Source organism: Mariniphaga sediminis (assembly GCF_003573545.1).
Taxonomy (GTDB): Bacteria; Bacteroidota; Bacteroidia; order Bacteroidales; family Prolixibacteraceae; genus Mariniphaga; species Mariniphaga sediminis.
Window position 1 is genome coordinate 230,687 of record NZ_QWET01000006.1, and the last position, 57,671, is coordinate 288,357.

40 protein-coding genes (2 of these 40 running past the window's edge) are annotated in these 57,671 nt (G+C 39.1%); 2 read left to right on the top strand and 38 right to left on the bottom strand.

The annotated features are described in order from the left end of the window. The 15 genes from D1164_RS09945 to D1164_RS10015 form a co-directional block, all read right to left on the bottom strand. On the bottom strand, positions 1 to 332 hold the beginning of the coding sequence (locus D1164_RS09945) for a T9SS type A sorting domain-containing protein (RefSeq protein WP_119349818.1). Its footprint begins 1,657 nt before the window's first position; 332 of the gene's 1,989 nt are visible here — the first part of the coding sequence; the start codon lies at positions 330 to 332; the stop codon falls past the left edge of the window. A 6-nt stretch (positions 333 to 338) separates the two neighbouring features. Beyond that, positions 339 to 1,190, bottom strand: coding sequence for an alpha/beta hydrolase (locus D1164_RS09950; protein ID WP_119349819.1), 852 nt, complete (start codon positions 1,188 to 1,190; stop codon positions 339 to 341). A gap of 12 nt (positions 1,191 to 1,202) precedes the next feature. Then, the gene (locus tag D1164_RS09955) at positions 1,203 to 2,066 is read right to left on the bottom strand and encodes a DUF4861 family protein (protein ID WP_241558276.1); all 864 of its coding nucleotides are present in this window, start codon (positions 2,064 to 2,066) and stop codon (positions 1,203 to 1,205) included. A gap of 64 nt (positions 2,067 to 2,130) precedes the next feature. Continuing rightward, positions 2,131 to 3,591 carry a Gfo/Idh/MocA family oxidoreductase gene (locus tag D1164_RS09960; RefSeq protein ID WP_119349821.1) on the bottom strand — a complete coding sequence of 487 codons (1,461 nt, stop codon included), beginning with the start codon at positions 3,589 to 3,591 and terminating at the stop codon, positions 2,131 to 2,133. 36 nt (positions 3,592 to 3,627) lie between these two features. Next, the gene (locus D1164_RS09965; protein ID WP_119349822.1) at positions 3,628 to 4,872 is read right to left on the bottom strand and encodes a glycoside hydrolase family 88/105 protein; all 1,245 of its coding nucleotides are present in this window, start codon (positions 4,870 to 4,872) and stop codon (positions 3,628 to 3,630) included. 65 nt (positions 4,873 to 4,937) lie between these two features. Continuing rightward, positions 4,938 to 5,618 (bottom strand): GDSL-type esterase/lipase family protein, encoded by a 681-nt coding sequence (locus D1164_RS09970; RefSeq protein ID WP_206610974.1) that lies wholly within the window; start codon positions 5,616 to 5,618, stop codon positions 4,938 to 4,940. Between the two features lie 94 nt (positions 5,619 to 5,712). Further along, a complete protein-coding gene (locus D1164_RS09975) occupies positions 5,713 to 7,557 on the bottom strand; it encodes a hypothetical protein (RefSeq protein ID WP_147372130.1) in 1,845 nt (614 codons plus the stop codon). A gap of 46 nt (positions 7,558 to 7,603) precedes the next feature. Then, positions 7,604 to 8,593 (bottom strand): glycoside hydrolase family protein, encoded by a 990-nt coding sequence (locus D1164_RS09980; RefSeq protein WP_119349824.1) that lies wholly within the window; start codon positions 8,591 to 8,593, stop codon positions 7,604 to 7,606. 1 nt (position 8,594) lies between these two features. Beyond that, a complete protein-coding gene (gene galA, locus D1164_RS09985; RefSeq protein ID WP_172594408.1) occupies positions 8,595 to 11,096 on the bottom strand; it encodes a beta-galactosidase GalA in 2,502 nt (833 codons plus the stop codon). A gap of 55 nt (positions 11,097 to 11,151) precedes the next feature. Beyond that, positions 11,152 to 12,489, bottom strand: a complete 1,338-nt coding sequence (locus D1164_RS09990; RefSeq protein ID WP_119349826.1) for a 3-keto-disaccharide hydrolase — start codon at positions 12,487 to 12,489, stop codon at positions 11,152 to 11,154. A 41-nt stretch (positions 12,490 to 12,530) separates the two neighbouring features. Then, a complete protein-coding gene (locus tag D1164_RS09995; RefSeq protein WP_172594409.1) occupies positions 12,531 to 14,192 on the bottom strand; it encodes a RagB/SusD family nutrient uptake outer membrane protein in 1,662 nt (553 codons plus the stop codon). Positions 14,193 to 14,215: 23 nt separating this feature from the next. Next, positions 14,216 to 17,560: a TonB-dependent receptor gene (locus D1164_RS10000; protein ID WP_172594410.1), complete on the bottom strand. Its 3,345-nt coding sequence runs from the start codon at positions 17,558 to 17,560 to the stop codon at positions 14,216 to 14,218. 148 nt (positions 17,561 to 17,708) lie between these two features. Then, a complete protein-coding gene (locus D1164_RS10005; protein WP_119349829.1) occupies positions 17,709 to 18,698 on the bottom strand; it encodes a FecR family protein in 990 nt (329 codons plus the stop codon). A 132-nt stretch (positions 18,699 to 18,830) separates the two neighbouring features. Next, the gene (locus D1164_RS10010) at positions 18,831 to 19,394 is read right to left on the bottom strand and encodes an RNA polymerase sigma-70 factor (RefSeq protein WP_119349830.1); all 564 of its coding nucleotides are present in this window, start codon (positions 19,392 to 19,394) and stop codon (positions 18,831 to 18,833) included. A 488-nt stretch (positions 19,395 to 19,882) separates the two neighbouring features. Continuing rightward, a complete protein-coding gene (locus D1164_RS10015; RefSeq protein ID WP_119349831.1) occupies positions 19,883 to 21,475 on the bottom strand; it encodes a beta-N-acetylhexosaminidase in 1,593 nt (530 codons plus the stop codon). A gap of 280 nt (positions 21,476 to 21,755) precedes the next feature. Here D1164_RS10015 and D1164_RS10025 point away from each other — a divergent pair, with 280 nt between their 5' ends. Beyond that, positions 21,756 to 22,622: an AraC family transcriptional regulator gene (locus D1164_RS10025; RefSeq protein WP_119349833.1), complete on the top strand. Its 867-nt coding sequence runs from the start codon at positions 21,756 to 21,758 to the stop codon at positions 22,620 to 22,622. Positions 22,623 to 22,761: 139 nt separating this feature from the next. Here D1164_RS10025 and murQ read toward each other — a convergent pair whose 3' ends face one another. From murQ to pdxR, 21 genes are all read right to left on the bottom strand, one after another. Then, positions 22,762 to 23,652 carry an N-acetylmuramic acid 6-phosphate etherase gene (gene murQ / locus D1164_RS10030; RefSeq protein ID WP_241558277.1) on the bottom strand — a complete coding sequence of 297 codons (891 nt, stop codon included), beginning with the start codon at positions 23,650 to 23,652 and terminating at the stop codon, positions 22,762 to 22,764. Positions 23,653 to 24,000: 348 nt separating this feature from the next. After that, a complete protein-coding gene (locus D1164_RS10035) occupies positions 24,001 to 26,094 on the bottom strand; it encodes a glycoside hydrolase family protein (protein WP_119349834.1) in 2,094 nt (697 codons plus the stop codon). A 17-nt stretch (positions 26,095 to 26,111) separates the two neighbouring features. Beyond that, a complete protein-coding gene (locus D1164_RS10040; protein ID WP_119349835.1) occupies positions 26,112 to 27,026 on the bottom strand; it encodes a dihydrodipicolinate synthase family protein in 915 nt (304 codons plus the stop codon). A 21-nt stretch (positions 27,027 to 27,047) separates the two neighbouring features. Beyond that, positions 27,048 to 28,451: an arylsulfatase gene (locus D1164_RS10045; protein ID WP_119349908.1), complete on the bottom strand. Its 1,404-nt coding sequence runs from the start codon at positions 28,449 to 28,451 to the stop codon at positions 27,048 to 27,050. A gap of 60 nt (positions 28,452 to 28,511) precedes the next feature. After that, complete coding sequence (locus D1164_RS10050; protein WP_172594411.1) at positions 28,512 to 29,870, bottom strand: sulfatase; 1,359 nt, start codon at positions 29,868 to 29,870, stop codon at positions 28,512 to 28,514. A 104-nt stretch (positions 29,871 to 29,974) separates the two neighbouring features. Next, positions 29,975 to 31,012, bottom strand: coding sequence for a sialidase family protein (locus D1164_RS10055; protein WP_119349837.1), 1,038 nt, complete (start codon positions 31,010 to 31,012; stop codon positions 29,975 to 29,977). Between the two features lie 71 nt (positions 31,013 to 31,083). Further along, positions 31,084 to 32,985 carry an FAD-dependent oxidoreductase gene (locus D1164_RS10060; protein WP_206610975.1) on the bottom strand — a complete coding sequence of 634 codons (1,902 nt, stop codon included), beginning with the start codon at positions 32,983 to 32,985 and terminating at the stop codon, positions 31,084 to 31,086. Between the two features lie 63 nt (positions 32,986 to 33,048). Beyond that, the gene (locus D1164_RS10065) at positions 33,049 to 35,376 is read right to left on the bottom strand and encodes a hypothetical protein (protein WP_119349838.1); all 2,328 of its coding nucleotides are present in this window, start codon (positions 35,374 to 35,376) and stop codon (positions 33,049 to 33,051) included. Then, positions 35,363 to 36,292, bottom strand: coding sequence for a sugar phosphate isomerase/epimerase family protein (locus D1164_RS10070; RefSeq protein ID WP_119349839.1), 930 nt, complete (start codon positions 36,290 to 36,292; stop codon positions 35,363 to 35,365). Before D1164_RS10070 ends, D1164_RS10065 begins: the two co-directional genes overlap by 14 nt. Before the next feature lie 15 nt (positions 36,293 to 36,307). After that, positions 36,308 to 37,651 (bottom strand): Gfo/Idh/MocA family protein, encoded by a 1,344-nt coding sequence (locus D1164_RS10075; protein WP_119349840.1) that lies wholly within the window; start codon positions 37,649 to 37,651, stop codon positions 36,308 to 36,310. A gap of 229 nt (positions 37,652 to 37,880) precedes the next feature. Then, positions 37,881 to 38,051 (bottom strand): hypothetical protein, encoded by a 171-nt coding sequence (locus D1164_RS23965; protein ID WP_206610976.1) that lies wholly within the window; start codon positions 38,049 to 38,051, stop codon positions 37,881 to 37,883. A gap of 3 nt (positions 38,052 to 38,054) precedes the next feature. After that, complete coding sequence (locus tag D1164_RS10080; RefSeq protein ID WP_206610977.1) at positions 38,055 to 39,824, bottom strand: FG-GAP-like repeat-containing protein; 1,770 nt, start codon at positions 39,822 to 39,824, stop codon at positions 38,055 to 38,057. 11 nt (positions 39,825 to 39,835) lie between these two features. Further along, positions 39,836 to 41,254, bottom strand: coding sequence for a sulfatase (locus tag D1164_RS10085; protein WP_119349841.1), 1,419 nt, complete (start codon positions 41,252 to 41,254; stop codon positions 39,836 to 39,838). A gap of 10 nt (positions 41,255 to 41,264) precedes the next feature. Continuing rightward, positions 41,265 to 42,701 (bottom strand): sulfatase, encoded by a 1,437-nt coding sequence (locus D1164_RS10090; RefSeq protein WP_172594412.1) that lies wholly within the window; start codon positions 42,699 to 42,701, stop codon positions 41,265 to 41,267. Positions 42,702 to 42,745: 44 nt separating this feature from the next. Continuing rightward, entirely contained in the window at positions 42,746 to 44,257 is a 1,512-nt protein-coding gene (locus tag D1164_RS10095; protein WP_172594413.1) for an arylsulfatase, read from the bottom strand. A 25-nt stretch (positions 44,258 to 44,282) separates the two neighbouring features. Beyond that, positions 44,283 to 45,821 carry a sulfatase family protein gene (locus D1164_RS10100; protein ID WP_206610978.1) on the bottom strand — a complete coding sequence of 513 codons (1,539 nt, stop codon included), beginning with the start codon at positions 45,819 to 45,821 and terminating at the stop codon, positions 44,283 to 44,285. A gap of 399 nt (positions 45,822 to 46,220) precedes the next feature. After that, the gene (locus tag D1164_RS10105; RefSeq protein WP_119349844.1) at positions 46,221 to 47,906 is read right to left on the bottom strand and encodes a SusD/RagB family nutrient-binding outer membrane lipoprotein; all 1,686 of its coding nucleotides are present in this window, start codon (positions 47,904 to 47,906) and stop codon (positions 46,221 to 46,223) included. Between the two features lie 11 nt (positions 47,907 to 47,917). Next, entirely contained in the window at positions 47,918 to 51,439 is a 3,522-nt protein-coding gene (locus tag D1164_RS10110) for a SusC/RagA family TonB-linked outer membrane protein (RefSeq protein WP_172594414.1), read from the bottom strand. Positions 51,440 to 51,602: 163 nt separating this feature from the next. Further along, a complete protein-coding gene (locus tag D1164_RS10115; RefSeq protein WP_119349846.1) occupies positions 51,603 to 52,718 on the bottom strand; it encodes a FecR family protein in 1,116 nt (371 codons plus the stop codon). A gap of 73 nt (positions 52,719 to 52,791) precedes the next feature. After that, positions 52,792 to 53,412, bottom strand: a complete 621-nt coding sequence (locus D1164_RS10120; RefSeq protein ID WP_172594415.1) for an RNA polymerase sigma factor — start codon at positions 53,410 to 53,412, stop codon at positions 52,792 to 52,794. A 247-nt stretch (positions 53,413 to 53,659) separates the two neighbouring features. Then, positions 53,660 to 55,072: a MocR-like pyridoxine biosynthesis transcription factor PdxR gene (pdxR, locus tag D1164_RS10125; protein WP_119349848.1), complete on the bottom strand. Its 1,413-nt coding sequence runs from the start codon at positions 55,070 to 55,072 to the stop codon at positions 53,660 to 53,662. Between the two features lie 104 nt (positions 55,073 to 55,176). On the opposite strand from pdxR, the gene D1164_RS10130 reads away from it, so the two are divergent. Further along, complete coding sequence (locus D1164_RS10130) at positions 55,177 to 55,644, top strand: pyridoxamine 5'-phosphate oxidase family protein (protein WP_206610979.1); 468 nt, start codon at positions 55,177 to 55,179, stop codon at positions 55,642 to 55,644. 274 nt (positions 55,645 to 55,918) lie between these two features. Here D1164_RS10130 and D1164_RS10135 read toward each other — a convergent pair whose 3' ends face one another. Next, entirely contained in the window at positions 55,919 to 57,031 is a 1,113-nt protein-coding gene (locus D1164_RS10135; protein WP_119349850.1) for an acyltransferase family protein, read from the bottom strand. A 104-nt stretch (positions 57,032 to 57,135) separates the two neighbouring features. After that, positions 57,136 to 57,671 carry the final stretch of a M14 family zinc carboxypeptidase gene (locus D1164_RS10140; RefSeq protein WP_119349851.1) on the bottom strand. It continues 625 nt past the right edge of the window, so the window shows 536 of its 1,161 coding nt (coding positions 626-1,161); its start codon lies beyond the right edge, outside the window; it ends in the stop codon at positions 57,136 to 57,138.

Below are 57,671 nucleotides of genomic sequence, written 5' to 3' on the forward strand. Positions count from 1 at the left end.
CCATAGATGTTTATATACGGATTATCAATATGGAAATACCTGGTATTTGTAGTACTATAATCAATTACTCCTCCTACTTCAAATACTATTATTCTGGGAAAAGTTTGTGAAACAGCCCATTGAAATGACCCACGGTTTGTTCCTGTTTTTAGAATTCCTGCATAAAGGGTATCTACTGTTAAAATAGTTGGGGTTTCGCTTCCCTGGTAAGCTCCACGGAATTCAGTTCCAAATCCAACGGCACCGGGAAAAATCTTCTGTGCGCTCGATGAAATTGAAATGAAGAGTGAGCAAAAAACCAGGATGGAGTATTTTGTATAAGATTGTTTCATTCTATTTTAGTTTTGATTAGTTAGAATATATTTATACAGCCATTTTTCTGCTAATTCCGGCCACACGCGCGCTGCACTATAATTGGCGCGCATTCCATAGCCGTGGCCTCCTTCAGGAATCATGTGGAGTTCGACAGGAATTTTTAATTCAAGCAGCGCTTCAGCTACATTAAGAGAGCCATAGTTGGCGATACCGTCGTCAGCTGTAGCATAAATAAACATGGGAGGAGAGCCTGCTCCAAAAGATACATTTTCAGGCAATGCCCGGGAGTTGGCATTTCCCATTCCTCCCGGATAAATCAGCATGGCAAAATTGGGAATGCATGAAATTGTATCGGCGGCATCGGTTGGTTCATACAAATTTTTGGGGATACCCGATACCTGTGCACTTAAATTCCCTCCGGCAGAAAATCCAATAACGCCCAGTTTGTCAGGATTAATTCCCCACTCATTAGCTGTACTGCGTACCAGCCTCATTGCACGCTGAATATCCCGGGCAGCCAGGTCACGTTTGTCCGGCACCCTGTATTCCAACAGAAATGCTGTAACTCCCAGTTCATTTAACCACTCAGCTATTTCAGATCCTTCTTTGTTAATACAAAGATGCTTGAAGCCCCCACCCGGACTAACGATAACAGCTACTCCGTTCTTTTTATTTTCAGGAGCTTCAAAGACAGTTAATGAGGGGTTTGTTACATTGGTTAATCGAATGACACCATCGCCCCTGTCAGGCAGGATGGAAGGCTCTGATTCTGTGCTTGTATCCTCCCGATCAGGCCATAAAAACAGGGTTGGACTCTCCTGCGGGGTAACGAATAAATAAATAAATAAAAATGAGAGACTTATTACATATTTCATATTACTAATTTTTTAATGATTTATAGCTTCAATAAATTTCTCAATGGTATTAAGTTCCGGCTCCTTTGCATTCGCTGAAGTAATCCAGTATTCCAAATGCTTGCATGGTTTTGATACAAGCAGATACTGGTCATATTGACTTAATTTCTTTTCAAAATCATCAGGGTTATAAATGATTGCTGCTCCCAGTTCTACTCTATTAGCTACAATGTCTTCGGGATGAAGGCCCCAGGTTGCAATGTAGTTTGCTTCCTTAACTACCTTTTGGCTTTTGTGGTAATTAATACCAGTCACAAACTGTACATCATCATCCGTTAAGGCAAATGCCTCAACCCTGGCTTTTCGAATACCTGAAAAAACCGTAAGCCGAACCAGCACATCAACGGTTGTGTTTTTATAAGGCACATCTTCAGATAGCAATTCCATGAAAGACTCTGTTCCCTCTTTTTCCACGCGGGCAACCCGGTTTGAAACCGGATTAAGCAGTACAACTTTTTCTCCGTCCCAGAGACGAATACCCCCCAAGCCAACTGTTGCGCCAACTTTGTAATAGTCAGCCCCCCACCCTTCTGCCTGCTGTTTGACTGTAGGATACCAACGAGCTTTCCGCAGTTCTAAACCCGGTTTTGTTTTTGAATAGACATCAATGGCGGCCTTTTTATCAAAATAAAATCTAAATCCCAACCACTCATTTTCGACGGCAGGGCCATGATGCCCTAAATCGTAAAACAGATCTCCGGTTGCAGACCTAATTTCATTTAGATATACTGAGCTGTCACTTTTCGAAAAGAGGCTTATATCTGTTCTGTTTTGAGCGAATATCTGACCTCCAATTGAAACCAATAAAACGAATAGTATCATGTACCTGTAATGCATTCGAATATCTTTATAATTTATCTTCGTTTGTTTTTCATTTGCGTCATCACTTTATACTCTTTCATTATAATTTATAGAACTCTTCCCAGCCTTTGCGAGGAGGTGGTCCAATAAGATATGCATTGGCAATTTCATTGTTTGTTATTTTCTTTTTCTTGGGGTCGAATGACAAACTACTATTTAGCCGCTGTGCAATTACACCCAACATCATTACCTGTGTTAACGGACCAGAAACATCAAAAGAAGACCGGCATTTTTCTTCCCCTTTGCACGAAAGGAGGAAATTCTCGTAGTGATTCGATGGGCTTTCCGGTACTTCGGGTAAACTGTTTTTCATTTCAAGGGCTTTCGATTCTGGAATAATTGATAGAGTAGAGCTATGTGATCCACCTTTAAATGTTAATCCTTCTCCATAAATAATTTTTCCGGGCTGATTCTCTTTGGTGCCAATACTTCCTCCTGTGGGTGATGGAATATCTTTGTCTTCTGCCAGATTTCCAAACTCATCGGGTAATGGAGGTAGGTTATTAACTCCATCGTACCAGGTCATTTCAACAGGGGGCATTTTTTCTCGTTCAGGGAATTTAAAAAGCAAGGTTGATTCCTGCGGAAAAACCAGGGGGCTGTATCCTCCAATGTTTTGAGGGATAACTTCTGTTGGCAATCCTAATTCCAGGAATTCATGGGCTGTATCAAAAAGATGAGCTCCCCAGTCGCCTAATGCACCGTTTCCAAAGTCATACCACGAACGCCAGTCACCATCAACATAACCAACATTGTATTTGTGGTATTGGGCTGTTGCATTCCATAAATCCCAATCCAATGTTTCAGGAATAGGTTGCTTTTCCAAATAATCGTATACTTTTAGGCCATGCCAGCGCCTGCTGCCATTCATAAAAACGGTAATCTTTGAAACATTTTTAATGATTCCGGCTTCAACCCAGGTTTTAAACTGAAAATAATTTGCCCCCGAATGCCCCTGGTTACCCATCTGGCAGGCGACTTTGTACTTTTTTTCTGCCTTTATTAAAAGTTCTGCTTCCTGAAAAGTATGTGTTAGTGGTTTTTCTACAAAAACATGCTTCCCCAGCGACATGGCCAATATTGTTATGGGAAAATGTGAAAAATCGGGAGTAGCAACAGATACAGCATCAATTTGGTTTCCCTTTTTATCGAACATTTCCCTGAAATCGTAAAAACGAGGCGCATCAGGGAATTTTTCCATTATCTCCAACGTACGCGGTCCTCCCAAATCAACATCGCACAGAGCTACAACATTGGCCAATCCGGTATCGAACAATTTGTTTATATCATAATTCCCCTGATGCCCAATTCCACAACAAGCAAGGTTTACTTTATCGCTGGGGGGAGTTGGGCGTTTGTTACCTTTTGCATCGAATCCGCCAAAAACATAATGCGATGGAACTACAGTAAATGCTCCAATTGCCAACGCATTTTTTAAAAATTTCCGGCGTTGATTTTCTGTTTCATTATTGCAACTTGTGCTATTTTTTATCTTTTCCATGGATACTTATATTTTTGATTGCTTATAATTTTATCTTCATTTACTTTTCATTTGCTCCATCCACAAATCCAATTTGATTATTTCGGCACCGGCCAATATTACCGCGCCAAGACCATGGTTGTCGTTTAATTTTGTTGGTCTGTCGTAATAAAATCGAAGGTTATCCTGTATCCCCGTGCCAACGCATATATCTTCCACCTCGCCTTTTTCCGTTATCTTTTTAACCAATCCTTTCCATCCGCTTATTGCAATGCTTGCATACGAAGGATTTATCCAACCTTCACTAACTGCTTTAGCAACACCGTATATAATCATTGCGGTTGCTGAACTTTCGAGGTAAGAATCGGGCTTATTGATTAGTTGGTGCCACATTCCACTATTATCCTGGCAGCGCGAAAGCCCTACAATATGGTCTTCCAGAAGATGGATCAAATGATTTCTTTTGGGATGGTCTTCGGGCAATACACTGAGCAACTCTACCTGAGCCATCATTACCCACCCGTTACAACGCCCCCAATGTGCTACGCCATTCTGCCCATTGTCGCTGTAATAGCAATGAAAATACAACCCATTATTTTTGTTATAGAGGTATTTACTGAAGTTTTCAACTTGTAAGATCGCATCATCGAGGTATTTACTGTCGCCTGTAATTTTCGCCATACGAGCCAGAAAAGGGACACTCATGTATAAATCATCTGCCCAAAGGGTCATTTTCCGGGGCCAACTCCTGACTAATGTGCGATCATCAAAACGAAGCTCATCACTAGAAATATAATTGGCAGCACGATTCAAATATTCTTTGTATTCTTTTTGGGAGTCAAATTCGTAAACATCACACAAACCAGCTGACATAGCACCACAATGATCCAATAATCCCATTTCGAAATATTGAAATACAGAAGGGTTCCTTATTCCATTTTCGTGCTGCTTCTTAAAATATTCCAGGTTGTCAAAAATGTAGCGGTAATTATTTAAAGCATATGATTTGTATTTTTCGTTTCCCGAAACTTCACTTAGTCGAATCATCCCGATGGCTAAAACCCCATTCATATATTCCCAACGGTGGTAAGGACTATCCATTTCATATTCTGCAGAAACCGGAAGTCCATTCGTATTATCAAAAAGTTCCCTGGTTTTTTTATTAATAATTTTGAATGAAGTACTCTCAATAATATTATCTGCAACTTTAAATGTTGCACTACCATTATTTTGTGCTGAAATATTATTGAGACACAGCACATTAATAAGTAATATAAGTATTAACTTTAATTGATTATTCATTCCTTAAACTTCTAATATTTAACGCATTATCAACATTCTTACTTTTATTCAAATTTCCTTTTATGCTAAGGCATATATTTCTTTAGCTTTTTTGCCCAAAGGGCATAACCCGGTTTTGTCATGTGTAAATTGTCGTCCATAAAAAGTGATTTATTGGGCACACCACTCTTATCAAGCATTATATTCCACACATCAACCATTTTTACATATTTGTATTTTCGAACCTCCTTTTTAAGCAAGGAATTGTATTCGAGGTATTTATCTTTCAACCCTTTATCCCACCTTCTTTGGCTGGGTTTTGGTGCTATAAAAACAATTTTGGCATTGGGTAAATTGGAATGGATAATGTAAATAAGTTCCCGGGTATCTTCTAAAATCTCTTCGGAAGATTTACCATAGCTGATATCGTTATCCCCTTCATAAATAAATACCGTTTCAGGATTATATCTGATTATCGCTTCGTTGGCATAATATATCAGGTCGCTGGTTTGCGACCCTCCAAAACCACAATTTAATACATTCTTTCCGGGGAATGATTCCTGGAGGAAAGTCCAATGCGCAAAACTTGAACTTCCGGCAAACACGGCTAAATGGGTTGAATTGACTTCAGAAGCAGTTTTAAACTTTTCTATGTCTGCTTTAAATCTTAGCGGGTCTTGCCCGAATGCATTTGTGCATAAGGATAAATCGATCAATAATTGCACAAAAAGCGTTACGGCTATCAACTTCAAAATTCTCATATTCATTTCTCTACTCTTGTTTGTATTTTTGCTCAATAATTTCAATTGTTTCATTTCCTGCCTCACTTCGGGCATTTGATACTGAATTGTACATCCCGACTTATTTAGGGTCTATTATATCTACATGCTCTTTGGGACTGTATGAACAGAAATCAGTTATGCTCCTACCCCGCTGAAGGTCCATTAATGCCTTACCCCCTTTTTCAGGGTCGGGGATAACATCGTAAGGCCGTATATACTTCAAGGCACGGTCGTCGAGGTAGTTTATGCGAAAAAGTTCGTCGTAAGCCCTCCCGACTTCTGCAGTTGGCTCTCCATTTGAAAGTGCCATCTCCGCATCAATTTTTGCTCTTAATAAAGTTTGCCTCCAACGCCAAGAATTTCGGGCATACCAACTTAAAGTCCTGTCGTAGTATGATAGTTCTTCCCAAACCTTTGGCGAACCACTGAAGTCATAAACTCTGTTTTTACCTACCCGCCAGCGCGAGGGTTCAATTGCAGCAATAGCTTTCGTTATTTCATTGGCATGTTCCCTGGAAAATTCATAACTGACATATTCCTTGAGAATATCCATTGTGTTTCTTTCAGGATCCCAACAAAGCTGTGCCCATAAAACCTTGTTAATATCTTCATGGATTCCCTCTGTATAGGGTAGCCCACCAATAATCAAATCTTTTGACAAGTTCCATTGTTCCTGGATATGTTTGGGCATTGGGTTAGAACCAAACCCTCCCCATGGGCCCCCCTGGGGCATACTAATATCCAGAAAACTAATGATGGGTTTATCTATCCTGTGTTTATTTTCGACCACCTGTTTAGGAAAGTATCCGTTAACATATGTGCCATCTGCCAGAATCCCATCAATCCAGTCCAACTCCTTGTTATCAAATTTTTTCAATAAGGCATCCCAGTCACCTATGTTACCACAGTTGTAATCGAAAAACCAGGTTCCCAAATAAAATTTCCCTTTGGGAAAAACACGATGAAAAATTTTACTGAATTCTTTCGATAAAAGCATATATCCGTTTGAACCCCAGGGATAACATTTTTCACAACCGCACCCACCGCTATCATAGGGCCACATAACCATCTGATCGAGTGGCTTTAGTGCAAGCAGACTTTCCTCAAACTCTCTTTTTAGTAACTCCATACCTTCCGGGTTGGAAGGACAAATTTCTGTCCCCCAATTCCTGGGGATTTCTGTTTTATACCTTAAATCCAATGGGCTATTTATAAACCCATCATTGGCCATGATAAACACAGTTGTTTTCATGCCCAAAGATTCAGCAGTCCGCAATATCAGGTTTAGCCGGGTTAAATATTCTTTTGCTTCAGGCTGGTCAAGTCCGGTGTATTGGAATTTATGATAAATTACCGCACAATCGTTGATCCCCCATAAGGCTAAATCTTCAAGGTATTCAATAAGGACATCCTCAGGGGCAACCTGTGAAAAGTTATAATTGTGGACACAGAAGTACATGCCCCTGTCTTTCTTAACAGGGGCACTGACTTCCGGACTATCGTGAAAAATTATATTACGGGGGCTTATTTCTGCTAACCTGAGAAGTTTTCCGCAGCCATACAGGATTCCGTGTTCCCCTCCTCCGGTAACCCGTATCTCATCATCCGATAATTTTTCTATTTTAAACCCGTCAAAGGGGAGCTTGCTGTCTTTACATAAATAAATATTTTTGTGAAAGGAATACTTGTCGTGCGAATGGCCACCCATTGGTTCCGTCCTTTCTTCAAATATACGTTGCATGATATTTTTTGCCCTGTCAACAATATCTCCTTCAACATTTTCGAGGACTATGTTGACATAATGCAAATCTGTAGTATTAATTTCTTTTTTTGCTTCGTTTTTCCCTTGTATGGTCTTTTCATCAATGGGATATCTACAAATGATTAGTGCAACAAATAGTGGTAAAAACAATATTAAATTCATATTTCGGTATATTTTATTCATGATATTTGACTACATATGTTCCCTCTCAATCATTCCTAATTCGAACGAAAGGGAATATTTCAATGGGCTGGCACCAACTATTTTCTCCATCATAGACAGCCGTCAACAGCCCTTTAATAAAACCTTCGTCGATAAACAATTGAGGGCGTTCTCTCCGGTTGCAGTGCAACACAGAACCGTCATCATACTGAATATCATGGTCGTAAACAACGAGGTCTTTGTATATTTGCCAATTGTTCACACCATCTTCAGAGAATAAATGAGCCCCCCATCGTTCATGCCCGGTGATGGCTCCAATATTATCTTCACAAATCAAATGGTATTTGCCTCCGTTCTTAAAGAGGTAGAAATCTTCTATTCTGGCGTCACCCCAAACATCGTCGTTAATAACCTGATAGGGTCCACTATAATTACTGGCTTTAGCTAAAGATACTTTTAAGTCGGCATCACGGTAAACCATCGTTATGCTGTCGTTGTCCTGCAATATGGCGGGATTGTTCGATTCGAAATTGATAATGGCTTGATCCGACCTTCTCCATGGACCTTCAATTGAAGCAGATACTGCATAACCAACCCGCCTCAGGAAATACTTATCGCTACCGGATCTCATGGTTGAGAAATCAGAACCGATATAAAACAATACGTATTCGTTTCCAATCTTATGAATGGTAGGATTGTGTGCCATATTTGAATCCCAGAAAGATGAATCCCTTTCGCCAATAACGACTTCCTTAAAATCATAAGGCCCGGTAAATGAGGTAGAAGTTGCCCTGACAATTTCTGAATGTTCGAAATAATCGTAGGGGAACTCCCTTTTTTTAGGCCACCTCGAAGCAAACATATGGTAGGTAGAATCGACTTTAATTACGGAACCACCCCAAACCCAGTAGCCATCCATCTTAAACCCACTTACAGTTGCCACTTGTTGCAGGCGTTCTTTAATTGGTTTATTATTGGTTTTACAACCCCAATAAACCGGGATTATCAGAAATAAAATTGCGTAGATTGCTTTCATATCAAAAACTCCCTTCTTGAAAATCATTGACACAGGGTCGCACGGTAGATTTTTTTGCCTCTATTTCGACCGAGCATGGCTTTAGTTCATCAGAAATAGCTGTAAGCTTAATTTTACCTGCCTGCCTGTTTGCTTGCACAATAACCTGGCATTTGCCATTGAACAGCCTGCGGAAATATTTCCCTTCCAGTATTTTATCTGGCTCATGACTGCTTGGATTTCCATTGCCAACTCCTATAATTTTACCGTTCCCCTCAATTTCGAAAACGATAAAATTATCTGCATCAGGAACTTCTCGCCCATGTATATCAAGGGCAGTAATGTTTACGACACTTACATCTTCACCGTCAGCATTAATAGTTCTTCTGTCCGGAGAAATAGTAAGCATGGCAACTGCTTCTGTTGTCTCAATTTTTTTTACAATCTTTTTTCCATTTTTTATTCCTCTTGCTTCCAATAAACCCGGTTCGTAAACCACATCCCACTCAACATGTGAGTACTTTTCTACCGATTTTTCGCCAAGGCTTTTCCCATTTAGAAAAAGTTCCACACTTTCACAATTTGTTTGGCACCAAACATTGATGGTATCTCCCGTTTTCCCCGGCCAGTTCCAGTGCGGATAGATATGCAGGACATCTTCGTCAGTCCACCATGATTTATAATAGTAGTAGTTGTTTTTAGGGAATCCACAAACATCCATTACTCCAAAATTGCTAGACACCGCTGGCCAAATATAAGGGCCCGGCTCCCCCCTGTAATCGAAACCGGTCCATATAAACCCGCCTGCCATCCATTCTCTTTCCATAAAGTATTTCCACCATTCTTCAGCATTCGTGCACCATGGATAGAATGTATTCTCCTTTTTGTCATAATCACTCATAAATGCCTTATACTCGTTGACAGTATATTGCCCACGAGTGCATAAAGTGCTGGCTTCTTCACTTCCTAATATTGGTTGGGTTGGGTTTTCTTTGTGGTATTGATCAATGTTATTTGTTCTAACATTATCATAAGTCCGTCCATAATAATTGACCCCTCTTACATCTACTACTTCGTTAACCCCGTGATAATTTCCTCTGTTGTTTCCTGCGTAGGTACATAACCGAGATGGATCTAGTTTGCGTTGAATCGTTTTTAAGGTTTGTGCCACTCTTTTTCCTGATTCAACGTTATGAATATTCATTTCTTCATTACCCAATGACCAGATAATTACTGAGGGGTGGTTGCGGTCTCTTAAGATTAATCTTTCGAATTGGTCTAAATATTCTTTAGTGCTTGATAATAGCCTTGTTTCGTCCATTACCAGCATCCCCAGTTTATCACAGGCCTCCAACAATTCGGGGGTTGGAGGGTGATGTGCGCTTCGATACGCGTTACACCCCATTTCCTTGAGCCTCTCAATTCTATAATATTGCAGGCGGTCAGGCAATGCAACACCTACACCTGCATGATCCTGATGGACACAGGCCCCTTTTATTTTTAGAGGTTTTTCATTTAAGAAAAACCCTTTTTCGGGGTCAAACCGAACCGTTCTTATTCCAAAGGTTGTTTCTTTGTAGTCCAGTAATTCATCACCACATTTAACTTCCGATATGAGCTTATAGAGGTAGGGATTATCGATAGACCAAAGGGTTGGATTTGTTATTTTGATTTTACCTGAGATTTTCCTCTCCGAATCTTTTTTGAGTAAAACGGATTCATTCATTTTCCCAATAACATTCCCCTCACCATCTATGATACTATGGAACAGTTGGTATTTTTCTGCATCTGAATCTTTACAAATCAAATTTGTCTGGATATTAACCCAGGAATAATTATCCATTACATTGCAGAACACATATATCCCGTTTTCAGGAATATATGCTTGTGCATCTTTAATTAACCATACGTGCCTGTAAATTCCGGCACCTTCATACCACCAACCTTCATATTTCGATGCATCAACCCTTACGGTTAAAGCATTGTTGCCTCCGTAATTAATTATATCGGTGACATCAAAAGAAAACTCCATATAGCCGCCGGTATTATTCCCCAAAAGAAATCCATTTAGCCAAACTTCACAATTGCGGAACACTCCGTCAAATTTTATATTGAGCCTCTTGCCTTCATCATTTTTGGGTATAAAAAACTTCTTCCTATACCACCCAATTGAATTTTCCAAATACTTGTGTCCAACAGGATGATAACCATGTGATTCCAGGTTCGGATCATTCACAAAATCTAATTCAACAGCCCAATCGTGGGGTAAGTCAATATTTCGCCATGTACTATCGGAAAAATTTAGTCCGGTTATCCCATTATGCAATCCGGCTTTTGCCAATGACTTCATTTCCAGTAAATGAATAGTTTCCTGACTTTCAGCAGCTATTTCAGATTCAAGCTTAAACCGCCAGTTGAAATCAAGTAAAAATTTTCCTTCTTTCTCGTTACTATCAGCAAATAGATTACCTGACGCAAAAAAGATGGGTATCAGTAATATGGCTGTTATAGATAGGTTTTTCATTCTATTTAATTGTTTAATTTTATTTTGCATTCTCCTGAACTACATACCCTTATCTTCAGAGTCGCCTTATTTTAATGCTACGAAAGGCTACAACCCCCTCGCTCGCCTGCAGTATTACAGGACTTTCTTTTGCAATCATAAAATCCTTGATTATCGAAGGTTTAGCTCCTGTGACTAAATCTTGAACTATGCCATCTTTTAAGTCGTATTCTACCACTTTCCTTCCGTTTAACCAATGCTGAACTTTGTCGTCTGCAGAAAGAATAATACGTCCCTGATTCCAGGTCCCTGGTTTTTTGTTCATCCAAGGGTAATATTTAGCAGGAATTAACCCGAACAGCGATGCGCATGCATGACCATTGTCTATACTTATTTGTTCGTCGGAATAACTCAGATCATCAAACAACTGATACTCCAGCCCTTTAGAAAGATCCACTTTGCCCATTCTATAAATAATACCGCTTTCTGATTGCGCACTAAGGTTAAAATCAAATTTTAGGTCAAATGCATTATAGTTTTCGACCGTTGCGATATTATTTTTTTTACTTCCGAATTCGGGATGGTACGATAAAACTCCATCTTCTGCTACCCATCTATCCAGGTAGATACTATCCTTACAAAAACTTTCCCAGCCATCGGTAGTTTCACCATCGAACAACAACTTATAGCCTTGAAAAACCTCGGACGGATTGAGATCATTCGGGATTAGATTGACAATGTAAATATTGTCGGGTGGAGATGGCACAAGGTTCTTGGTTTTAATGCGGATATTTCTCCATTTAATCTGCCTTCCCAAATGTTCTTTATTATCGCGGATGGAGTGTACTTGAAGAGCAATAAATCCCTCTGGTGTCATATCATCAATCAGATGGGCAACGGGTATCCCGTTTAACCAGGTACGCATTGAACTCCCAATACATTCGATACGAAATTTGTTCCATTCCCCAATTTTAAATGCTGACTTTGCATCGGGATTTAAATCAACCGGATATAGCCAACTGCGGCGAGATTCATCGAATATTCCCCCGCTCCACGACCTTTCAGATGGATCAACCTCGCACTGGTAGCCATGTACAACTCCATTGTTATATTCCGGGTAACTTTCAGAACGGAACTGTATTCCGGAGTTCATTCTCACAGAGAGAATGAACTCCACTTCAAGGATAAAATCTGAATACAGTTTCTCTGTTGTTAAAAATGTATTTGGGGTGTTAAGTACAGTTGTACCAACAATTTCACCATTTATTACTTCAAATTTTGCAACACCTCCTAATTGTTTCCACCCTTCCAGGTTTTTGCCATTAAAAAGGTATTCCCACCCATCCTCGTTACAGCCAGGTATAACAATACTGCATAATAAAACTATGCTTAGCAATATATGCTTAGAAACCATTTTATTAAATCTTGGATTAACTCCTTTCTAAAGGACCAGAACTAGTAGCCGGGATTTTGCCCAAAATCTTTATTTTGGTTTAAATCAAGAGCTTGTTGCGGAATTGGCCTTAACAATTTCAATTCACTTTTGACTCCTTCAAAAGGATTGGTACCATTGTCAAACCACTCTTTAATATCCCGGTTGTACATTTTAGTACGTTCGATAAGTGTACCCGTGCGTTTCAAATCTTCCCACCGATGGTATTCGCCGAGTAGTTCAAGAGCACGTTCGTCTAATATAGTATTGATAGTTATTCCGTTTGCGGAAATTTGCATCTCAGCCTCTTTGCCTGATTTTGCTGCACGAGTACGTACCACATTTATAGTACGGGCGGCATTGGCTAAATCACCTGCTTTAAAATATGCTTCAGCGGCAATCAGATAAGTCTCCCCCAAACGGGCAAGGAAAATATCTCTGGAATTACTACCAAAACCTGATGCATAAGAAGTAGGATCGTCAAACTTTTTTACACATGGGGTTTCTCTGTTAAGAAGCGTTGCAGGTGAAGCTACCCAATTGGGAGAATAGGGGTATATAACTGCCTGGCTTCTTAAAACAGACTCTTCTTGCCATAATTCAGCATTCTCAACTTCCCAGGATTGCGGGTAATATTGGGTAACTACCAATTGGTCGAGTTCATCGGGCCTGTCGTAATAATCGTAATAACGTTCATAAATGATATTCATGAATGATGCTTCCCATCTGGAATCGTATTCATTATAGAGGTCGTACACATACATTGTGGGACACAAGTTGTAAGAACGAGCAGGATATCCGGCAGCATTTCCATTGGCTCCCAGGTTTGCACCAAAATAATAATTTTGCCTGTTCCCATCGCTATACAGATCCAGCATTGATACCTTATCGTATTGGACAGAAAACAGAATTTCTTCATTATTTTCATTCCCAGGGGAAAAAAGTTCGTGATACGTTAAGTTCAAACCCTTTCCATTGATTGCATCTTCAGCGTAATTAGCTGCGGTAGTAAAATCGTTTTCTGTTCCGAAAGATTCATATCCCCTGGTCAAATAAACTTTAGCTAAAAAATGGTTAGCCGCCCCCTTAGTTGGACGTCCAAAATTTTCAGGCTCCACAGGAAGTCCAGCCAGTGCATCTTCTAAATCTTCGATTATAAATTCATATACTTCCTCTGAACTATTCCGAGCAAATGAGGTAACCGGTTCGTCTATCATCTGTTTAATAATACTTACTCCACCGAAGTGCTGCACTAATTTAAAATATGCTAAAGCCCGGATAAACTGCGCTTCTGCCACACGCTGGGAAAGAGCATCATAAGTTTCGGTTTTATCATTATAATAGATTGCGGTATTACAAAGTTGAATACTTTTGTAAAGATTTTGATAGAAGGATAATACACTTCCATCCGTTGCAGTTAAAGCCTGGTATTCACTTAATCCGGCAGGTTGAGATGCTTTCCCTTCAACATACATATCTGTACCAGCGCAAAAGAGCCAGGGCTCTTCACCATAAATATCACGAAGCGACGAATAACATGAATTAACTAAACCTTCGTACCCCGTTTTAGTAGCATATAAATTATCAGCTACTATAGAAGTATAGTTTTCCTCTTCCAGGAATGGTTCACATGCAGCTAATAAAAGTAAAACAACTCCTGAATATATGATGAATAATTTTTTCATTATTGAGTTCATTTTAAATAAGATTAGAATTTAACATTAACCCCGAATTGATATGTAATTGAGCTTATTCCTCCACCATGGCGGCTTCTGCCAGCCCATTCCGGGTCGTAACCATCGAAATCTGTAAAAACAAAAGGATTTAAAACATTCATGTATAGCCGAAGTGATTTTATATCAACCTTTTTTAATAATGCGGGGCTAAATGTATAGCCTAACGCAATATTCTTCACTTTTACAAAAGAGGCATCTTTATAAAAACCCATATCTTCTGCCGCCCAATATATCCCACTGTTTTTAGGCATAGGATATTCATTTGAAACCCGGGCTTCTGTTATATTATTTCCTACCATATAGTAGTTCACGTTCAACTTATTACGCCAGCGTTCATCGAATTTAGTATAGGTTCTGTGAAATTCACTGAAAACCTGAACCCCTTGCTGGGTAAATAAGGATACATTGAGGTCGAATCCCCGATACATGAGAGAAGTAGAAAAGTTACCCGACCAGCTCGGATCGGGAGTGCCAATAATTTTACGGTCTTTACTGTCAATAACCTTATTGTTGTCCAGGTCTTTGGCACGTGCCTGCCCTTCAAGCTGCCCGTATACTTTAGCTTCCTCTACTTGGTCTGCCTGCCAAATCCCGTCAAATACGTAGGTGTAGTTAACATTAACTGGTTTGCCGATAAACCACAGGTTTCCGAGATCATCCTCATCTCCTCCATAAAGTTCCTCAATAGCATTAATATTTTTTGAAAAGTTGAATGTAGTTGTCCATGTCAGGTTTTTTGTAGAAATATTTACTGTGTTTAACATAAATTCAATGCCTTTATTGCTAACTGAACCTACATTGGCAGTAACTGAATTCCAGCCTGTTTCGAAAGCAAGTTTCCGACTCAACAACAGACCTGTTGATAATTTATCATACACGTCAATACTACCATTTATTCTATTCCCGAAAAAGCCAAAATCGACTCCAAGATTCAACTCACGCGTTTTTTCCCAGGTAAGGTTTGCATTCGCAAAATTCGATGGAGAAAAACCATTGGCAACGGTACCATCAAAATCATAATATTTCTGTAAAGTCGCATATCTTTGTGTCGAATAAGGCCTTATATTATTGTTCCCCGTATAGCCGAAAGTAGCCCTTACCTTCAGGTTTGAAAGCATATTTATACTTTGCAGGAATTCCTCTTGTGAAGCTCTCCACGCCGCACCAACCGATGGAAAATTTGCCCATCTGTGCCCCATTGCAAGTTTTGAAGAGGCATCTGTACGAAATGATGCTGTTACCAGGTATTTGCCTTGATAACTGTAATTTAAACGCCCTAATCCAGAAATTAATGAGGTTTTGGAAAAGCTACTTCTTACCTCTTTAATGTCGGGGGCAGAACCAATATTATGCCATAACGATTCAAATGGCAAATTTTCAACAGCAACATACATAGTTTCACTTCGTGAAGCGCTAACACTAAATAAAGCCATAAAACTTAATTCATGATCATTGAAATTCTTTTTATAATCTAACTGGTTATCCCAGGTATACATAAAAAAATCTTCTTCTTGCAGCGTAGCGGCAGGATCTTTGAGCTTTCTTTGGGTTGTTTCCGATCCCTGGAATGTGCCCCGTTTTTCAACTTCAATATATGGAGAAAACGTAGACTTAAGATGTAAATCTGTAATTGGCGAATACTGTAAAAAAATATTACCTAATAAATCTAATTTATGTGTATTATCACGCAAGTTATTTATGGTAATTAACGGGTTATATGCACCATTGATTTGCATTCCGTCAAAAGTTGCCGGTGTTAGGTTTAGCTCGCCCGCATTATCAAAACCTTCCGGGATATAAGTTGCTACTGTTGGAGGAAGGTTGAATGCATCCCAAATGTTTTCATTTCCACCTTCTCCAAATTCTAACTCTGCTATGGCAACGTTAACATTTGCCCCTACTGACCATTTATCAGAAATTTCATGGTTGATACTTGCCTTAAAGTTATAACGATTCATCCACTCGTTAGCCAGTATTCCTTTTTCTGTTTGATAGCCAATTCCGAACAAATAAGACATATTATTATCACCTTGCGCTGAAACAGAAAGCCAATGATTTTGCTGATAACCGTTATTGGTCATTACATTTTGCCAGTCAGTATAATTTTTCTCCGCCAAAATATTTCTTAATGTTGGACTGGCAGCAAAGTTTGTCCTTGCATCTACCCATTCCTGGTTGTACTCAGGTAAGGTAATATCAGCACCGGAATAATATTCTGCCCCCAAATAAGCATTTTGACGGTATTCCCAATATTCATCGCCATCCATCAGATCCGGGAGGCGGGCGGGAGCCCTTACGCCATAATAGCCACTATAAGAAATTACAGGTTTATTACTTTTTAAATTAGAGGCTAACTTGGTTGTGACAATTACCACACCGTTAGAACCACGTGATCCATATATTGCGGTTGATGATGCATCTTTTAAAATATCGATTCGCTCAATATCCTGAGGATTAAGAAACTGAATACCCCCTGTGACCATACCATCCACAACATAAAGTGGATTACCGCCGGTTAGAGAGTTGTCGCCCCTGATTTTAATTTCAAAGTCAGTACCGGTACGACCTGAAGTTGCATTAATATTGACACCTGCAACCTGTCCTTGCAGTGCTTCTATTGGAGATGTTGTACCTTTAATTGTAAGTTCTTCGCTGCTTATACTCCCGATTGAACCTGTTAAATCTGATTTTGTTAAAGTTCCATAACCAATGGCAACAACCTCTTCAATCCCCACACTCATACTTGCCATGATTAGATCAATTGTTGTTTGGCTTTCCACAGGAATTTCCTGGGTTTTCATCCCAACAAATGAAAAACTAAGAATAGCATTTTCAGGAACATTACCAAGCGAGTAACTCCCATCAGTATTTGTTACTGTTCCCTGAGTAGTCCCTTTAATCACAACCGTTACCCCGGGCAAAGGCAACCCATCGGAATCAGTTACCTTGCCCGAAACCGTTCGTTGCTGGAGAGGTGAGGTGAGTATATCCCCTGAAGGGAGATTCCCTCCCCTTTCTTCCGAAAAAAGAACATAGGTCTTTTCAAAAGAGCGGTACTTAATATCCGTACCATTAAAAAGCACATCCAAAACTTCATTAATGCTTTTTGCCTGACAGTTGATATTTTTTTTCTGTTCTACATTAATGTTGTTACTATTGTATAAAAATCTGTAATTACTCTGATTCTCTACCAATCTAAGTATCTCCTTCAAAGATTCATTCTCAGCTTTCAGGTTAATAAGTCCTCTGTTCTGGGAAAAGACGCCGGCGGAAACCTGAAAAAACATTACAAACAAAAGAAAAGTTGTTATTTTCATAATCCTAAAAACTTTTTTAGTGCAGGGAATTCGCCTGCACTCATAAAGGCTTCGCTTTTTTTTCATACTTTTACAGTGTTAATTGATAAATATTAATATCACCATCTCATGGTGATTTTGAAGGAAAGTGGTCGGACACTTTCCTTCTTTATTTTGAATATATTTTTACCCTGGAACCTACTATTTCATAATCAAAATCTGATGTTAATTTCATCATATCAAGCAATTCACGCAAGCTTTCCGTTTTAATGGTCATTGTAAACCGGTCTTCCTTGTTAATTCCTTCATCTAATTCGACTGAAACTCCATACCACCGCTCTATTTGCGGAACTAAATCATAAAAAGAGGTTTCAGAAAAAATGATTTCGTTGTTTTTCCATAAGGAATATAACTCGGGCGAAACCTTTTTTACCTCCACTTCACCTCCCCGGATTGTATACCTGGCTTGTTGCCCCGGATTTAATTCTGCCAACCGCACAGCATTTTCTCCCAATATCTCCACCCGGCCTTCCTCAAGGGTTGTTTCCACAAAGGGATCACCGGCATAGCTCCTGAGATTAAACCGGGTTCCTGTTACTTTCACTGTCATTCCGGAGGCTGTCTCAACCCAAAATGGGTTCCCGGCATCTTTCTGTATATCAAAAAACGCCTCCCCTTCCACGCGAACATTTCTGGGATTGGTAGCATCGTAAGTTAAAACGGTTTCTGAATTCAGCCACACACTGCTGCCATCTGCAAGCTGAATCTTTGACTTTTCGCCCGCCGGGGCTTCAATGTGAACAATCGCAAATGTACTTCCCTTAAAAATGTTTTCATAGGTCCAGATACTACCCAAACCAACAGCAACAAGTATAAGAACAGAGGCTGCCACTTTTAATAATAAAGAAACGTTTAAAGTTCCGGAATGGCTTCTGTATTCTTTCAGAGATTGATATAACTTGTCCCAGGCATCATCAATATCAATCTCTGACTGGAATTGTTTAAAGTTGCTTGAAAGGAATATCTTATGCACTTTTCGGAATTCCTCGCGGTTTTCCTCAGAAGCAGAAACCCAATGAATAATTTCCTCGTTTTCCCCTTCTGATGTCTCCTTTTTAAAGAAACGGTAAAGTATTGTATGATCATCAAATCTATCCATCTATTCTTTCTTGTTATATGCTTACACAGGTAAGTTTGATTTTACCCTGACAAAAAATTAATCTTTTTTATGAATTTGGGAGGAAAAACAAATCAGCGTACTTCTAACCGGGGTCTCGATTAACACGCTATTCTATTTTTGCAGAAGGATGAGAATGATAATAACAAGATAATCACTCAACTCTCTTCGTAAGGTAACCAGGGCACGACTCATTTGTGTTTCCACTGTTTTTACAGATATGTGAAGTTTTTCGGCTATTTCCGTATATTTTAAACCGTCAAAACGACTCAAACAAAATATCTCCCTGCATTTCTGTGGCAATGAATCAATGGCCTCATCCACTTTAACCTGAAGTTCGGAATACAAAACAGATTCAAAAGTATGAAAGTCTTCCTTCTGGTTTCTATATGCTATTTCAATAACCTGGTAATACTTTTCTTCCACTTTTTGATGTTCCAAAAAGTTATAACAAAGATTTTGTACTGATTTAAAAAGATAAGGACGAATATCATCATCCAGATTTAATCGATCCCTTTTCTTCCATATACTAAGAAAGGCTTCCTGAACTATTTCTTCTGATTCAGCAGTATCATGAATGAACTTATTTGCAAAACTGCACAGCCTTACATAGTACCTTCTGAATATTAACTCAAAGGTCTGCTCTTCTCTTGACTTTATGCTTTTGACTAATTTCATTCAATACTTCACCTGTGAACCGGATGTATTATACCATCAACAACCTTATTCTAAACCTGGTTTAATGCTTAAAATAAACTGCAAAGAAATATTTCAAGACGTCAAATATACCATTCAACATTATAATTTAAAAATATGCAATAAAATGATATAAAATGCACCTGATGTATTCGATGCAACAGACGGTAAAATGATAGAAACCTTTTGATAAGCCAGAAAGGAATATGGCACAGCGCCACAGTATTTGACTGTTTAAAGTATCGAAAACATTTTGTTGATTTCCTTCAGACGAAAACAATGGATCCTTCTTCCCATGAAAAGAATTATCTGCTACCCTCTCCCTGACGCTTCAAATGATAACGGGTAATTTGTATCCATTTCTTTGCCGTTGACTATCCATTTATCCATTCCTGGTTCGTTCACCCGCCTTACTTCCTGCGGCAATTCGATTTATTGATCCACGTGTATACCTGATACAATCTGTTTTATTATTTCCTGTAATCTTTATAGTTTATACCCCACATATAGAACCTGTTGTATTCGGTATTCATACGTGATTCGAAATTATTGTAGTCCTTCTTTTCTTTAGGGGTCCAGACCATTTCCGCCAAAGCACATATCCGCGGGAACAGCATGAATTCTGCCACTTTTATATTTGATATGAATTCAGTCCAAACACACCCCTGGGCGCCAATAATAAATTTCGACTCATCAGAAGATAATTCTTCGGGTATGGGTTCGTAAGAATATACTTTTTCTAAGGGCAATATGCCTTTATAATAGTTAAAGGGCTCATTGGCTTTATCTTCAGATTGGTATTGTATAAAATATAAATGAGAAAAGGGTGTCATTACTACATTATGCTCCGACTTTGCAGCTTTTACTGCATCTTCTGCCCCGCGCCATGCCATAACAGTAGCATCCGGCGCAATTCCCCCTTCCATTATTTCATGCCATCCTATCAGGCTGCGCCCTTTTGTCGCCAGGTAGTTACTCATCCGTTTGATAAAATAGCTTTGTAGCTGATGTTCATCTTCCAGCCCTTCTTTTTTAATCCGTTCCTGGCAATGAGGGCATTGTTCCCATCTTTTTTTAGGGCATTCATCACCTCCAATATGGATATATTGGGAAGGAAAAAGTGTACAAACTTCATCAAGAACGTCCTCCAAAAAATTGAATGTAGTTTCCTTTCCGGCACAATAAACATCTTCGAATATACCCCATTCTTTGGAGACCTCGTAAGAATCCCCCCTACATCCCAGTTCCGGATATGCTGCAAGGGCTGCCACTGAATGCCCCGGCATTTCAACTTCAGGGATTACTGTAATGTAACGTTCATTTGCATAACTTACTATCTCTTTTACCTGTTCCTGGGTATAAAATCCCCCGTAACCAATACCATCATATCCTGTTACCTCTCTGCCATCATATACCGCGGTTTCATCACGCCAATGGGATATTTCTGTCAATTTTGGGTACTTTTTAATTTCGATCCGCCATCCCTGATCTTCTGTCAAGTGCCAATGGAAGGTATTGAGTTTATATTGGGCCATATAATCAATATACTTTTTTATGAAAGAAACCGGAAAAAAGTGCCTGCCTACATCTAAATGTAATCCCCGCCATGTAAAACGCGGCTGGTCTTCAACAGTAACTGCAGGAATTCTTAACTCTTTGGCATCTTGCCCCAATGGAAGTAACTGTTTCAATGTCTGAATACCATAAAACACCCCGGCATAGTTATTGGCAGAAATGGTAATCCTGTCATTGGATACATCCAACCGGTAACCTTCGTTGCCAAGTGTTTTGTTTTTAACTATCTGCAGCTGAATGGGACTACTTCCATTGTTGAGTTTGATATGAAAACCATAGTAAGTTTGCAGATACTCATTAAAATATTGCGCCATCCATGACAACTCCTTGTCATGTGCTTCAAATTCCAAAGTACACCCTTGCCCTAAAACAAATCCTCCCTCGTTTAATTGCATATATGCAGGTTGGGGAATAATAGAAATATCCTGTGCATGGACTGATGAAACAAATACAACTAATAAAATAGTAAGTTTGATTTTAATTTTCATATAGTTTAATTTATTATTATTTATAGTTCAACAATCCGGCTGGCTTGGTTGTACCGCCTTTTTCCCTCCGTTAATTGCTAATCTTTTTCCCTTTTGCAAATAATTAGTTAGGTACTTATCTTTTCCCGAAAGGCAAAAATACTTTACTCCGAGCCACCACAAATTTATTTCAAAAGACAGCACGCAAACAGTACATTTAACCGGAATAATGATACTTTTACACGGACTCAAAGGGAACATTTATTACTTTTGAAGTAAAAACCGGATATTTATATCAACAATGGAAATATCAGAAATACGCTTATTTAAGGATCCCAGCAGTTCTTTTATTTATTACCATGAAAAAAATCCTTTTTCATTATGGCATAACCACCCGGAATATGAATTTTGTTATATAAAGAAAGGGGAAGGCATCAGGACAATAGGAGACCATATCGACCGCTTTGTTGGTGGCGACATTGTTTTATTGGGTCCCTATTTGCCCCATGAATGGAAGTGTGACCAACATTACTATGACAAAAAAGGTATGTTTACAGGCGAAGGGTTTGCGGTACAATTCCAGGAAGATTTTATTGGAGGCAAATTTTTTTCGCTGCCCGAAAATGCGAAACTAAAAAAATGCCTTAATGATGCTTCCCTGGGATGTTTATTTTATGGGGAGTTAAAAGAAAAAATCATAGAATGCATACTTGAAATGCTCCATTCAGACATTACAGGCCGCCTTTATAAGCTATTTTCAATTTTTAATCTTTTAGCTGAGGTGGATGATTATAAGTTATTATCCAGCCCTTCTTTCCTGGAACCTTATTTAAAAAATGAAAATGAGGGATGGGACAAGGCTATCCAGTATATACTCCTGAATTTTCAGAAAAATATAAAACTTCAGGATTTGCTGGAATTGACGAACATGGGCAGTACTACTTTTTTAGAGTCTTTTAAAAAGCACTACCGGATGCCGTTCAAACGCTACCTCATAAATATCAGGATTGGCTATGCCTGCCGGCTTTTAGCTGACGATGCTTTAAATATATCCCAAATAGCTTATGAAGCCGGCTTTGAGAATCTTTCCAATTTTAACCGGCAGTTCAAGACATTAAAAGGCGTTACTCCACGGGAATATAAAAAACATATATTGGGGATAGGGTAAACCCCGTTTACTAAAGTTCCACACTTTGTTAACCAATATTATCTTAGGCACATAAAAAAAATGTCCTTCGGGAGTACACCATCCAATATTGGGAGAAGGTCAATTGTATTGAATCCTTTTCCCTGAAATGAATTATCCGCTACCCTTTTCCTGATTCTTCAAGTACTTTCTGCACCGAACCATGCATTAACAAAAGCCGACGGGCTTTTTCTTCTGAGAAACCCAGCTCCTCCACAATCATCCGGGTGCCTCGTTCCACCAGCTTTTCATTGGTTAATTGCATGTTTACCATCCTGTTCCCTTTTACCCTTCCTATTTGTATCATCAACGTAGTGGTAATCATATTCAGAATAATCTTTTGTGCCGTCCCCGATTTCATGCGCGTACTTCCGGTAACAAATTCCGGCCCTACAATAACTTCAATGGGAATGTCTACATTTTTTGCCAGGGCAGAGCCGGGATTGCTGGTGATACACGCAGTTAAAATACCATGCTCCCGTGCATTTTTTACGGCGCCTATAACATAAGGGGTACGACCGGAGGCGGCTATTCCAACCACTGTATCCCATTCCGTGATGTTATACTTTTGCAGTTCCTGCCATGAGAGATTTTCATTGTCTTCTGCCGATTCTACCGCCTTACGAATGGCCTGATCCCCTCCGGCAATAATGCCGATAATCAAATCATACCCTACCCCGTAAGTGGGTGGGATTTCAGATGCATCCAATATCCCCAGCCGGCCACTGGTGCCTGCTCCTACATAAAAAAGACGCCCACCCTTTTTTATTCTCGGGACCAGTTCTGTAACCAGTTTTTCAATTTCCGGCATTGTCTTTTCTACTGCCGGAAGCACCTTTTTATCTTCGTTGTGTATTCCATCCAACAACTCCCGAACACTCAATTTTTCAAGGTTGTTGTAGGGCGAACTCGATTCAGTAATACTGTTCATTTTTTTTAATTGAAGATGGTATTCCATCCATTTTAATAAAGGTTCCTGCAAAATCACTCCCGGAACCATATTTCGCTCCAAAAGTACATCTTTTTATGCGATTAAAATGACCATGTATTCTGTGATTCAAGGTCAGGTGTTTCCTGAATAATATTCCGGGAATATTGCAAATTATTATTCTCCTGCAAAAATCCAGCTTTACCTTTTCAAATATTCAAATTGGAAGAAGGTTCAGCCAGAACATAAAAATATGATTGCAACGATGGGAATACTCCATGTACACACATCTTAAATCCTGCTTATTAGCTACTTAGATAATTGATTTTTGGGTATTTAATATTTACTTTTTCCCATTTTTCTGACTTCTTTCTCGTCGACTATTTCATGCGAAGAGATTTTTGCAGGCATTTTTCTACCTAGAAACCAAAATTAAGGGGAAGATTTATCTGTTTTATTAATCCCCGACGGCAAGAATTTTTTCCCAAAATGATCAACAATTCGATTATAAGCTTCTGACGCAGCACCGTTTCCCCAGTCATAAATTGTAAATTCGCCTATCCCTATTCCATCAGGACTTGTAACTCCTCCATGCCCATAATTTTCCATCATAAAACCATAGTCTTTTTCATTGAAAAAAGGCCATACTTTTTCCCATTGTTTTTTCGTGTCGTTGTTTTCAGGGCAGTACATCATTTCGAATGAAGCATACAAAGCGGCAATACCTCTTTCTATATACTCATCCCGTTTTAACTCCTCACCATAACGGATAATTAATTCGGAAAAAAGGCTCTGTCGCGAATCGTTCCATTCGCCATCGGCATTCATCACAGCAAACCCTCCCACAGTCCTTACATAAATATAAGGCGGCTGCCAAGATGCTTGGTACATCAGCAATTCATCCAAAGTTCGCTCTCCCTGATTCAAATACTCCCGATTATCTGTGAGGTAAAAACTTTCGAGCAAAGCTTCTGCTGCCCAAAACATTGAAAGTGTATTTTGCTTATACTGATTATTTCGTTCAGCTTTCTTCCCGACCAGATCTTCCGAACCATATCGAGAACAGGACCAATATGTTTCGAAGTCTTCCCATTGTCCTTCGTACAAAATATTCTCAATAATGGTATTCATCGCCTTCAAGGCAGACCGGCGGTATTTTTCATTTTGTGTAATTTTATATAGGTTCAGAAGAAAAGTAACTGACATGGCCGACTCCGGTGACTCGTTTAAATGCTGCATCGGATGGAGTGTCTCCTGATCGAGCCATCCTGGGAAAAATCCATTTTCAAACTGTATTTCAATCAGGGCATCGGCGTAACGAACAGCATAGTCGAGAAGGCGCTTATCCTGCTCCAGCTCTGAATACCACAAAAGCATCTGATTGGCAGTAAAACTCATATCAAGAATATGATACGGTGAAACACGTGCGTTCCGTGAATAAGGATTTCGATTGGAATTCCCAAAATAATAAGTACCCCATCCTTTTGAGCGGTTGTATTTTTTTTCGTTGATTTCAACCTTTTCCATTTCTGTGGAAATCAGGCCAGGGAAAAATCCATTCTTCTGTGGAAATGCCAAAGCCAGTTCCTTAGTCTTATTTGCATATTCCAGCAATTTTTTATTTTCCGTCCTTTTGGCATACCTGTATAATCCTGATGCCGACCGTAAAGAATTGAACCAAGCCTGGTTCCAAATGGAACGGAATTCTCTTTCGTTTACCTCATCCGGGTAATTGGGACTTTGTGTAGTATTGACAATAAACACCGGGGCTCCCACCTCTTTTCCATTTAGATTAAATTCCTGCCACACGCTTTCTTTCCAAGCATCAAATGCCCAATTATAGGTATGCACCACATATCTCTCAAGATCCACAAAACCAGATACCATGGATCGGAAAGCATTATTTCCCCATTTCTCCCAAAGAAATGCAACCGCATCTCTGAATGGATTCTGAATACTTTCCTTTTTATCTGAAACCAATATGTAAAAGCCGAATTCTCTTTTACCTGGTGGAAAAACTGCACCTGAATCTCTTACAAAAAGAACGTGTTCCCGGACTTTGGATTTGCTCATTCCCAAAGTAATTTTATTGTCGGCGGCGTCCATATCCATATACCAGTTCACCGACGGAATCTCTTGCAATAAGTTAAGATCCGGGATAATTGTTAACTTTTTCTCATCGGAAACAACTATTACTGCAGGTGCGCGAAACGCATGTTGTGCAATAATGTGTTCATCCGTTGGAGTGAGATGCGAAGCCCAATGAAAATCCGGCAAAAAAGCAGGTATTATATTTACCTGCCAATCATCCTGATAAATTGAATCTTTCAAATTAAACGAAACTGACACTTTTACAACATGTTCCGATAGCACAGAATAATGCACATCAGGTGTCTCACCTCCCAGCAGTTGGTAATCAATCGAAGCAACGTATTCATTTATCCATGAAGGGATTTCCGGCTTATAATCGGAACAACTCAGAAAAAAAATAAAAATGGGTACTAATAGCCTTGTTAGGGTATACATCTGACCTTATTATTAGATTAAAATTCTATGCCATTCAATGCTTCTTCAATTATTCTTCGCTCCGGAGACTTAAACCGGTGAAAGGGTTCAGCCATAAAATCGGAACAAATTCCGCATAGAGATAAAGCGCATTTAAGGCCTTTCAAATAACTTGAACCGTAATGGCCGACATTATATATTGAAGCGCTAATTTGCATTACTTTTTGCTGGAGTTTATTAATCTCAATAAAATCTTTTTTTACTGCTGCATTATACAAGTCAACATAAAGTTTTGGATATAGATTTGCACCACCATTTACTCCCCCATGTCCTCCCGTCAGAACAAACTCAGCCATAAACTCCTCAGGACCAACAAAAAAAGCAAAGTCCTTTTTTTCGCGCATCAAGTGCTGAACCTGTTTTAAATAAACCAGATTAGACGAACTATCCTTCAAGCCAATAATCCCAGGAATTTGTGCTGCAGTGTAAACAGTTTCTGGTGAAATTATTACCTTGGTGTGAATGGGCATATTATACAAAAAAAGCGGCAACGGTAATTGCAAAACAAGTTTTTCCAGATATTCCAGCAGCTCAGGCTGAGCGGTCGCAAAATAAAAAGGTGGTGCCAATACAACCGCATCAGCGCCACAATCAGCTGCAAAAGCAGCAAGATTAACGCTTTCAGCAAATGCAGAATCAGTTATACCAACCAAAACCGGGACACGCCCATTTACCAGCCCGCAGGTTTTCCTGATTAATTCCCTGCGCAGCTTATAACTTAAACTGGCAAATTCTCCAGTTGTGCCTAAAATAAAAACTCCGTGCACCCCGCCTGCAATGGTGTGCTCAACTAACCGCTCCAATCCTTCAACATCAAGCGTGTCATTATCAAGCAAAGGAGTAACGAGTGGAGGGATAATACCAGTTAAAGGCATTTTTAATTTGCTTTGCATGTGTTGTTATTCTATTAAATGTTATTCATTGTTGTTCTTTTTCCAGATTGGCCCGCCCTGATATTTTACACCTACGGAGTAACGTTCACTCGGCACATGGGCTTCGTCCATTATTTTTTCTATTTTACTAACAATTTCCGGATAACTTTCAGCTAAATCATTAGTTTCTCCCATATCATTATTTAAATCATAAAGCTGAATTTTTGCATGTTGTCCAAGTCGGATTCCCTTCCAGTTTTCAAAGCGAACTGCCTGATCGTACCTGTCCCGGCAATGTCCATAGTCCCAGTAAAGGTATTTATGTTTTTTCGCCTGCTTTTTCCCGGTAAGTCTATTTACTACCGAAATGCCATCTGTTGTTTCAGGCGGAGTTACTCCTGCCAATTCAGCAAAAGTGGACATCATATCCTGAAAGGCAATAATTTCATTGCTGGTTTTTCCTTCCGGAATTCTTCCGGACCACCGAGCGATAAAGGGCACACGAATTCCTCCTTCTGTCAAGTCTCCTTTATACCCACGAAAAGGACCATTTGTATTAAAATCTGTCCAAATTGCACTATGTCCACCGTTATCACTTGTAAAAATTATCAGGGTATTGTCTCCCATTCCTAATTCATCAACCAAATCAACAATACGACCTGCATCCCGGTCTAACATGTGAACCATCGCCGCATACTTTTTAGATTGTTCATCCCAATTTTTATCCCCGTAAGGTTCTGTAGAAGGAACAGTAAATCTGTCTTCATCTTCCGATCGTGATGAAAAATGAGGTAAGGTAAAAGCAACATACAAAAAAAACGGTTCACTGTGCGAGTCTCGGATAAATTGTAACGCCCGATCTGTGATTAAGTTATGACTGTAATGTTGTTTAGTCTCAGTATTTCCAGGAAGTTCACACCGGTAATTATTTTCTGGACGATAGCTGTCGTCCAGGTATTCTGTATAATAATAATGTGCATGATCCTGGTTTAAATAACCAAACCACATATCAAACCCCTGATTTGTAGCGGCCCCGACAGTACCGGCGTCACCCAGCGACCACTTGCCCACACCGCCACACCGGTAACCGGCCTGCTTTAGAATTTCGGCAACGGTAACATCGTCTTCCTGAAGGTAAGTAGAATAATGTGGAATATTATCGCGGGCTGGGGTATGCCCGTTGTGAAGCCCGGTCATTAGTACACTTCTTGAGGGAGTGCATACGGGGCCTCCGGCATAAGCCTGGGTAAAACGAATTCCTTCAGAAGCAAGTTTATCAATATTTGGTGTTTTAATTCTTTCCTGCCCGTAGCAACCTAAATCACCATAACCTAAATCATCAGCCATTATAAAAATAATATTGGGATTATTACCTTTATAATCAGAAGCTTTTATCAAGCAAACGCTAAACATACTACTGAATAGAAAAAATATTGTTCTTAACATATATTTGAAAACCATATATCTAATATTTATTGTCCTATTGAAAATTTGAAATATAATTAGTTATTCATCTCTATATCCTTCAGTATAGTTTGGATTTAAAGAGTGCATAACCGGATCCATTTTTTTTAGCCAACTGTCAAACGCACGTTTTAATTCATTTACTTTCTCAGGGTGACTATCAGCCAGGTTTTGGCTTTCATTTATATCGTATTTTATATTGAATAATTCAATCTTTTCGGGATCATAGTGCTCTATAAGTTTAAAATCACCTTTACGAATTGCATAGCCAGGCATTTTAGCCTGAGGACTGTAATGGGGATAATACCAGCATAATTGTTCCCTTTTCAAAGTTTTGCTATGCCTCAGCACAGGAATAAGACTTAATCCATCAATATCTTTGGCAGGTTTAACTCCTTTGCCAATTATTTCCATAATGGTTGGATAAATATCGTCACTGATAACCGGAACATCGCAGGTAGTATTTGCTCCAACTTTTCCTGGCCATTTAATAATCAAGGGAACACGGATACCTCCTTCATAAAGGAATCCTTTCCCTTCTCTCAACGGCTTATTGGATGTCGCTCTTTGTTCTCCTCCATTATCACTATAGAATATTATAATCGTATTATCCGATAAATTCATTTTTTGTAGTTCAAACAGAAGACGGCCAATGTTGGTATCCATATTTTCAATCATTGCTGCATACACCGCACTTTTTTGGGATTTATTTTTTTTTAGTTTTTTTTCATATTTCCTTACCAGAGAATCAGGAGCTTCTAAGGGTGTATGTACGGCATAATGAGATAAATAAATGAAAAAAGGACGTTCTTTATTATTTTTAATAAAATGAATTGCTTCATCGGTTAGCCGATCGGTCAAATATTCACCCGGTTCTCCTTCCATCATATTCTTAATCTTAGGGTTCCAGTCTGAGTTTGGATTTTTATATGGTCCCCAATATGTAGGAGGGCTTCCGTGTTCATACCCTGCAATATTAATGTCGAATCCTTGAAGAGTTGGAAAATATTTCTCTTCTTTCCCCACATGCCATTTTCCAATACTAATTGACTTGTAGCCAAGTGATTTCAATGCTTCAGGAATCATAATTTCATTTAAATCAACATACATTTTATCATCTGGAGGTATAATCCGCCCGTGTTCCGGATAACGATGCCGTCCAATAGCGGTAATGTGCCCTGTAAACTGAAGATGCGCAGGATTCTTACCGGTTAATATACTCGCACGCGTTGGAGAACAAACAGCACAAGCCGAATAGGCATTTGTAAACATCATTCCTTCTGATCTCAGTTTGTCGATGTTAGGTGTTTCATAGAACTTACTCCCGTAGCATTGCAAATCCTGCCATCCTAAATCATCTATCAGAATAAAAAGGATATTGGGTTTTTGCTTTTTTGCCATGAGCTGAAAAGGTGAAAAAAGAGCAACAAAAGAAATAACAAATACAAAAAAGGAAAATTTCGACATTTTCATCTTTACTTTCTTAATAGAACTCGTATTATAAATCATATAAAAACCAATTGGACATATTTTACTGTTTTCCTATTATAGGTATAAGTAATATGAATTGTGCCATCAGTTCCCTGAATAATTGCAGGATAACTAAATTCCCCTTCAGGCTGGTCTTCAAGGACCAATATATCTTCCCATTTTTTACCATCATCAGATAATAAAAGCGAAAGCTTATTTCGTCCTTTTTCAACAGGATTACAAATTAGCAGGTGCTTTCCGCTATTCAGCGTTACAGCATCGAAACCCGAGTTGTTATTGGGAAGCGATGTGGCCTGAACCGACAACCACGTTTTCCCGTTATCATCTGACCATGTTTCAACAATACTTTTTTCTTTTGAGCGGCAAAGCATCTGAATTTTCCCGTCTTTATGAAACAGAATGGCAGGTTGAATTGCATTGAATCCATTGTTGTCAATTTCTGTCTTTTTCCAGTTGTTCAGGTTCTGGTCGGAAGTTTCAGTATAAATTGTCCAATATTCATTTGTTTCATAACTTGTAGGATACAGAATGGTGCCATCAGCCAGCCTTTCCGGTTTATTTTTTATAGGTCCCAAAAGATTATCGGGAATTGGAATTTCATCTGACCAGGTTTTTCCGTTGTCTTTTGATATTTTGTACAATCCCCACCATTCACGTGGACTGGGCCCGACTTTGTAATAAAGAATAATATCTCCGTTATCTCTTTTAAACAGAACCGGGTTCCAGCAAGGATACCTTAGTGTATCATTTATTATCCCATCTGCAACAAGTACAGGAGTACTCCACTTTTCGTCTTTTCTTTCAGACGTGTAAATACAAACGTCCGGGTTCTTTTCTTTGGTACCTCCAAACCATGCAGTTAACAGTCCATCTCCTGTTTCTACAATTGTTGAGGCATGGCATTGGGGAAACGGCGCATTCTCATATATAAATTCAGAAACTATAATCTTAGGTTCTATTTCGCCTGATGACTTCTTGCTACTGCATGCACACGGAAATGTTATACCTATTGCAAAAAATATAATAAAAATGTAATAAAAAAACTTTTTCATAAACTTAATTTTTGAACTAACTATTAATTAAAATGTCCTTTTTCAAATCATTAAAGGATTGTTTTAAAAACTTATTCATACCAATTTTTACCAATTCCATTTTCCATTAATACTTTTAATTTATTCAAATGGTTTTGATAGACTCCTCTGGGAGTTGTGTTGTTTTTTCGCGCCAAAGATGCAGCCATTCCAACTACCTCACCCATCATGCCGGTTGTACGCATAACACGCACTGTACCCAGCGCAACATGTGTTACACTGATGTTTCGTCCGGCCATAAACAAATTATCAATATTTCTGGAATATAAACACCGGTATGGAACTGCATACGGTTCTATTTTAACATGTTTTGCTTCTGACAGAAACGGCTCTTCATTAAAACCTTTCAGGGCAACCGGATAATGGAGGTCAATGGTCCAGGTTGCTGTAAAACTTGCATCGGGGAATTCTACCTTGTTTAAAAGGTCTTGTTCTTTTAAAATTGCATCGCCAAGAAGCCTGCGTGATTCGCGTTTTCCACCGATGTAAGCCACCCACTTTAATTGACAGCCATTGTATTTTTCCTTCTCTTTGCTTTTGTTTTTGAGATAGGACCAGTTCCCAAAAACAGCACGAAGTCCGTAATCTCTTATGTACTCAATATCTTCAACCTGATCCCAGTAGAATCCGGTTTCCCAGTCCCAGTCGCCGCGTATAAGGTGCTGAACAGTTTCTTCGTTAAACTGAACAGCCCAGAAGCATTCGGGGAAGGAAGAAGGTTTATCCAGATTTTCCGCATACCACTGCACCGAAGTACCCATTACCAAATCGTCCTCATTTTCAGGAGCACTGGGTTCTCCGGTTTCTTTTTTGCTTTCCCTTCCCATCCTGAAATCGGCTCCGGCTAAAAATCCAAGATTACCGTCGCCAGTGCAATCGGCAAAAAGTTGTCCCTTAAATTTCATCTCCTTGCCGGTAACAATATTTTTTCCGGTAACAGAGATGATTTTGTTTCCTGATTTTTGGGCCTCAAAAACATGGGTATTTAGAAACAATTCGATGTTTTCCTCCGCCTCAACTATTTTCTGTTTTTTATCGTCGCCATAGTTGCTCTGAGGGCCGGCATTGTGAATTTTCTTTTCCGGATTCTTTTCAATCACCTCCAAAATTTTTTTACTCCTTTCCATTTCCGGCTCACGATTGGCTTCCCAAAGGGCCCAGTAGCCGACAGAGCCAATTTCATCAACCAGTTTTCCGAGGTTGGGATAGGGTTGTTGAAAAATGAGTCCCGATAGTCCTACACGTACTTCGGAACTGTTGTTGCCGCCAAGCACCGGCCTATTTTGAATCAACGCCACTTTGCATCCCAATCTGGCGGCACTAATTGCAGAAGTGATTCCCGCCATTCCACCACCCACTACAACTAAATCGAATTCGCCGGCCAGTTGTGGTTGTTCGGGAAGATTCAGATGTGCAGCACGGAAATCTGCCAGCGCATCATTTTCATTGGGAGGAATGAATTCCGTATTTTTTGTCAAAAAAATAGCATCACAGCGGCCATTGAATCCGGTCAAATCATGCAGTTCGATTTCAACCTGCCCTTTGTTTAGTTGAATTGTACCACCTTCCTGCCAGTGCCATTCCGATCCCTCTGTGCCGAATGATACTTTTAAAGGTTTTTCATCGAACAGCAACTGAAACTTTCCGGGAGTTCCCGGAACACCCCACGGGGCAACCCAGTTTCGGGTGCGCACCCACACCCGGTATTCTCCCTCTTCGGGGATGCTAATCTGCGTTGTCGCATTTTCAACCGGAATTCCCAAACCGTGCGCCATCATATAAGGTGAACCCATTTGATCCATACTTTGCTGGTCGATTACCCAACCGCCCCTGTTTTCAAAGCTTTCGGCTTCAATAAAAATTATTTGGGCATTTATTGAGAATGTTCCTAAAAATATCAGAGAAATTGTTGCTAAAATTTTGTGTTTCATCATTGATTATTAGTTTCGTCATCAAGACTTTTACATACATCTAATTACGTTGGTAAATTGCAGTATTTATTTTCTAATTATCCAAACTTCTGCAACGGGTGCTCCCCTCTCTCCTTTTGCACATGTCCACGACAATTCCATTTTGCCCGATGAATAAGCTTCCCGGGGAAGGTTAAACTCCTGAATGGGTTTCCCTTCAGTGTTTATAAAGTTATGAACAATGTATTTTCTGTTGGCCACAAGTTTTATTTTCGACTGCCCCCTGCCTATTCCACCCGTGTAATTTATACGGATATTATATGCTGAACCAGGGTCAAGGTTTTCGTACACCAAAACCAAAGGTTCCTCGTAAAGTGTACCCATCTGAACCTTCCAGGAAACAGGCATCGGAACCGACCCCCTGATGTAATTCCTGCGTGGATAAAAATGCGTTCCGGGATCTTCTTCAGCTTTCTTTTTTGATTGTACCCGGTTAAAAGATGCTTCTGTACCCAAATTGTCATAAAAGCCTCCGGGGCCAGGATTAGTGCGGTTTAAAATTTTGTTAACCATTTGCAACCGTTTAAGCTCGCCTGATACGCTTTTTATCACCTCAAACTGACTTAAAAGCCACTCCGAGTTATTAAGAGAGACGTCAATACGGTCCACAAACTCACATTTTTGAAATTCTGACATCCATCGTGGATTCGCTCCCTCAAAAAGAGAATTATACAACTCATTGATTTTCATCTTATAATCATTTTCCACAGGATATTCAGCAGCTTCATTCAGCACTTTCGTTGCCTGGGCAATAGATTGCATTGTGCCCAAATTCTGCGCATCCCGTAAAACTTCCATTGCTCTATATTCCAACACATTTTCATACATCAGACGTTGTTTCTGGTACGCATCGTAATAAGCCCTGATAAGCCCTGACTGAAAGCGTGGGTTTTGCAGAACTTCAGGTTCTGCCATTTGTTCCATCTCCTGCCATTGCAAAAGGGTTTTTTCAATATTTTCGTTTTCAATCAGCGGCCCCTTAAGGTTTTCTTCCAGAGCAAGAATACCCTGAGCAATACTTTCAGCATAATCAGGTCCAATAAACAGCCGGGCATAGTCACGAAGAGTTTCTACAACAGGTATATCCGTGTTCCAGTCCTGGTCACTCCATACAAATTTATTCACATCATCGCTGTTTCCTTCTGAATAAGGACGTGCGCCGACAACCAGATTAGCATATAAATTATGAATATGCTTAAACCCTGTCGGACGTGGCTGAATTGACATCCTACTCAGTGTATGGGCAAAAACCCAGTCCAATTCAGGAGCAGGATACTGGCAACCAAACAAATGAGTGATATCCGGAAACCGGCGAACAGGAATATCTTCCCTTACAATATCTCTTACTTCATCGAGAGGAACCCGGGTCCACGGACCAAATACCACGCCTCCAAACCAGGGATAGTCCTTGTTAACATACTCAAAAAAAGAACGATACCATTCCTCAGTCGCTTTTCCTTTGTTATTATTTTGAGGGGAAACCCAAATCCTTGCATCAGGATGATATTCCAACAGGACTGGAGCCAGTTTTTCGAGCCAGTTAAATAAAACATCGGGTTCCAAATCACCCGGATCGCCACCGGGAACAAAAACTTCGTTTAGTTTTGGCATATTCCTGAATATTGTTTCTCTTTTTTCCAGCTCCTTTCTAATTCCTTCAGCTGACTGAAAATCGTCTCCCACATTCGCCATATATATAGAAATATCCATACCATATTTCATGGCTAATTTTGCTTCAGCCGGGCTGCTAACAGAAACATGGTTTAATCCGAAATAGATTAATTCTCTGAGATATTGCTCAAAAAGAGATTTTGTCTGAAACATACTGTCGCCTGTAAAATGGTACGTAATATGATGGCCTCGAATTGGCATCTTCGGAGATGACGAAACAGACAATGAATCCGGTAACCTGATGTCATTATTTTTTAATTCCATTTTTCGAAGCAGGTATCCAATACCGTACATTACACCGCGCTTGTCAAAACCTGCAACCAATATGATCTTATTATCAGGAAGCATTGTAATTTTATACCCTTCCGGGCTTGTTGTAGGAAGCTTTTTTAAACCTGATTCAAAATCTTCCCGTAACGATGAAATTTCGTTTTCCAATCCAACTACAATGGTCGGGGTACGAAAATTATCGGGATCTGTCCCCATAGGTAAATGAACACCTGCCTTCAGTGCAATTTCGTCATGAAGCATTTGCGCAGCCAGCTTGGACTTTCCACTACTCATAGCAGGATAAAAAATTGTACAATCCGTAAAATTTATATACCGGGCTTGCAAACTACCTGCAATAAATACTCCTAAAAACGTTCCTGTTAATATTCTTAAAAGTCTTTTATTCTGTATCATTTTCAAGCACATTTCGGCAATACTCAACACATTTTGCAACTTCTGTAATAGCATTCGAATCTTCAGACACAGGGTATTCCAATTCAATATCGCAAACTATTGGCCATTGTTTTTCTTTTATGAGATTCAGAATTTCAGTAACAGGCGTATCTCCCTGTCCAAAAGGCCGGTTTGTATCTGGCTCGGCAGCATCCGGACCAGTTTTATCTTTAATGTGGATACTTGCAATCCTTTCGTGCAACTTTTCAAGAATAACATTGGGATGTGTTCCTGTTGCTCCGTAAAAATGCCCCACATCGAAGTTTAACATCATCTTGGGGCTGTAAGCAAGAAATTTTTCGAAATTAAAACCGGGGGTTCCAGGTTGACCGTGATTATGGAAAATGACGTACAGGTTATGTTTTTCGGCAAACGGAGCCAGGCGTTCTGCTGCTTCCTCTGAAATTTCCATGGTAATTCCCATTGCCCCGAGAGCCCTGCACACATTAAACGCATAATCGATTTCTTCGTCAGTCCAGCGTCTGCACCGCATTTTTACAATATGAATGTTGACTCCCTTATCGTTAAACATTTTGCGGATATTTTTAAATTTATCCATTGAGACCGTTTTGCGCCATTCTTTTATTTCCTCCCGATCTTCCGGTATGCCGGCATACGCTTCTAGTGGCGTTCCCATCAGTTCAACCGACCCAATTCCCGATTTTACGGCATAATCCAAAATGGCAGGCAATGACTGGTCGGGCATACTCCGATAGCTATAAGTTATCGTTCCAATTTGTACTCCTTGAAAATTCGATTTATTTTTCCCTGAAACACAGCCATTTACCAAGAAACCCAAACACAGACTAAACACTAGAATAATACCTGGCAAGGCAAATGAATGGAGTTTTTTTGTTTTGAATAATTTTTTTTTCATCACTGGTATTATTTATCAGAGTGAATAAGGATTCCTGTATTGATAACCATAAAGCCGGTGTGCTTTTGCTTCCTTATCATCGCCAAAACTTAACGTTGCCGGGTTCCATTTTACCGGACGTTGAAGTTCTGTAGCAATATTTGCCAAACAACAGAGGGTGTTGGTACTGCATCCTACCTCTACGGGTGCAATTGGGTCTTTTCGTGATCTGACCGCATCGATGAAGTTTTGCATGTGTGGAGAACTCACCTCATATTCTCCCTCGGCAATCTCTTTTTCTTTTTTTCCCAGCAACGACGGGTCAGAACTTTCAATGTAACCTCTCATCACATTAACCCATCCTTTGGTTCCGTTAAAACCGATTCCGCGGCTCCCTCTTTTTCCCCCGTCTCTCCAGTTTTGTTCGGTCATTATTATGCCATTTTGATATTTCATGGTCAGGTATTCTGTATTGTTATAACCTTTAGGTATAAACTCACATGGACCTAAACCATCCATTCCAATGGCAGCCTGTGCTATATCGAACATGTGGGCTCCCCAGTCGGCGGTATAACCGTTTCCAGTTTCCCTGTACCATCGCCATGCTCCCCAAAGTTGCTCATCTTTTTCCGGATTGATGGAAATTGGAGGACATAAGTCGGGATGGTAGTGAATTGCCGGATCATTTAACGGTCCCATCCAAAGATTCCAGTTTAGACCTGAAGGAACCGGCTGTTCAGGCAAATCGAGTGGCTTTGGCGAATCTCCAACCTTAACATAAATGGATTCAATATGTCCGATTGCCCCGCTTCTGACCAGTTCAACCGCCTGCTGAAACTCTTCACTTGAACGCTGCTGGCTTCCAACCTGTAAAACCCGGTTATTGGCACGTACTGCTTTAACCATTTCAAGTCCCTCTCGGATAGTAAATGCCAGCGGTTTTTGTACGTAAACATCTTTGTTTGCCTCGCAAGAGTGAATAGTCATTAACGCATGCCAGTGATCAGGTGAAGCAATAGATACGGCATCAATATCCTTCCGTTCCAGTAGATCTTCATAAAACTCGTACATATCGCACCTTTGCGGTATGTTTTGACCTGCCTGCCAGGCTTCCACCTTATTTTTAAAACGAATACGTTTCAGGTTATCAACATCGCAGCATGCAGCTACCTGCACTCCCGGACAACCGGTAAAGCTATTAAAATCGGAAATTCCCTGCCGCCCCAAACCAATAAACCCTAATACTACCCGGTCGCTTGGCGCAATTCGTTTTCCATTTGCCATTACCCAACCGGGTAAAATGGTGAGTCCTGTCAATCCCAGCGCTGAGTAGCTTAAAAACTTACGCCTGTTCAGTTTAGCACTCTTCTTCTCTTCCATAACTTAACTTTTAAATTCTTCTTTTTTTGGTGTAATAAATATCCATGAGATCCAATCGATTGAAATGATCTTCGAGCCTCATCCTGAATTCAATCCAGTTTTTTTCACCGGTTCTTGACCAGCCTACTTCAGCCAAAGCAATAATCCGCGGAAAAACCTGTTTTAAACTGAAAAAAAGGAAACAACTACAGAAATCAAAAAAACAATACAGACTCTCATAACAATAATTTTATTCGTTTTCCAAATAATAGAAATGTCCGTCTTCAGCTCCGAAAAGCAAATCAGGCTTTCCGTTTTTATTCCAGTCAACAATGGTCGGGCTGGTAGTGTGTCCCGCGAGCGAAATACCAGAAAGGTCACCTTGACATTTGAAATACACCTTCTCATTTTCACTTCCCATATTTTAAAAAAATTCAACATTTTTACTGTTGGCCAATAAATCAATTTTCCCGTCTCCATCCCAGTCAGTCAGACAAATTTTTCGCCTTCCGCTACTGCCTGCTTCTCTTTCTGACAAACGCAGTAACGCATTATTGTCAGCATCCATAAATATGCGTTTACCTGGTTTTAAATACAATTTCCCATTTTTTCTAAAACGTTTGTAGAATGCCAGATATCCCTCATGATCCAGCATGATCAAATCCATTAGTCCATCATCATTCCAATCAATTGCAAAAGGTGTTGTACGCCACTGAGTTACTAATTCTTCATATTTCGGATTCCACCAGTTCCACGATGGTTTTTTTACTTCTCCCCCTTCCCAGTCAATTTTCACGCTCCTCCTTTTTGCAAGTTTGGGTGTCCCCCTTACTCCAATATTTTTATACCATTCAATTTTTCCCCAAATGGAATTAACTATGATATCTTTTAACCCGTCGCCATCCCAGTCAGCTACAGACAACGTTGTATAACCCCATTTTTTTTCGGCTGGTCCTTGTATTGACCCCTTTTCTCCGGCCATTATCCGAATTAACTCGCCATCGGCTTCAAGGTAAACGGGGTTATTCCATTCGAGTTGATTTTCACCACCAAGATTTTCTATAAATCCTATATATCCTGCTGAATTTCCGCAAATAAGATCTTCATCACCATCGTCATCCCAATCAACACTAAAAGGTGTTGCCAAAACTCCAAATTTCACATATCCGGCCTGCTGTTTCAAATACACCGGGGACTCAAATTGAGGCATATTTCTTTTTCTTTCTCCGGTATTTCTTAATAATGCCACCCGCCCATCTTCCTTACCAACAACCAAATCCCAGTTACCATCGTTATCCCAATCAAAGGCAACGGGCGATATCATTTGCAGATCGAAATGAATTATGCCATCATCATTTTCAAGAAACCGTCCTTCTGCAAATTCAGGTTTTTCCCGCGTGCCAACATTTTCAAACCAGGTTAACCTGTCGATAAACTCACCACAAATCAGATCCAAATCACCATCTCCGTCAAAATCTTCCATGTTGGGAGTTGACATGCCATAAACATCAATAGTTTTGCCTCCTGCCTTGAGCTTCCCTGACAATTTATATTCTCCATTTACATTTTCAATAAGAATAACATACCCATGAAGTTTGCCTTTCGTCCATTCACCCTTTAAATTAAAGGCATTATCCCATCCATAATCCGACCAGTCATCTACTCCCACTATTATGTCTAAATCGCCATCATCTTCGTAATCCACATATTTCCACTGGCTGGTACGTTTTCTTTTTGATAAGGAATGAATTATTCCGGCATTAAAAATTCCTTCAGCTCGTTTTAAAATTCTTCCCTTAAAATTAATGTATTCAGTTCCGGGACCTAAAACCCTTGGTTCATTGTTGGAATAGGACGCCTGAATATGCACTGGTCCATCTCCTATCCTCACAGGTCGCTCAAAAACAGGTTTTTTATTATCATTTAAATTTTTAAAAAAATAGAGTCCATTATATACGCCGCGGGCAGCACTCGAAACAACAATATCAATTTTCCCATCATCGTCAAAATCCATTGGCATTGGCAATGCCCAAAGACCGACCCCCAAGTCAACCTCAAGTTCGGGATTGTTGTATTCCAGGCGAACTATCTCTCCAAGTTCATACAAAGTATTTTGTTGGGCAATCAGTTTTGGTGGTAATAGAATAATTAAAATAAACAGAATTTGTATTTTACTTTTTCCAGGTAATTTCATAGGGTTTATTTTTATTTCCAATTTGGGTGTTTATTTATATCGGGCATTTGGGCGCCAGTCTCTTCCCTCCATTTATTCAATTGGTTAGCCAGTTCCATTGTTTTCTCAGGATAATCGGCAGCAAGATTGTCTGTTTCTCCTTGGTCTGTTCCCAAATTATACAATTCAAAAGATGTTTCTTCATCACCTAACAAGCTCTTCTCGTACCATTCAATAAGCTTCCAGGTTCCACTTCTTATGGCACCTGCCGGAGCCATCCCTGAGCCAAGGTGATAGTGCGGATAATGCCAGTAAACCGTTTGGTGGATTCCGGTTTCCGATTTTTTTAAAACCGGCACCATACTTTTCCCATCAATATTTTCGGTTATAGTGTGTTCAATTCCGGCCATTTCAAGAAATGTCGGAAAAAAGTCATTGGATATCACCATTGATTCTGATTTGGAGTCAGGCGTCACTACACCTTTCCATTTCACAATCAGTGGTTCCCTGATACCTCCCTCGTATAACCAGCCCTTGCCTAACCTGAAAGGAGTTTGGGTGGCATACCTGTGTTTTCCCCCATTGTCGGCAAAAAAAATAACAATAGTATTGTTTTCCAATCCAAGCTTTTTTACCTTTTCGAGAATCTCTCCGCAACTGTTGTCAAGTCGTTCTATCATGGCAGCTAAAACAGGATGATTTTCCGGTTTGGAAGATGCCTGCATATTTTCATATTTACGAATAGTTTCAGCACGTTCTTTGAGCGGATCGTGAATGGTGTTGTGTGAAACAAACAGAAAAAATGGTTTTTTCGTATTACGTTCCATAAAATTGAGCGACAGATTGGTGATGGTATCTACGTTGTGAGCGTCCGTATCAGCATCCTGCCAGGGTTGTGCCAAATCCCCGGAAGGTTTATAAGTCACAAAATATTCATCAAAACCCTGCTTGTCGGGGTTAAATGGTAAACTTTCCGGCGGTGTTTTTTCAGGACTCAAATGCCATTTCCCAAAATGTGCTGTTCTGTAACCATGTTCTTTTAAAACTTCAGCAAAAGTGACTTCCTCCAACGGTAAAAATTTTTGCCATCCGGGCTGACTTAAACGGTAATCATCATTAATATTTCCTGCTATAAAATCGGTTAAATGTAAACGGGCCGGGTATTTTCCGGTCATAATGCTGGCGCGTGTCGGAGAACATACGGCTGCAGCGGCATAGGCATTTGTGAAAAGCATACCTTCGGATGCCAGCTTGTCAATGTTGGGGGTCTGGTAATAATTACTTCCATAACAGCCAAGTTGCGCACATCCCATATCGTCAGCCAGTATGAAAATGATATTGGGATAATTCTGTGTTGCTTCATTCTTCTTGCATGCGCCGGTAAAAACAAATGTAAAACCTACGGCAAACAGAGAAAATCTCACTATATCTCTCATCTTATGATTGCCCATCTGTTAATTATTATTTATTTAAAACAACAGGAATAGGTGCATTAACCTCATTCACCCAGGAATGTAACTGTTTAAGCAACCTGAGAGCCATTCTGGTTTTTACGGAAGACAAATCGTCTTGTTCTGAAATGTCGTCTTTCAGGTTAAACAACTCATAACGTTCATATTCATAGTAATAAATCAATTTCCAATCGCCGGAAATAATGGTTGTGGAAGGTACCGCCCTCCAGTAGTTTTCTGCTCCAGTAAAGGAAGGTAACACCGCATCCTTTCGTCCTCCAAGGTATAGGGGAAAATGAAAAAACAGGGGCCGTTCCCTGTCAAACGATCTCCCGGTTAACACAGGGAGAATCGATTTTCCGTCAACCGGTTGATTTTTGGGAAGAGCGGCTGAGGCAATTTCAGCAAAGGTGGGCATAAAATCAACGCCGTTGACAGGAATCTCGGTTTCAGAATCTGGTTGAACTAAACCGGGCCATTTGATACACAACGGCACCCTAATTCCGCCTTCATAAAACGTTCCTTTTCCCGCACGCAACGGGTAATTGGAGGTAATCCTTGAAAGCCCGCCATTATCAGAAGTAAAAATAACAACGGTGTTTTCTTCCAGTCCGGATTCTTCGAGCTTCTTTAAAAACCTGCCTACACTCAAATCAATCTGCTCAATTTCTGCAGCATAAACCGGGTCAAAATTCTTACCACTCCGCCTTTTTAATTTTTCAATAAAATAATCTACCCGCTCTTGCTGTGCTGCAATTGGAGTATGCACTTCCCAATGACTGAGGTAAAGAAAAAACGGGTTGTTTTTATTTTCGTCAATAAAATTGAGCGCGGCATCAGTTAATCTTTCTGCCACATGCACATCATCGTAATAACGTTCTTCAGTGCCACCGAAATTGGAAAAATTACCAATTTCTCCCTCAGCAGAAACCACATCGAATCCCTGGTTGTCGTCGCCAATATGCCATTTCCCTAACCTGGCGGAAATATAACCCGATTTACTTAATACCTCGGCCAGCGATTCAAATTCAGGTGAAACATTATTGATACTTACCGGAAACGTGTTAAAAGTAGAATTTTGGTTTTGAGTGGGTACTTTAAACCGCATTTGGGAAACATCGCCGCCTCTAGCCACCCCTTGCGGAATATAAACATGGTGGCGTGGTGAATACATGCCGGTCAATAAACTGGCCCTTGACGGTGCACAGTTGGCGGCAGAAGGGTAAAACCGGTTGAAAACCATTCCGTCAGCCGCCAGTTTGTCGATGTTCGGGGTTTCATAGAAATCTGCCCCATTGTAACCAACATCAGACCACCCCAAGTCATCGGCAATAATAACAACTATATTGGGCTTTTCTTTCACTGAACCGGTAACCGATGAGACAAACAAGGTTGTCCCCAGTATAACCGATAAAATGACATGTTGCATAATCTTGATTTCATTCATTTTCAAACCGATAAAATACCTCATCCGATTGTCTGCCTTTATAATTAAAACAACGCTACATTTTCAGGCCGTTTACGAATATTCCTCTCTTGAAGCCGTTTGGTAAATTCTGCTTCGGTTTCTCCGGGACTTGGCCACACATCGCTGGGTTTATGTGATTTTTTCATCACTCCTTTCATCTCCTTTACAATACAGGGGAAACTGTTGCTCAGATCGTTCATTTGCTGGGGATCGGCAATCAGGTCATAAAGTTCTACCTTTTTACCATTTTTCTTGTGCGCATACCATTTACTTTTTCTTACTGCCTGGTTCTGGTTATATTCCCAATATAAATAATCATGTTTTACCTGTTCCCCTTCTCCTTTGAGAGTTGGGAGAATTGATATTCCATCGGTGTATACTGGAAGTTTCACACCTGTAATTTCGGCCACAGTCGGCATAAAATCCCAGAATGCCCAGATATGGTCACTAACCCGACCGGGTTTAATGTTTCCTGGCCAGCGGACCATGGCAGGAATACGGAAAGAACCATCATAAGTGCCCCCTTTTTCTCCACGGGTTGGCGCATCAAGATTGAATAAGTCTTTTCTGGTTGGAGATTCATTCTCATCCAGATAACGCTTTTCTTGACCATAAGTATTACCATTGTCTGATGCAAAAAAGATAATAGTATTATCGTCTAATTCTAATTCTTCGAGGAGTTTAAAAAGTTTACCTACTTCCTTGTCCATGCGTGTAATCATGGCTGCCCACTCTTTGTGCTGAATGGGCCAGTCTTTGTCCTTATATTCTCCCAGATAAGGAACAATTAATGGACCATGAGGAATGGTATAAGCCAGGTAAAGGAAAAAAGGGGTCTCATGGTTTTCTCGAACAAAATCAAGCGATCTTTTGCAGTATTCGTCAAATGAATTGGTCACTTTGTAAGGATTATTTACGATTCCGTTCGGCAAACATTTTCCATTTTCATCGTATAAACTTGCCCGTGAATAGTTTTCCTTTTTATAGTGAAAATTATTTTCCGGGTAATAGACCCTTTCCCGGTTATGGTATAAAAACTCCGGATAATAAGTGTGTGCCTGCCTTTGGTTAAGGTAGCCGAAAAACTCATCGAAGCCCATATTATTGGGTATACCGGGCTGGTTATGCAAGGCAAGTCCCCATTTGCCAAACAGGCCTGTTTTATAACCTGCTTGTTGTAACAGCATAGCAACGGTAAAATCCTCATTCTGCAGCGATTCACGATACCCTTTGTACATATTTCCCCGCACACGGGCATGCCCCTGATGCTTTCCTTCCATCAGCGACGACCGGGACGGTGCACATACAGAACTGCCCGCGTAAGCGTTGGTAAACTTTATCCCTTCATTCGCTATCCGGTCAATATTTGGTGTTTTAATCTTTTGCTGTCCATAAGCTCCGGTATCACCCCAATTTAAATCATCGCTGAGGATAAAAATAATATTTGGTAAATTCCTATTATTAGCCTGCGTTTTATAGCAACTACAAAAAAATAAAGAAGCAATAGAAACAAAACTTATAATCAGTGTTTTCATTCTTTTAGTATTCATTTAAGATACGTTATTTTGTTTGCTTGTAATACTCTCTGTTTACCTGAACTTCGTCTAATAATGGATCGTTTATACACTTCATTTGCTCAATTATCTTTTGATGCAAAAAATCAACAACTTCCTGTATCTCCTCGCCTGAATGGTTTATTAAATTAATATTCTCCTCAGGGTCTAGTGCAATGTGATATAACTCATCCCGGCCAGGATCCATAAAATCACGTACCAGTTTCCAATCCTGGTTCCGATAACTTCTTAAAAATGCTGTGGCGTAGTTTATCATGCTGTACTCCGAATAAAAATTATTATCCCAATTGGATACATTTTCTCCTTTAATTAATGGGAGAAGACTTCTTCCTCTCACAATATGCTCCTTATGATAGGGTTGCTCAACTCCAGCTATTTCAACTATTGTAGGATAAAGATCAAGTGATGAGACTGTATTTTCGATGACAGTTCCCGGCTTAACCACTCCTTCCCAATAAATAAATGCGGGAACCTTTAGTGAGTTATCATATAAATTTGGGCGGTATCCTCTTTTAATATTTTCGGTATGATAGGGTTTCGTTTTTGTTATCCACTTACCGTTTCCTTTGTGCTCAATTCCATTATGTCCCATATTGTATCCATGATCGGAAAAAAATATTATTACTGTATTTTCAAGTAATCCAAGTTCTTCCAAAGCATTGATGACGTGGCCTAAATTCCTATCCATCCCCTTGGTACTAGCCAGATATTCCAGCATACGCCTTTTTGTCTTTTCAGTATCCAGATCCGGATATCCGGGATTCGGAAGAATGGGGTCCATATTTTCGAAAGGAGCCCAGTCTGATTCTGATACGGGTAACCATTTAGTATGTGGAGCACGGGTATTCAGACATAATAAAAAATTATCATCTGCATTCTCTTTTATAAATTTTATGGCATAATCAGCTAAAATATCGGTTGTAAATCCCTTTAGTTTTTTTAATTCTCCTTCTAGCTCCAATTCCGGATCAACCGGGGACACTCCACCACCGGTGAGTCCCATAAAATAATCAAATCCATGGTTTGTAGGATGGTATTTTTTTTCACCATTTGCTGTCCAGTCTCCCAAATGCCATTTTCCAACCAAACCGGTTTTGTATCCTGCCTTTTGTAAAACTTCAGCGAAAGTAACACTTTCAGGATCCAAGCCAGCATTATAAGTGGGGTCATAAGTTAGAGAACTATGTGTTGGACTTACAATAAAATCGAAAATACCGTATTCACTTGCATAACGGCTGGTCATTATACTTACCCTGGAAGGACTACAAACCGGTGTGGTGGTAAAAGCATTTCGAAAAATCGCCCCTTTTTTTGCCAATTTATCCATGTTGGGGGTATTGGCATTTGGATCTCCGGAAGCACCAAATGCCCATGAAGCTTGATCATCTGTTAAAATGAAAAGTATATTTGTTTTGTTGTTTAATCCAGCGTAAGAATCAATAGTGAGGACAATGCAAAACAACAAAAATATCACAAATAAAAATCTATCGATCAATACATAAGACACAAAGTTCATCCTTTCCATTTTTGTAATGAATTATATATTATTCAAATCTCAGAAACCGGGGAATCCCATCCACCATCTTATTCATATATCAATATTGTTATTAAAAACTTTAGCAGGTATTAAAATCACAAACAGGAAGAGTCCCTGCTTTCATTAATTCATGAGCAGGATTATTATCAGCCAATGTTTTCTTCTGAAAGAATAATCAAAATTATTAGAACACTTATTTATCAACTCACTAAGATTCTTTGAAATATAAGTACAATTAATCTTATTCAATTAATATAAAACCTAAAAAATAAACCCAGTAGAGTGCCTAAGTAAAAGCAAAGCCGAAATTTTCCAGACTTTAAAAGACCTGAGTTCCGGCTTTGTCTAAATATTTATTATCAAGTGTTTATTAATCTTGCCTTTTCTTTAATAAGGTTTCCCTGTATTTTGAATCAACCATATTTTTGAATATGGATGATCTTTACTTTGTCCGCCAGGCACATAAATAGTAGATTCCAATTTTCCTACTGCAACATCGTAGTTCACCAAATACTTTTCGTCTTGATTTGGTTCAGGATACATAAACCGAACTGGAAGTGCTGGTCCAAATTCGGCCACAGGACCTGCTTCAAGTGCCGGATAGCCTGTTCTCCTCCAATCAAACCAGGCTTCAACATTAAACCAGAGTGATATCCATTTTTGTTCAATTATCCGTTCCTGCTTATCTGGAGCTGTATCAATATCCACTTTGTCGTTGGAAAAATAATCTTCAAAACTAAATCCATTCACTCCGTCAGAAATTCCCCAATAGTTCAGGGAAGCAACCACTCCATTTCTGTAATGTTCTGAAGTACTCCCACTTATTGAAAAATCTCCAAGTATTGATGCCTCGGCAAGTAGAAACTCTACTTCACTATAAGATATCAGGTTCATCTTGAGGTATTCTTCTGTATTTTTCCGAAAACGTTCATGTAAGAACGAAATGTATGGGCTCATTTCCGAATGGTAAGAGCCTGTATCATCGCCCTTATTAAAATTCAAAGCATCCTGGGCAGCTAGTCCCATCGGTAATCCTACATATAATGAAGTATCAACGTTACTTTGGGCTGATAAGGGGCGAAATTTCACATCGTACATTTCTCCAAATAAATTCGCAATTGATTTATCTGACATCTCTGTAACTTCAGAATCCCACTTGTATTGTACCGGCGTAATCCAGCGATGGAGACGTGGATCATTCAACGATTTCAGTTTATTTACTATTGTAGCACAAGGTTTGGTCCTAAACGGAGGATTTGACTCATTTAATGGTCCCCCCGAAAATGAATTAGTCCATGTTGTACCTAAATATTTAATTTCAGCATTGTCACTATTGTCGGTGAATGTGAAGGATGCAGCATCACTAAACTCAGATAAAATATTTATCCCAGCATCACTCATTTCATTTTTTTTATGATAAAGCCTCATACAATATCTTAATCGAAGGGCATTATTGAATTTTCTCCACTTTACAGGGTCACCTCCATACAAAACATCAGAATTCGGAGCAATTAAAAAATCATTAATGCCAGGATTGGCAAACAGTTCATCAGCTTTTTTTAGATCTTCCAAAACTCCTTTATAAATATCCTTTTGCTCATCGTACTTTGGGAAGTACAGTTCATTATCAGCCTCTAAACTTTCAGAGTATGGGCAATCTCCAAAAAGATCTGTCACAGTTCCGAAAAGAAATGCTCTTAATGTAAGTGAAATCGCTTCAAACATCAGATTTTCATCTTTTATCGCATCCTCATTTATTATTTCCACATTTCGTAATAAATTATAGAAATTTGCCCATGATCCTCGATCCCAATTGTAATGATTAATTCTATATGACTGGAATTCGGTCCCCTGCTGAATATATTGCATTGCACCGGCAACATTTGAGTTCCAATCACCCATGCTGCTGTAAGTTTTTGCTGTATTTGTCAAAACATAGGTTAAAATATAGTTTGAAGATACTTCCTCAGGATTATTAGGGTCCTGATTAAGTTCTGTAAGATCAAGACATGAGAAAAGTGGTATAAACATTATTATTGTCAATATATACAAGCTTGTTTTTATGATTTTCATATTCGTAGATTTTAAAATTCAACATTAAGCTTAATTCCCAGCGTTCCTATCCACGGCATTACATTATAATATTCAACACCCTGATTCCATACTCCGCGTCTGGCTCTGTACGCTCTTTCAGGATCTATATCAAGTCCTGCTGCATTCCATTGAAACATGTTAGTTGCGATGAATGAAACGGAGGAATTTTGAATATGTATTTTCTCGTTTACAGATTTCGGGAACCGGTATGTTAGCGCAATCTCTCTTAGTTTTATATAGGTGGCATCATACAAATTCCGACTTGGAAATGGACGGTTGGCATACCGGTTTGCTCGCATAGGTGTTTGCCACTGTGTTCCCTCTCCTCCAAAATTTTCCACATAAATTTTTTCACCATTTTGTACAATCTCACGTACTCCAACATTAAAACTTGCGTCTTGAAGACGGTTATTATCTGAAGGCCAAGGAAAACCTCCATATTCAGTTGTCCTTCCTCCTACCCATTCACCAAAAAATGCTTCCGGATTTTCTTTAATTTGTTCCTCAATACTCCTGTTTGGATCGTAGGCAATTCCTGAAAAAGTATTATCAAGTACTCCATTATGGTTGAAAAACATCATTGTTCGCGAATAGAATTCACCTCCTTGACTCCAGTCGATATTTGCATACAACGAAAATGATTTGTAACTGAATGAAGGTTGAATACCTATGGCGAAGTCTGGATTAGCATTCCCAATTTTTACTATATTGTTTGGATCATTGTCATTCTGATACCTGCCATTAGAAGTAAGAAGTGGGTATCCATAATATGGAGAACTTTCATCTTTTACGCGCAACATTGGCTGTTCAAAAATATCCCCAATATAACCTCCTTCGTAAGTTCTAAGCATTGCTCCGTCAACAGATGCAAATTCAAAATGCGTTAACCCATCGGCAAGCTCTTTTATTTTAGTCCTGTTTTGTGTAAAATTCAAATTCATATCCCATCTAAACTTACCCGCGATAACCGGCGTAGTCTTTAGTCCAATTTCCCATCCCTTACTTTCAATGAGTCCTGTATTAATCATTTTACTTGTTGCTCCCGATTCAACCGGGAGTGAAATACTTAATACCTGATTTCGGTTTTGCACAATATAATAGGTTGTTTCCAAGCCTAACCGATTTTTCAAAAAGTAAAGATCTGCTCCCACCTCCATCGAGGTAGCCTTTTCTGGTACCAGGTTACTATTTCTGAGAGTTCCTCCCATAAATATTTGTTTAGCTGTCCCCCAGTCTTCGCCTGTGGAGAAATATTGATATAATCTATAAGGTTCAGTATCATTCCCGACCTGTGCTATCCCTCCGCGTAATTTCAGAAATGTAAGCCATTTGGGCATTGTTATCATCTCAGAAATCAACATACTTAATGATGCCGAGGGATAAAAATAGGAGCGATTATCGATGGGTAAAGTACTCGACCAATCATTTCTGGCAGTTAAATCTAAATATACCATGTCTTTAAACCCCAAAGAAGTCATTCCATATAAGCTGTAAATAGCTTTTTCTGACCAGAAACTATTGTAGGTAACACTCCCTGGAACACCATTCGAAATGGTATATAGTCCAGGGATCACTAATTGCGCTGCATCATTTTCAATTGCCTTATAATAAGAATACATTCGATTACTTGCAATAAATGCATCCAAATTCCAAGAATCACCCAAATCTTTTTTATAGTTTAAGCTGATTTCAAAATTGGTTTCTTTCCGATATATATCTGATACATTGTAGCCTCCTGTTTCCTGTCCCATGGTACTAAAAGCTTTCTTTGATTCCCGTCCTTCAGTATACCCATCACGTGTAAATCGGGCCATCAAATTTAACTCCTTCGCTAATTCCCAATCAAATTGAACTTTTGTTGTCAACCGGTCTCGCTTGAAAGATTGTGTATTTTCATGTGCTATAAACCAAGGATTATTTTGTTTTCCTTTGTATTTCAATTGCTGAATACCTTCCTGTCCTTTAACCCAGTAGTCTTTTAAATCCAATATATTAACCTCTGCTCCCCATTCATACAAACTTCGGACTACAGCATTTCTGTCATCTCCATCAATATTTGGTCTATTTCCTGAACCAGACTCCGACCAGTTGAAGTTAGTTGTAATAGTAAAACTGTTTGTTATTTTATAACCCAGATTTAAGTTGATAGACGATCGGTTCAGATCAGTATTAGGTATTACACCAGTATTTCTTAAATCCCCAACAGACAAACGAAAATATCCTTTTTGATAATTTCCATCAATAGCCAAATTATTAGTTGTTGTAAAACCAGTATTGAAAAAGTCTTTAAACCTATCAGGATAAGAGACTAATGGTATTTCCTCTCCATTGCTGTTCCATTGCACCCAGTTTTCACCTGCATCTAACTGAGGCCCCCAACTCGGATTTTCTTCCTGTTGTAGTCTATGTGCACCGTCGTTTCCGGAGCCAAATTTATTTTGAACGGAAACAAAATTATATGGTATTTCAAATGTATTGGTAGTATTAAAAGAAATCCCCAAACCTTGTTTACCTTTATTTCCAGAGCGGGTAGTTATAAGAATCACACCATTACCTGCACGAGAACCATATAAAGCTGCTGCACTCGCTCCTTTTAAAACTGATACACTTTCTATATCATCAGGACTTAAATCACTAATGGCATTTCCTAAATCGGCTCCCTGAAAAAGGTTATTAAGTTGATTTTGTACCGGAATACCATCCACAACAAAAAGTGGTTGATTATCATTATTTAAAGAGGTAGCACCGCGTATAACTATGTTAACAGTGGAGCCTGAGGTTCCGTCCATCTGATTTATCTTTACTCCCGAAACTTTTCCTGCCATGGCATTCAATATATTTCCTTGGCTTGTTTCAGTCAATTCACTTCCTTTAACTTCGCCCACAGAATAGCCCAAGGCTTTCTTGTCGCGTTTCAACCCAAGTGCTGTTACAACTACTTCGTCAATCCCGACCGTTTCTTCTTCCATTCTAACATTAATAGTTGTATGATTTCCAACAATTAATTCCTGCGACTTCATTCCTATAAACGAAAACACCAGAATACCATTTTCAGGAATATCTGTGAGAGCGTATTCTCCGTCCGCATTGGTAACTGTACCTTGTGTTGTGCCCTTCACCACAACAGTTACCCCGGGCAGTGGTTGCCCACCGGAGTCGGTGACTTTGCCGGATACCTTCGCAGGTTGCGCTTCAGATACTACAATTCCTGAGACAGTGGACAATACGATGACTCTGTCAATAATGTAATATTTTACATTTGTGTTTTTAAACAAATCATCTAAAATATTATCGACTTTTTCCTCTCTGTAATTCGCATCCACTTTCCTGGTCAGGTCAATGGCATCACGATTATAAACAAAATCGAACTCACTATTTCCCTTTATCTCGGTAAGTACCTGCTCCACAGTGGCATCTTTTAACGAGATGGTTAATCTGGCCAATTGAGAATAGCTTTCTGATGCCACCAGGTTCAGAATTCCTACAAGGGAGAGAAGTAATGTTAGCTTCATTTTTAATCCAATTTTTTGTACAAAGCAAATAATCTTGACTCGTACATAGAACATTAAGTCTTTTTTCATATTTTTAAATGCTTAATTAATAATTAAGGTTTATACCTTTATTGAACTTATGCAGGGAAGAGGGCAATCTTTCCTGCATTTTGGTTTTATATAGTCATAGTAATTTCCTTGTTTTGTCTTTTGATATGATAATTTTTCTTATTGAAAACGTTTGGTCATCATTTTGCTTTGCATGAACCGACCTCCATTTAATTGGCAATGAAACGCTGAATATTTCCATAATACGATCGATGTTCTGGTCTTCAAAGGTCGCATCAAAATAGTATTCTCCTATAGTTTCATCTTCCAGAACAAATTGCACATTATGTATTTTTTCAAGTCGTTTTAAAATATTTTTGAGTTGTGCATTTTTGAAAACATATCTTCCATTAACCCATCCCGTGTAAATCTCCAAATTATTCGTTTTCGCAATGGCAATGGTATTTTTTTGCCTGTTCAGTTTTCCGGCCTCTCCCGGCGCCATCTCATATTCAACATCCTTAGGATTTCCCTGCCCATCCAACTTTTGGATGGATATACTTCCCTCAATAAGAACTGTTTCTATGTCCTGGTTATCTTCGTATGCATTAATATTAAATGTGGTGCCATAAACCTTTACCTGCATTCCGGAGGTGGTTACCAACATGGGTTTATCCTTGTCCTTTGCCACCTTAAAGAAGCCTTCTCCGGTTAGTTTCACTTCCCTGCACGATGGTTTGTTTAAAATGGGGTACTGTATCGAGCTACCGGAATTTAACCAAATTTCAGAACCATCTGGGAGCACTGCTTTTGTCCTACCTCCGACAGGAGCAGAAACGGTATTGTAGATCCCGGTCAACCGGTCAACTTCATCGTTCTTAAATGATTGTAATTCATTCGTTTTATCAAATAACCAGATGGACGTAATTAACAACGGAATAAACAGGATTGCAGCAACTTTACTCACCCACCTTATTATTTTTCTATGTTGCGGTTTCGGCCTGAGCGTAATTTTGGATTCTTCTATTCCTAATTTTTCCCAGAAGTAATTCAATTCTTCATCGGAAAAGTCTATTCCTTTAAAGTTTAATCCATTTAAAATTGTCCTTGCTTTAACAAATTCGTCTTTGGTAAGGGAAAACTGTTTGATAAATGCTTCCTTCTCTTCTCTGTCAAATGAGTCAAAATCAATTATCGCATTTTGAAATTTTTCATCAGCAAGTAGCTTATCGAAGTCTTTTCTGTATGACATACCCGAATTAAATAAATTCCTTATCTAATTCTATAGAGTGTAAAAGGAGAAAATAGTACTTCAAAAAAATGATTTATTTTTTTAAAAGGAGCAAAAAAAGGTTGAACAACATGATATCCATATCTTCCATATCCTCCTTCGGAACATCCGTTATGCCGACAGAAAGCTTTTGAAAAATTTTAGGCATACTGTTTTTTACGGATTGCTCCTTCATATCAACAATATCCGATATCTCTTTATATGTCAATCGATTATAAAACCTCAGAAAAATAATTTCCCGCTGAATGACAGGTAAGGAGTTCAAATTCTCTATCAATCTTTCCTTTACATTATTTGATATAAACTCTTTATCAATAAATTCATTGGGCTCAAAAATTAAGGCTTTGCTATCTTTTTCAGAAATACTATCTAACGGAGCAGCGTATACCTTAGATTTTGTTGAAGCAAAAAGTCTCCGGCGTAAAGAAATGAATAAATACGCCTTTACATTAGACACCTCACCAAGTCCTTCCCTGTTCTGCCAAATACTGATAAAAAGATCCTGTATCTGATCCCGGACAAAATCGTTAAAAGGAACTAACTTGATGCCATAGGTATACAATTTCGGATAATAAAATTTGAAGATTTCTGAAAACGATTTTTGGTCGCCAGACTTCATCGTTTTCCATAAAATACCTTCATCTGTTTTATTCACCTTTTCCGGCATTTAATTAATTCTTCCTCCTTTTTGAAAATCAAAAGTAAAATTTTATAGTCATATCAGGAAAATCATAACATTAAAAAAGCAACTCAACTCTACTGATATAATTTGTCTGGCTTTATCCCAATCGATACTTATTTTTTTCTAAAAAGCTTTTGTATACTTCTGAATCGCAGGAATACTTTATATCATAATACGCAAAAGTAAAAGACTTGCATTGCTTGGACAAAACACACCCTCACTATAAACACTTACTCAAAACCCGAAGACCTTTTTCCAAATTTTCTTTTGATAAAGAAGCATATCCTAAACGGATTCCAGATATTGATTCATTGAAACTAAACCGTTCAGGAGTATAAAAACCCACTAAATTAGAATGAGCCATTTTTTTGACCTGATACAAATCAACCTCCATTTTCGGTTTTAGCCAAAATGCCAACCCTCCATCAGGCCTTTTATACGTTATTTTATCTTTTAAATAGGTATCCAAAAGAGAGGCAAAATAATCTTTCTTTTCACTATAAAAACCAAGCATTCTTTTACGATGTCTGCGAATATCTCCTGAATCGATTAATTCCAATATAGATTGCTCCATAATATTATCGCCTTGAATATCTATAATCTTCCGTAACTCCCCTACTTTCTTTACAAATGATACTGTACTATAAATGTATCCAATACGAATAGCAGGAGCTATTAATTTACTTAACGTTCCTATATATACATAATTATTTATACCGTCATGCGCAGAAACAGGCATAACGGGGCGCTGCCCAAAATGATACTCATTGTCGTAATCATCCTCGATAATTGTAAAGCCATATTTATTTGAAAGTTCGATTAATTTTAATCTCCTTTCCAAACTGAGTGTAACCGTTGTTGGATATTGATGATGAGGTGTTATATATACGGCTTTTACCAAATGCTTTTTAAGAATATTCTCTATATATTCTGTACAAATACCTTTGTCATCCACAGGGACAGGAACCAAATTAGCTCCCGCATGCCTGAAAGCGTCCCAGGCAGGCCTAAATCCCGGATTCTCAACCATAACAATATCACCTTTTTCCAAAAAGGAATGAGCTGTTAAAAACAACGCCATTTGGCTACCCCTTGTAATACAAATTTGATAGGCAGTAGTACTCATACCTCTATTGAAATTGAGCATTTTAGAAATAGCTTCTCTAAAATTAATATCGCCAAACTCACTGGCAAGATTCATCACTTGCCATTTAGCCTTTTTACTGAATATTCTACGATGCGCCCTTGAAAGTTCATTCACAGGAGCACATGTTGTGTCTGGCAAACCATCATCGAAAAAAATTAAATCATTTCTGAAAATTTCTGTCGTTTGTATCCGTTGCTCACCTTTTGCTTTTACAGGCTTTTTAATGGGCAAATTCATTGAAACAAAAGTCCCTTTTCGTTCAGATGAACTTAACCAACCTTCGGCCAAAAGAATATCAAATGCTTTTACAACAGTATTACGGTTTACCTTCAGCTCTATCGATAATTGGCGAGTGCCCGGGAGTGCTTCGCCTGCCTTCAAAACTCCATTTTTAATATACAGAATAATTTTATCTGCTATTTGAATATAAATGGCTTGAGTACCATTTCTGTCAATTTTCAACTGCATCAACCAAGGTCGTAACATCTGGACTATCTAATTAAATAAAAACTGAACTGCAAATATAGTCCAATCATTCTCTACTTTCGCCTCACATTTATAAACTAAAATATACAGCCATGCAAGGACGAATGAAAAAACATCAATTAAACAGTACAGAAATAAAACAATTATTATGGACTGAAAAAGTAGGTAGACTAGCGACATTAAATTCAGATGGTTTCCCGTATGTTGTTCCGGTACATTTTGCGTTTTATAATGACAAAATTTATATACATGGATTACCCAAAGGACAAAAAGTTGAAAATCTAAAATCGAATCCGCATGTTTGTTTTGAAGTTGATCATATGTCCGGACTCATTATGCATGAAGACCCTTGTCATGTGAATACAGCATACCAAAGTGTGGTTATTATGGGCCTGGCAAAACTAATTGAAGAAGAAAAAGAAATAATTTTAAATCAGATAGTCAATAAATATACCCCAACATTATCAGGGAAAAAACTTCCTGCCAAAATGATAAACGTAACCTCTGTCATTGAAATTAAAATAAAAGAATGTACCGGGAAATATTATGAAAAAACAGGAGCTGTCTCTTAAAAAAGAATCAAATTCTCACCAGGTGCAATTCCTTCGAATTTACCCCTGAAATATCAACTAAATACCCGCTTTTAAGCTCCGAAAAGGTAGAATGGGCAAACGATCAAATAATGTTTGCCCGTATCTACATTTTCAAACCACAACTAAGTAAAATTGTGTGGCTGAGGTATATTTCCAAAATAAAAAGCCTGCAAATCACGCGACTTACAGGCTTTTGGGGCTCTTAAAATCCCCTTCTGTTGGGGTAATGTTTTACAAATAATTGACGCGGCCGCTAAATTTTAATAAATATGCGTTTCCGGTACAAAATCCAGCCGATGCCCCAGCACACAGAACAAAATAACAACGAGAACAACAACGAACCGCCATAATCACCGGCCATGGGTTGAAACCAATTTGTAAATATCCAACCTTTCAAACTTATTATCTCAGCGGATGCTGGAAGGGGAATTTTTATATGCTTTAATGTGTTTGAAAGAAATTCGGCAAAAACATATAAAAACAGGGGGTTCATACCAAAAACCCGAAACGGTGCTATCCAGTTTTTGTATTCCCTGATATCAATTACCCACAGCAGTATCCCAAGCAGAAGCATTGCCAAACCGGAAGAATAAACAACATACGAACTGGTCCAAAGGGGTTTATTAATCGGAAAGGCCACATCCCATATTCTTCCCAAGATGATTCCTGCAATACCAAAAATCATCAGTTTTTTAACCGCGCTCAACTTGTTTTCAGATAAGTCAATCCACCTTCCGGCAATATATCCCAGTAACACGTTAGCTACAGAAGGCAAAGTCGACAGCAAACCTGTCTGGTCGAATATGGCTCCTCTGAACTTCCGCAAGTGATTTGCCCCCAAAACAAATGCATCAAATTTTCCAACAAAATTACCTTCAAGTGAAAATGGATCATCACCGCCGAAAATCGCCAGGATAGCCCAATACCCCAACAAAATTATGGCTGTGGCTAATCTTAAATTGGTGTAGCTTAACCCGAGAACGATAAATGATGCCACACCATAGGCCAGGGCAATCCTGTTCATAACTCCCATAATCCGAAGGTGACTAAAGTCCAGGCTAAAAGAAGCGTAAATACTTATGGAAATACCTATTAAAAAGATAATTACTATTCGCCTCACTATTTTTGCAATCACTTGTTTTGTTAGTACGCTACCGTATTTTTTAAATGAATACCACATCGCCGAGCCCATAATAAACAGGAAAAACGGGAAAACAAGGTCCGTAGGTGTACATCCGTGCCATGGTGAATGTCCCAAAGGGGTATATACATGCTTCCAACTTCCCGGGTTGTTTACAATTATCATAAGGGCGATTGTTAATCCCCGAAATACGTCAAGAGCTACTAATCGTTTCGGATTCTTCATACTATTTACATCGTTACTTTTTAACCGTAAATCATGGAATACGAACCATATTCCAACGTGGTAATTTTTATTTTAACCTGGCTGACTGTTTTATGAGGTAGATTCTACTTTTTCCACAACAATCTTTCTTCTAAAATGTAATCCACCATTTCATCATACAACAATAATTGTATATCCAGAATGTCTTCGTAAGTGACAAATGGCTCAGGAATCTTATCTGAAATGGTCCCGTCATTGCATTCGTATGCAAAAGCCATGGTACCGGAAATATTGTGCAACGCACATACTAAATTGAAGCTTGTTCTCGGTGGAAATTTTTCATCTTCTATTTTAGGTTTCCGAAGCAGGTTGTCGGGTGTAAATGATACATTTTCTTTTTTATACCTGTTATTTAAACGCTGCTCTAAGTCGTAAACCCTCTCTTTCATATACCTGGCAGTATACGCCGGATTGTAAATGGCAGGAGGTGTTTCGTGCGAATGGAGCGTAACAGCCATATCCGGAGCTTCGGTACGCGTAATTTCCAGGATTGCTTTTGTTTCCTCTGCCATCGGATGGAAAAATTCATCGTGCATAATATTGATTCCATCGTCATTAAAATAAGCTCCAAGAATGCCCACATCTCCTTTCATGGGGTGAT

What these genes read in the sequence shown, in the direction of transcription:
- D1164_RS09955 (WP_241558276.1), bottom strand. Translation starts at nt 2,066, where the DNA reads ATGCATTACAGGTACATGATACTATTCGTTTTATTGGTTTCAATTGGA.
- D1164_RS09990 (WP_119349826.1), bottom strand. Translation starts at nt 12,489, where the DNA reads ATGGTTTCTAAGCATATATTGCTAAGCATAGTTTTATTATGCAGTATT.
- D1164_RS09965 (WP_119349822.1), bottom strand. Translation starts at nt 4,872, where the DNA reads ATGAATAATCAATTAAAGTTAATACTTATATTACTTATTAATGTGCTG.
- D1164_RS10045 (WP_119349908.1), bottom strand. Translation starts at nt 28,451, where the DNA reads ATGTTAAGAACAATATTTTTTCTATTCAGTAGTATGTTTAGCGTTTGC.
- D1164_RS10040 (WP_119349835.1), bottom strand. Translation starts at nt 27,026, where the DNA reads ATGCAAAGCAAATTAAAAATGCCTTTAACTGGTATTATCCCTCCACTC.
- D1164_RS10135 (WP_119349850.1), bottom strand. Translation starts at nt 57,031, where the DNA reads ATGAAGAATCCGAAACGATTAGTAGCTCTTGACGTATTTCGGGGATTA.
- D1164_RS10110 (WP_172594414.1), bottom strand. Translation starts at nt 51,439, where the DNA reads ATGAAGCTAACATTACTTCTCTCCCTTGTAGGAATTCTGAACCTGGTG.
- D1164_RS09980 (WP_119349824.1), bottom strand. Translation starts at nt 8,593, where the DNA reads ATGAAAGCAATCTACGCAATTTTATTTCTGATAATCCCGGTTTATTGG.
- pdxR (WP_119349848.1), bottom strand. Translation starts at nt 55,072, where the DNA reads ATGTTACGACCTTGGTTGATGCAGTTGAAAATTGACAGAAATGGTACT.
- D1164_RS10025 (WP_119349833.1), top strand. Translation starts at nt 21,756, where the DNA reads ATGGAAATATCAGAAATACGCTTATTTAAGGATCCCAGCAGTTCTTTT.
- D1164_RS23965 (WP_206610976.1), bottom strand. Translation starts at nt 38,051, where the DNA reads ATGGGAAGTGAAAATGAGAAGGTGTATTTCAAATGTCAAGGTGACCTT.
- D1164_RS10080 (WP_206610977.1), bottom strand. Translation starts at nt 39,824, where the DNA reads ATGAAATTACCTGGAAAAAGTAAAATACAAATTCTGTTTATTTTAATT.
- D1164_RS10050 (WP_172594411.1), bottom strand. Translation starts at nt 29,870, where the DNA reads ATGGCAAAAAAGCAAAAACCCAATATCCTTTTTATTCTGATAGATGAT.
- D1164_RS10115 (WP_119349846.1), bottom strand. Translation starts at nt 52,718, where the DNA reads ATGTCATACAGAAAAGACTTCGATAAGCTACTTGCTGATGAAAAATTT.
- D1164_RS10095 (WP_172594413.1), bottom strand. Translation starts at nt 44,257, where the DNA reads ATGAAAACACTGATTATAAGTTTTGTTTCTATTGCTTCTTTATTTTTT.
- D1164_RS10060 (WP_206610975.1), bottom strand. Translation starts at nt 32,985, where the DNA reads ATGATGAAACACAAAATTTTAGCAACAATTTCTCTGATATTTTTAGGA.
- D1164_RS10075 (WP_119349840.1), bottom strand. Translation starts at nt 37,651, where the DNA reads ATGGAAGAGAAGAAGAGTGCTAAACTGAACAGGCGTAAGTTTTTAAGC.
- D1164_RS09975 (WP_147372130.1), bottom strand. Translation starts at nt 7,557, where the DNA reads ATGAATTTAATATTGTTTTTACCACTATTTGTTGCACTAATCATTTGT.
- D1164_RS10005 (WP_119349829.1), bottom strand. Translation starts at nt 18,698, where the DNA reads ATGGATAGATTTGATGATCATACAATACTTTACCGTTTCTTTAAAAAG.
- D1164_RS09995 (WP_172594409.1), bottom strand. Translation starts at nt 14,192, where the DNA reads ATGAAAAAATTATTCATCATATATTCAGGAGTTGTTTTACTTTTATTA.
- D1164_RS10035 (WP_119349834.1), bottom strand. Translation starts at nt 26,094, where the DNA reads ATGTATACCCTAACAAGGCTATTAGTACCCATTTTTATTTTTTTTCTG.
- D1164_RS10055 (WP_119349837.1), bottom strand. Translation starts at nt 31,012, where the DNA reads ATGAAAAAGTTTTTTTATTACATTTTTATTATATTTTTTGCAATAGGT.
- galA (WP_172594408.1), bottom strand. Translation starts at nt 11,096, where the DNA reads ATGAAAAACCTATCTATAACAGCCATATTACTGATACCCATCTTTTTT.
- D1164_RS10065 (WP_119349838.1), bottom strand. Translation starts at nt 35,376, where the DNA reads ATGATACAGAATAAAAGACTTTTAAGAATATTAACAGGAACGTTTTTA.
- D1164_RS10070 (WP_119349839.1), bottom strand. Translation starts at nt 36,292, where the DNA reads ATGAAAAAAAAATTATTCAAAACAAAAAAACTCCATTCATTTGCCTTG.
- D1164_RS10000 (WP_172594410.1), bottom strand. Translation starts at nt 17,560, where the DNA reads ATGAAAATAACAACTTTTCTTTTGTTTGTAATGTTTTTTCAGGTTTCC.
- D1164_RS09960 (WP_119349821.1), bottom strand. Translation starts at nt 3,591, where the DNA reads ATGGAAAAGATAAAAAATAGCACAAGTTGCAATAATGAAACAGAAAAT.
- D1164_RS10130 (WP_206610979.1), top strand. Translation starts at nt 55,177, where the DNA reads ATGAAAAAACATCAATTAAACAGTACAGAAATAAAACAATTATTATGG.
- D1164_RS10090 (WP_172594412.1), bottom strand. Translation starts at nt 42,701, where the DNA reads ATGAATGAAATCAAGATTATGCAACATGTCATTTTATCGGTTATACTG.
- D1164_RS09950 (WP_119349819.1), bottom strand. Translation starts at nt 1,190, where the DNA reads ATGAAATATGTAATAAGTCTCTCATTTTTATTTATTTATTTATTCGTT.
- D1164_RS10105 (WP_119349844.1), bottom strand. Translation starts at nt 47,906, where the DNA reads ATGAAAATCATAAAAACAAGCTTGTATATATTGACAATAATAATGTTT.
- D1164_RS10010 (WP_119349830.1), bottom strand. Translation starts at nt 19,394, where the DNA reads ATGAAATTAGTCAAAAGCATAAAGTCAAGAGAAGAGCAGACCTTTGAG.
- D1164_RS10100 (WP_206610978.1), bottom strand. Translation starts at nt 45,821, where the DNA reads ATGGAAAGGATGAACTTTGTGTCTTATGTATTGATCGATAGATTTTTA.
- D1164_RS09970 (WP_206610974.1), bottom strand. Translation starts at nt 5,618, where the DNA reads ATGAATATGAGAATTTTGAAGTTGATAGCCGTAACGCTTTTTGTGCAA.
- D1164_RS10015 (WP_119349831.1), bottom strand. Translation starts at nt 21,475, where the DNA reads ATGAAAATTAAAATCAAACTTACTATTTTATTAGTTGTATTTGTTTCA.
- D1164_RS10085 (WP_119349841.1), bottom strand. Translation starts at nt 41,254, where the DNA reads ATGGGCAATCATAAGATGAGAGATATAGTGAGATTTTCTCTGTTTGCC.